Source organism: Shewanella olleyana (assembly GCF_023283825.1).
Lineage (GTDB): Bacteria > Pseudomonadota > Gammaproteobacteria > Enterobacterales > Shewanellaceae > Shewanella > Shewanella olleyana.
Window position 1 is genome coordinate 57,672 of the sequence record NZ_JAKILD010000015.1, and the last position, 57,671, is coordinate 115,342.

The following is a 57,671-nucleotide window of genomic DNA, read 5'->3' on the forward strand; positions in this document are numbered from 1 at the left end:
GTGCCATTATTGGCTCTTTTATTAGAAGGGTTTGATAAAATACTGGTAGCTTTCAGTGAACCAGTTTCGCCGCGATAGGTAGCAAGCGGTTGGTCATCCAGCAACACTATATAGAGGTTTTCGATATTACGTGGCTTGGTTGTTGTGGGCTTATTACTGCGCTGTCCACTGTCAGTATCTAATCCTCGAGTATCGACAACATTAGCATTCAATGCTGGAGAAAATGCGAGCGTTAACGCTGCTGCAATTAAGCTTTTTTTATATATCGATGTCACGGTATCTTCCTCGTTCTAATTATTATATATCTCGATTTTTAACCTGCTGTAATCAACAAACTGTGCTGCAACAGATTGCAACTTAATGCTGCATAAACGATGTCTATATCCTTGATACTCGAAAGTTTCATTCACTGGCAAATATACAATGACTATTCAGTTTCACTTAAGCTTCAATTTTATTTCAATTCCTTTAATTTCAATAGATTACGAAAACAACCTGTATCTAAATGTATCCTTCACGAACGATTCATCCATTTCACTCGATATAGCAAAGAATAATGACAAAATGATGATTCACCTTCAGAGGCCACTCAACAAATAAAGACTTTATCTTACTGTTTTTAAAGCAAATGAAATTTTATTGAAAGATAAAAGAAACAAAATCAACAGCCATTCCCTTGAGCTTTCATCCCATATCAATGAAAACCTTATGTACGAGTCCTTAAGTACAAGTGTTGAGCAGATTAATTTTGACACTGAGTAAACGAAGGAGTGAAAAGACTCAAGTAAACCAAAAACAATAAAACGATAAAACGATAAATTTAAGGGAACCCTATGTCATTTAAGAAATCAAAATTAGCGACATGTATTGCACTCGCATCAATCATGCCTGTCGCCGCTTATGCAGCAACTCAATCAGATGTACTTACTAGTTATTCAGCTTCTACACAACAAACCGAGAGTGCCACTTTATTTGTATACTTATCTGATAAAGGCTCGTTAACTAAAGCAACAATCAACAATAAAACTAAGTTTGCTGAAAGCTTAAAACAAGTTGAAGCTAGCCAGCAAAGCGTGATCAATAACATCATGGCACTCGATGGCAATATTAAAACCCTTCCAGGGTCAAAACTGGTAGGCAACTTTATCCGAGTACAAGCTAATAGCAGCTACATCGACAAAATTAAACAACTTCCAGGTGTTCAAGCCGTGGTAATGGAAGCTGCTCCAATCAAAGTCCCAACCAATGCCCTTCGTACAGCAACTTCATCAAATACTAAAAGTGTTGCTGCTGCGCCTGAATTATCTGACGATATGACCGCGGGCGAGGGAGTTAAAGTAGCGATTATCGGTAGTGGTGTCGATTATACCCACATAGGGTTAGGTGGTGATGGAAGCGCTGAAAGCTATGCAACTGCAATGGAAAATTCCGTCAACTCTTTTGATGGGTTCCCAACTGAAGTAGTTGTTGAAGGTATGGATTTATCAAGTGATGCAGGCTGGGGACTGGACCCAAACCCAATTGATCAAAATATCTACTTTACCCGCGAGTACGACGGCGCGACTCATAACACAGGCCATGGAACTCGTTTAGCCAGTGTGGTGCACGCACTTGCACCTGCAGCAAAAATAGCCGCATACAAAACCAGTAATGTGTCAGACCCATATGGTTACGGGTACAACCTTTCAAGCGAATCCTCAAGCAGCTTTATGATGGCTCTTGAGTACGCACTTGATCCAAACCAAGACGGTAGCTTTGATGACAGAGCTGATATTATTGTGGTTGATGCATTAGGCGGAAATGCCTTTTATGCAGAACACGATGATGGTGTATCCGCCCCAATAATTGAAGCTTATGCTATTGAAATGGCATCGGCACTTGGCAGTTTAGTTGTAGTGAATGCCGGTGATGGTGGCGATTGGTACGATAATAATTTTAATATGACATGGCGCGGCGCAGCCCCTAGCGCAATGACTGTCGGCGGAATAAAAGCAGATACTGACGGCAATATGATGGTGACAGAAAGCACCCCATATGGTCCTGTACGTGGCGCATCTGGTTACAGCAAACCGGATATGGTGAGTTATGCAGAAGAAGTTGACGTAGCTGTTGTAGGCGGCGGTGACGAAATGGCTACAGCATCTAACACTGTCTTGGCTGTGGCTCGTATGGCAGCAGCTGCTGCAATTATAAAATCTAAACGCCCAGAATTATCGATGGTCGAAGTTAAAGCACTATTGATGAATACTGCCAATAACGCCGTCATGGATCTTAACAATCAACAAGGCGAACTCACCTTAATCGGTAGCGGCGTTGAAAATGTCGACTCAGCGTTAGCTTCTGCTGCTGTCGCTTGGGAAAAAGACAGTTACCAGCCTAATCTTCACTTTGGTTTCACTGAAGGCACTGATACTCAGCGTTACATGAAAGAAGTGCAGCTGAAAAACTTATCAGATGAAGCCGTCACCTATCAAGTTGGCCTCAACAGCCTAGACAAAGAAGGCAATAAAGCATTAACTTGGGAGCATCCTGCAAGTATTAGCATTCCAGCTGGTCAAACTGTTGTATTCCCAGTCACTATGGTTGTAGATTTTTCAAAACTTGATAATTGGCCAATGAAAATGGGCAGTGACTTAACCATTGAAAATTGGCAGAAAATTGAGCTTTCAGGTCAGCTTCAATTGATGGCAGAGGAACAACCAACGCTTAATATCAATTGGTTAGCTAAGCCTCGTGCAACCACTGCTGTTACTCGCCACTTTGATACTTATGAAGAGTTATATGGCACTGAATTTACTGCTAAATTTAGTGAGTCAGCTGGGGCATATGCTCAACAATTTACTAATGACAGTGCCACTGAGACGACCTTTGCTGTATTCCCAGCAATGCACCATCAACAGCACATACCTGCAAGTAAAGTGAATACCCAAGGTAATATGCTAAACACTGTTGCAGGCGGAATTTACGATGATGCTATGTGTCCATCAGGTAAAAAAATGGTGGTAGCAGGTCATTTTTTTAAACCTAATGATGTAGGCATGGCTAATCATTTTGATAAAAGCGGCGCTAAACTTGTTTGGTGGAACACTTATCAAGAGCAATTTGTACTCGATAACGAATTAGATAAAGCCGTTAATGGCGATCCTTATCCATGGGATGAAGCAAGCCAAGTGGTCATGAGCGGTTACATTGAAGTAGACGAAAACGGCCAACCACATTCATACTTCACTGACTATAACAAAGAGTATGACTGGTCAGATCACTATGGCCGATATACTAAGTCAAGTTTACCAACATATGTTACAGGTCACGGACAAAACTTTGTCGCTCAATATTGTTTAGATGATTTATACCATGGCGATCAAATGGCAACCGTGGCAGACTTTGACCAAAACCAAGGTTGGATCTTTGGCACTGATAGAGATGCAGTAGCCAACCTTGGTGAACCCATTATCCTATTTAACCCAGTGCAATACGGTAAAACAACGACAACCACCCAATTCGACTGGATGACAGGAGAAATGGTAGAAGTTCAATCAAAAGGTGGTGGACTACCATTAATTTCTCGTCTTGTTGAAGAGGGCGAAACCAAAGATTACAGCCCAATGATCACTTTAGCTGCTGGCGAAACTGCAGAGCTTGCCATGGCAAGTGAGTGTAATTTCCTGTTTGGTTTTGGCGCAGGTTGCGACAATGACGGCATGCTGATTATGAGCCTTGAAGATAACTGGGCAATGACTTCACCAATGGGACAAGGCGATTATAGCTTTATCCCTCACCCTAAAGATGGCCAAAGTCATACAATCGATGAAGATGCCGAAATAGGTGAAGTCGTTGCTCAAGTCGAACTTGACTCAGAAACCTTCTTTGCTAACGGTATTTATGAAGCAGAGTGGTCTGAATACTCACTTGCTTTGGCTAAGGCCATTCCTGGCGATCCATTTAGTGTGTCAAACACTGGTGAAATCATCGTTAACAACCCAGAGGCATTAGATTACGATGCGGGTAATATAAGTTATGAGCTTGAAGTGATTGGTAATCAAGGGCAGGTATATACTGCTGTATCTACCGTGACGATCCATATCAATAACGTCAATGATATTGCACCAGTGATGTTAGAGGAAATGCCAGCGGTCACAATGGCAGATCAACAAGCTGCAGAAATTGATGCTTCTATATACTTTAGTGATGTTGAAGGTGATGTACTCACCTTTAGTGCAACAGGTTTGCCTGAAGGGATTAGTATCGACAGTAAAACTGGCATGATAACAGGGATAGCAGCTGCGGGCGTTTACGATATTGTTGTGACCGCAGATGACATGGTCCATAAAACCGAAGCAAACTTTACCATGACGATTAATGACCCTGTTGCTGAGACTGAGCCAGAAATCGAAGAACCTGTCACTGAACCAGAAATCGAAGAACCTGTCACTGAGCCAGAAGTTGAAGCACCTGCGCCAGAGCCAGAACTAGATAATGACGATGATGGCGGTAGCTTAGGTTTCTTAAGCTTAACCTTACTGACACTTCTTGGTATGCGTCGTAAAGTGAAAAAGTAACTTAAATTAGTTTGTGCCTGCATTAATTCTAACAGGCTATGACTGAAGCAATAAAATAAACGCGCTAAGTGCATCAATGGCTTAGCGCGTTTTTATTTGCACTGACTGGCGTTCAAAGCACTGCATTCTAACCCATCCAATAGGTAAAAAAATTATCCTCACCTCAATGCAACACACTTTCCCCTACCCCCACCAGATACAAATTGAAACATAAATTTAACAAATGCAATTTTAAACTAAGACATTAAAATTAAAAGATAAAAAATACAATCCTGACAAAAATCGATATTTCGCAAATTCACAATTTGTTCACACAACCAATAAATCAGTTATGTTATCTGACAACTAACCATCAATGCCCGTAATGCATCGCTCTGACATTTACCTAATTTGAAACAAGAAAACACTACATTCAACTGAAAAAATAATAATTACAATAAAAATCAGGAGTTTATTCTGCAGCAATGATTTCACTTCCGCATCAACGTTACCAACTCGGTCAATGTGTCATTAATTGCTATGACATGACGATTACAGCGCAAAATAACACCGTTGCTTTGCCAGCAAAAGTGTTTGAGTTTTTGAAATTGTTGATCTTACATCCTGCGCAAACAGTAACGAAAGAACAAGCTATTGAACAAGTTTGGCACGGTAATGTTGAGGTAGGGAAACGAGGTACCGGTAATGCCATCTGGCAACTGAGGAAATCATTTTCAGAATTAGGTGAGCAACCTGAAGACTATTTTAAAACCGTCACTAAAGTGGGTTATCAATTATTAATTCATCCAACGCCTATCAGTCAGACAGTTATAAAAAACCAAAACAAAAGCGACAACAAAAAGCCTGCTTTTATGGCGCTCACCGTACTGTTTATCACATGCTTAGGTTTTTTTATTAGTCAAAAAGCCACAGAGTTAACCACTCCCCCGGCCAAAGTCAGCTTTACTCCTGAAAGAATAACCAATTTTGAAGGCGTCGAAGAGCGAGCGGCGATCTCACCGGATGGGCGTTTAATGGCTTTTCAATGGCGCCGCGAAGGCTCAAAAGGCCACTTATATATTAAAGACTTACAAGATAAATCTGCTCCGTTAAGACAAATATCCATGAGCAATGACACCGAAGCCGTACCTAGTTGGTCACCAGACGGGCAATCAATTGCCTACCTTCGTACCACCACAGACGATCAATGCTTTGTTCATGTTAGGGATCTCATTAGCAATCAAGATAAACAGCTCGATGATGGCTGTATCAGTAAAGGTTATTTACACAGTCTTGAATGGTCACCAGATGGGCAAAAATTAGCTTACTCAAAGGCTGATAACGATCGCTCTGTGATCCATCTATATCACTTTAATAATGCTGAAGTACAAGCGTTGACATCACCAAAGGCTGGTGAGCATGACTTAATGATGACATGGTCAGCTGACTCATCGCAGTTGGCAGTGATGCGCTCTCAAGAGAATATGATTGCCAAGATTATTTTACACTCGTTAATAGATAACAGTGCTGCAACCATTGTTAGTGATGAAACCTTAGTTATTGGTCTTGACTGGGAGCACAGTAATAACCAACTTTATTTTACCGCGCTCAGAGATGCTAATTTTGTCATTCAACAATATGATATTGAAAATAAAACGTTAACCAGTTTTCATCAAGATGAGACCATCAGCAGTATCACTGTCAATGAAGCCACTAACAGCCTTTATTATGCACGCCATATATCCCAAGAACATATCACCGATCGCTCGCTAAAGGACGGCAGTATTATTAGGCAGTTAATCTCATCTTCTCGCGATTTATATGGCCAATTTTTAGCGGCTACCAACGAACTCATTTTCTTATCAAACCGTTCGGGTAGTTGGGAGCTTTGGCTTAAACAGCAAAGTGGCAATGTCATGCTCACAGACAATATCGGCATGGTCACGATACCTGCACCTTCGCCTGTTGATTCACGCTATGTTGCCCCTATAAAAACAAATGGGCTTGAATATAATGAGCTATATTTGGGTGACACCCAAAACAATACATTACATAAAATAGACGCTGTAAAAGGTAACGTCCGCTACGCCGCTTTTTCTAATGATGGCAGCGGTGTTTACTATTCCTCATTTGTCGATGGCGATTGGGGGTTATACCGTTATGATTTAGAAAAGAATCACGCCGATTTACTACTGCAAAAAAATATCAAATACGCCATTGAAGATGACCGCAAGGGCATTTATTACACCCTTGATAACGTTTCAGGAATTTTTTACTGGAACACTCAAACCAACCAACATAGTAAGGTTAATCAAACCCTTAGAGCAAAAGATTGGGGTAGTTTTTTCTATCAAAGTAGCGCCTTATATTATTTAGAGCGAGGAGAAAAAAACGATCTAATCCAAAAACTCGACTCACAAGGTAACACCTCTACCGCCTTTAAATTACCCGCGATGAGTATCCGCAATGAGCGCAGCCTAGCATCAAGTAGAGAAGGCAGCTTGATTGTCAGTATGCAAGGGATTAATGACGCCGATATATACCGTATTCCACTTCAATAACTAAAGTTTGCCTCTCAAATAGCAAAAATAACAAACAGAATGTGTCAGTCATTACTGACACATTCTTTTGCAAATCCCCATTATCAATTCAGTAAAATCAGGTGCATGTCAGGATAAGATTTGACACACTGTAGGGCTAAAAATTGGGTTTATATTCAAGCACAGAATTAATAACAACAAGGATGCCCCATGAAAGCACTCTCTCTGGTTTGTGCCAGTATCGCTTTGGCGTTTTCGGGATTTAGCCATAGCGCTGAAATCGATAAAAGTCACATCAAACAATTTGGCCCCGTTGCCATTGCAACATCTCAATCGTTATCTGCTGGTAGCCACAGTGATGCACTAAGAGCCAATCTAGCAAACGCATTATCAACACATTCTGACATCGATATTTTCGGCAAGAGTTATCAGTGGGGCGAAGCTAAAACGACCTCTGAAGCAGGTTGGATTGGCTATAAAATTCAGCTCAGCGCTGAGCGGTTCACTCAAGGTACGTTAAAAGTTGCGGGCCTTAACAAGCCTCAGATTTACCTCAATGGTGTGCTATTAAAAGCAGCAGATGAAGCAGAGCTTGCATTGCAAAGCGGTGACTATCAGTTAATGATATTGGCCGATGGTAGCGATGCTGAAACTGAATTCAGTCTCGATTGGCAAGGTAAGTCAGATATTGATACCCCAAGCTTCACAGCCACTAAAACCCATCGAGTTTCAGCTGAACAGTTATTTGATTCAGAAGTGATCACCAGCCTTAACTTATCGCCTAATGGTAAATACTTACTGCAAACCAAAAGCCATTATCCTGCCAATAATGACGACAAACCAGTGAGTGTCACTGAGTTAGTCAACACCTCAAATAAAGAGGTCATGTATCGCTGGCAAGATAGTGCTCCAGCAAGCGCCGCATGGTCAAATAACAGTAAACAACTGGCATTCGTTGCAGACAAACAAATTCAATTACTCAACGTATCTGACATCAGTATTGATATCGCAGCGACTCAAATGGACAAGGTATCAGGTTTGCATTGGTACGGTGACAATTTGCTCTTCAGTTGGGAAAAGCCATTCAAAGCTGATGAGAAAGCCACTAACAAACGCTTTCAAGCACTAGAAGACAGATGGAGTTACTGGCGCAACAACAGCCAAATCTATTTATTGGATACCCCGTCAGGATTTATTCGCCAGTTAACTAATGGCAAGCTCAGCAGTTATTTACTTGATAGCAACGCAGACGACGGTAAGTTACTACTAACTCGCTCGCCAGTGGATTACAAAGAACCTGCCCATGGTTTAACTCAACTGGTTGAGTTAACAGTTAATGATTTAACTGAAACCATGATTGGCGAATACCGCACGTTTAGCTCAGCCACTTACACCGACGATGGCATGTACATCATGGCCGGTCCTGACTTCATGAAAGGATTAGGGGTTCAAGACCCGCAAGTTGTCGTCAATAACTATGACGGACAACTATATTGGCGCAGCGACAAAGGCGAAGTAATTGCACTGAGTAAAGACTTCGATCCTGCTATCGGCGGCGCAGCAAAGCTTAGTAATGATGACTTGATTTTGCGCGTCGGAGAAGCTGATCGCGGTCAATTATATTTATTTGATTTAAGCCGTAAAAGCTTTAAAAAGTTGAATGCTGGAATGGACATGGTTAATCGCTTTAGCGTAGCCAGTGACTTATCTAAGCCAGTTATTGCTTATGCTGGTACGTCAGCTACCGTGCCGCAAAAAGCCTACTTTATGAAGTCTGGTAAAAAGTCACTACTGTTTGATAGCCAAGCTGCCAGTTATGCCGACACTCGCATTGGTGATATTCAAGATTTTGATTTCACCAACAAGCATGGTCACAACATCGATGGCCGCGTGTATTTACCGGTAGATTTTGATGCTAACAAACAATACCCAGCCTTAGTTTATTACTATGGCGGCACGTCGCCAGTAACACGTAACTTCACCGGTCGTTGGCCATTTAACCTTTGGGCAGCTAAAGGCTATGTGGTGTATGTACTTCAACCAAACGGTGCAACAGGTTACGGCCAAGCATTCAGTGGCCGCCATGTAAACGCATGGGGTGACTATAGCGCTGATGACATTATTGAAGGCACTCAAGCATTCTTGAAGGCGCATAACTTTGTCGACCCTAAACGTGTGGGTAATATGGGCGCTTCTTACGGCGGCTTCATGACCATGTATTTAGCCACTAAAACCGATATTTTTGCTGCTTCTATGGCGCATGCAGGGATCAGTAATTTATCAGCCTATTGGGGCCACGGTTGGTGGGGGTACGGCTATTCAGGTGTAGCAAGTAAAGGCAGCTTCCCTTGGAATAATCGTGATTTATATGTCGAGCACAGCCCGCTGTACAACGCAGATAAAATCAATACCCCAATGTTATTGCTACACGGTAATGCTGATACCAATGTACCTGTAGGCGAAAGCCACTACATGTACACCGCCCTTAAGATGCTTGATAAGCCTGTAGAACTCATTGAGTTTAATGGCCAAGACCATCATATTAACGGCCGTCAAGCACGCTTTGACTGGTGGGATGCAACATTGGCATGGTTCGACTTACATTTAAAAGATGAGCCACAGTGGTGGAATAATCTCTACCCTGAAACAAAAAGTGCTGAGACTAAAAGTGCTGAAACAAAAAGTGCTGAGACTAAATCGACAGAAGGTTAATCTTCATCTTAGTCATCTTGAAAACGATAAATTAAATCGTTTATGAACAATAGCCCTGCTTAACCAAGCGGGGCTTTTTATGGACTGACAGATAGGATTAACTATCCGCCCTTTAAAGCCTTCCATATATCAACATCGTATTGCGGACTATTAACACCATAATAATTGGTGATTATGTCTCTTTTTCACGGTAACAAAACACGGCATTATGATTTAATCAAACAGACATTGGAGCCTCATTATGAAAGCCATCGGATATCAACATAGCCTACCAGTAACGGACGTTAACTCTCTGCAAGACATTGAATTAACAAAACCAGTAGCAACTGGACGCGATATTTTAGTTGAAGTAAAAGCCGTGTCTGTTAATCCTGTCGACTATAAAATTCGCCAAGACATGCCTGCAGAGCAAGACCAATGGAAAGTACTCGGTTGGGATGCTGCAGGTGTTGTCACCGCAGTGGGTGATGAAGTTAGCTTGTTTAAGATAGGTGACAAAGTTTGGTATGCAGGTGATATCACTCGCACAGGTAGTAACGCCGAATTTCAATTAGTTGATGAACGTATTGTAGGTAATATGCCTAATGCGCTTTCTTATGCTGAAGCGGCAGCCTTACCATTAACGGCCATTACCGCGTGGGAATTATTATTTGATCGCTTACAAGTGGAGCGTTCAAATAATCAAACCGCAAATGAAACAAACAAACGCATATTGGTGATTGGCGCAGCTGGCGGCGTGGGCTCAGTCATGGTGCAGTTAATCAAGCAGCTGACTAACCTTGAGCTTATTGCCACAGCATCGCGTCCAGAAACCGTATCTTGGCTTGAAGATTTAGGCGCCGATCATATTATCAATCATCGCAACTTACTCAGTGATGAATTTGCTGCTCAGTCTTTAGCAGAAGTGGATTATGTTGTGAGCTTAAACAACACCGAACAGCATTTAGTGGAAATCGAAAAAGTTATTAAGCCACAAGGTAAATTTGCCCTAATTGACGACCCGAAAACCTTGGACATCATGCCTTTCAAAATGAAGTCGATTTCGGTGCATTGGGAAATGATGTTCACTCGCTCATTCTTCCAAACTACTGACATGCAGGCGCAGCATGATTTACTTAATTCGGTTGCAACATTAATTGATGACAGCATTATAAAAACCACTGTGGGTAACCATTTTGGCAAGATTAACGCAGAAAATTTACGTAAAGCGCACCAGTTACTTGAGAGCCAAACCGCCAAAGGCAAAATCGTTCTAGAAGGTTTTTAATGCCTTCATTTTCAGACAATTAGCGCCACTTTCATTAGATAGGCTAATAGATAAGAATCATTAGGTTAGCGGCATTGCTGTGCCGCTAACCCTTTTATCATCAAAACTCCACTATTCATCACATTCATCTCCCCAATTTTTGTGACTGTAACACCTAATATATGAGCAGTAAAAAGGAACACACCATGTTAAATCAAATTGTAAAATTCACTGTAAAACCTGAATATCAAGCTGAGTTTAAAGCAGCACTGCTAGCCAATAAGCAAGGCACTGCAAGTGAAGCAGGCAATATTGAAATGAAATTGTTTGTTGATAACCAAAATCCTAATGTGTTTTTTGCTTTTGAGCGCTGGGAAAATCAAGCTGCTATCGAACATCATATGGCTATGCCTTACACCTCAGCCATGATTGCCTTATTTGAAAATTCACTCGAAAAACCACTGGAATTGTTCAATCTTGGTGAAACAACACCATTACCAGTGGCCCTAAAGCCCGCCAATCCAGAAGATGACGTGTTTGTTATCTTGTTTATTTTCAAAATAAACCCAGACATGCGCCAGCAATTGCTGACACAGTTTGAAGAGCACATTACTCAAACCCGTAAAGAGCCTGGTAACTTGCTATTTGATTTATATACCGTGGAAGACGACGACTCTACTATTGCAGTGTACGAGCATTGGCGCAAAGAATCTGACGTATGGGATATTCATTTCAATCAGCCCTATTCAAAAGTCACTGGTGCGTTAATGGAACAAGCAGTGATAGGCGATATGAATCAATACATGAATTTTGTGACTGAAATATCTCACTAAAATAAAATATTGCTACTTATAGAGTTTTTTAAAGTCTGGAATATGCTCAACCCAAAATGGCGGTGTACCGATATACTCTTGCACCGCCTTAATAAACTCACTCACCAATAGCGTTTGTTTACGATGCGGGTAAACAGCGTAAATCCCAGTATCCATAGTAGAAAGACCATAATTGGTCAGTAATGGCACTAGTTTTGATTGAGAAATGGGCTCTTCAAGGTTAAACAAATCTATCGAGCTGTAACCCAACCCGGCTTTCACAGCGTCAATCAATGCACGTACATCACTGACCTTATAATTACCGCGCATTTTATACATTTTGTACTGCTCACCATGGGGCGTCTCTGTCAAACACATTTGATCTAAACTGACATTACCATTGCTATAAATCACCGCCGGCAGTTGTACTAACTCCTCAGGGCTGGTCGGCATACCATGTTGCTGAATAAAACCTTCTGAGGCCACAATCGCAAAATGAGTTTTAGCAATTTTCTTAGCGATTAAATTCGACTCAGCCAATTTACCGACCCTAAAAGCCACGTCAAAATGGTCTGAAATAATATCCGTGCGCTTATCATCCAAAGACATGGTCACTTTTACATTCGGGTACAACTTCATAAACTTGGCAATCACAGGCTGTAAATACTGCTGACCAAAGTAAATAGAAGATGAAATACGAATAATACCTTTCGGCTCAGATTGATAAGAGTCAGCAATATTTTGAATCTGAGTGAGGGTTTCCATTAAATTCTGGGTTTGCTCTAAAATCTCTTCCCCAGCTGAGGTCAGCGAAAATGACCGTGTTGAGCGATTCAGCAATTGCACACCTAACTCAGCTTCCAGCTTCTTAACCTGTTTAGAGAGTAACGAGTTATCCATGTCATGCAACGCCGCCGCTTTCGTAAAGGAGCCTTGCTGAACCACATCCATAAAGAGGGCGAGTTGTTTTGTTAAAGACATGAAATACCGTTATAGAAGTCAGATTTATCACTAATAATGACCTATTTAAGTGGGATTAGGTAATAGATTTTACTCAGTGAATGGCAAAAAGTAGCCACCATAAAAATAACGCTTTAAATCAATACTATAAATATAAACCCAAAAACAATTGAACGAATGTTCAAAATACCAATTGAACGATCGTTCAACTTATTCTATATTATGACCATACCAAGCGGACAGCACCGCTAATTAACGCAGTAGCTGTTGATTTAAACAAGCAGTGATTGAAACAATCAGCGATGTAAACAGTCGATACTTATTGCCAATTTATTTATTACTTTAATGACTCGCCGGAGAGATAGATGAGCAAATTTACTATTCACAACTTAGAAACCGTTCCTGCAGAAAGTAAAGCAATGTTAGAGCAGTCTAATAAGGCTTTTGGTATGGTACCGAACTTACATGGTGTTCTTGCAGAATCTCCAAATACATTTGAAGCTTACCAAGTACTGCACAAACTATTTTCTGAATCATCATTTAATGCTGAAGAGTTAACGGTTGTATGGCAGACAATTAATGTTGAACACGGCTGTACTTATTGTGTTCCAGCACATACTGCTATTGCAGACATGATGAAAGTTGATAGCGCATTATCAGACGCACTAAGAAACCGTGAAGCAATGCCAACAGCAAAACTGCAAGCTTTACATGACACAACATTATTAATGGTTCGTAAGCGTGGCATGTTATCTGATGCTGAAATGGAAGCATTCTTTGCAGCGGGTTACGGCCAACAGCAACTACTTGAAATCATTTTAGGTTTGTCGCAAAAAGTGATCAGCAACTACGTTAACCACATTGCACATACACCGACCGATGCACCATTCCAAAAATTCGCTTGGGAAGACAACAAGTAAGACATTCTTAAAATTTGGATATCGTTTCAAACAGAAAGAGCCAAAACATTTTGGCTCTTCTTTTCTCGTTATTACTCATAAAAAGCAAGGTGTAACATGTCTAAAAAGATCAAACTCGACATCGTTTCTGACGTTGTTTGCCCGTGGTGCATTGTTGGTTATAAAGCGCTAGAACAAGCCATTGCTGAACTCGGTATTGAAGATAAAATCGAACTTGAATGGCAACCTTTCGAGTTGAACCCAGATATGCCAGCAGAAGGCGAAGAGCTGCGAGCCCATGTTGCCCGAAAATATGGTTCGAGCAGAGAAGACAGTGATCGTGCTAGAGCCAATATTACTGCTCGTGGGGCAGAATTAGGTTTTGAGTTCAATTTTGGCGAACAGATGCATATCGTCAATACTTTCGATGCTCATATTTTGTTGGACTACGCTAAGCAATTCCATAAACAAACTGAGCTAAAACTGAGATTATTTTCTGCTTACTTTACTGAACATAAAGATATTTCAGACCGAGCAGTGCTAGCGAATGAACTCACTAGCATAGGTTTAAATGCCGATGAAGCAATGGCTTTATTGGATAACCCTGAGGTGCAAAGCCGCATCAATATGGAAAAAAACCAGTGGACTTCGGCGGGTATTTCTTCAGTACCTACAGTGGTATTTAATCGCACTAGTGCGCTAAATGGAGCTCACCCTGTAGCGTCTTATAAGCAGGTTCTTGTTGAGTTATTAGCAGAAATTGAAGCCTGAATAATACTAAGCAGGTACTGTTAAAATAACTTATCGGTACCTGTCAATTTTTGCCAATCAATCCATTCTCTAAAAATATGCCAACTCGGCATAATTAACACGCACTAAAACGTTTCCAGTTTTTGTAGAGAGACTTCTAATTAGCATGACTCTTTATTCGGAGCTTCTATATTCCCTTCAATGCGATAACCGATTTTTTTCAGTCTCGAACTTGCCTTAATCTCATCATCAAAAACCTCTAAACAGGTTTTCAAAGACTCTTCATCTTTAGCATCTTCAAACGATAACAATAGCCATTGAATACCAACACTTTTTAGCTCACTTTGAGTGGGTTTCGAACTTATATAATCAAATAGCCAATTATTAAAACTCCGTTCGCTACCAGACAATTTGTAGACGAATATACAATAACCAATCACAAGTATATATTTTAGAATAAACATATAGTTCCTATATGATCTTTAGCCAGAGAGTAGATTACTTATGAGGCTTAAGTATCTGCTGGCTTTAATGACTAAGCTTTATCAATTTGACCATCAAGCGTAGATAAAGACGTTGCAATGCTTGTTGGTTCAATTTCCCAAGGATCAAAGATGGATTTAGGCGAACGTTGGATCCACGCCGCTTTCCATCCCGCAGATATCGCACCTGTCACATCAAATGGGTTACTGGAAATCAGCCAAGTATGACTTGCAGAGGAATGAGATTGCGTTAAAAAGTAGCCGTATATTTCAGGATTAGGTTTAAAGGTTTTAATTTCATCAGCACTCACCACACCTTCAAAAAATCCATCAATGTCTGCGGTTTTCAGTAAGGTTTCAACTGCATCTTTGGTGCCATTAGAGAACGCAAACAAGCGATAGCCTTGTTCTTTAAGCGCCGATAAAGCAGGCTTTACATCATCAAAGGCTGGCAATGTTTTGTAGCATGCCATTAAGTGACGTTTTTGTTCAGCAGACAAATTGATCTGATAGTACTGGCAGGTATATTCCAAAGCTTGGCGAGTACATTCAGTAAAGGAAACATAATTTTGCATTAAACCGCGGCGAAACGAATACTCTAATTGTTTTTCGCGCCAGCGGTTTGAAAAGTCCATGGCCTTATCACCCACCATGGACTGTAATTGAGTTAACACGCCATGGGTGGTAATTAACGTGCCATATACATCAAATGCTAACGTGGGTTTGATAGCTTGCTGTGTCATCCCTGCTCCTTGGCTTAACTTATCCCTCAACCATACTTAAGTTTCAAACCCACTTCGCTCGCTAACATCTGTGACAGATTAAGCGCGTCCGGCCAAGGGTGGATTGCTGAATATGGCTTCAATAAAGTCTTGAATGGTATTGTCGTCACTATTGGCATGGGCATAGGTGCGAATACCGATAATTTGCACTTGTAGGAAACGAGCCAAGGCTTGTGGCGTTTGGCTTGAATCTAGCTCGCCATTGTCTTGTGCTTGGGCTAATAATTTAGCAAATGCAGTTTCGACCATAATAAGCGATTGCTTAGCTTCTGCAAGTAACTCGGCATGCTCTTCGGTTAATTCAGCCACTGTTTTAACCAGCATACACATACCGCTTGGGGCATTCTGTTTACGAGATGAAATAGCACCTTCAACGAATAGTTTTAGTGCGGCAAGTGGTGAATCAGATTGCTCAACACATAAGTTTAACTGAGCAACACCCGATTGCGCATAGTGCTGTAGCGCCTCTTTGAATAACCCCTCTTTACTGCCAAAGCTTGCATAAATGCTACCAGGGCGCATATCTATGACTTCTTGCAAATTGCGCATAGATGTTGCGTGAAAGCCCTTTTCCCAATAAAGATTAGCGGCTTTTTGAATGGTTTCTTCACGGTTAAATTTGGCAGGTTTACTCATGGCAATCTCGTTTTTTCAATTTACATTTAACTGATATCCCGCTCATTTTGAGCACCCGTTCAATTATAGTTTGAGCAAGTGTTCAAATCTAGTTTTTAATGATAAAAAAAGCCTAACTTGAAGTTCAAGTTAGGCTTTATATTCAGAGGCCATAATAACGTAATAAGCTGCTATACATGACTTTAGCCGTCATTTTTAGCACGAGCTATTAGGCTTTAACCGTGGCTCCCTGATAAGGAATACGGAACGCCATGGTATACATCACTGGCAATACAATTAATGTCATCATCGAGGCAACGCCAAGACCAAAGATAATGGTAATCGCCATTGACCCAAAGAACGCATCACTTAATAGCGGAACCATACCTAACATAGTGGTAATTGCCGCCATCAATACCGGTCGTACACGGCTCACTGATGAATCAACAACGGCTTGATAAGGGGCTTTACCTTGAGCTAACTCCACGTTGATTTGGTCCACCAGCACGATACCATTTTTAATGATCATCCCGGTTAAGCTCAATAAGCCAAGTAATGCCATAAAGCTAAACGGTGCATCAAATAACAATAGACCCGATACCACACCGATTAACGCCAGTGGCACCGTAAACCAGATAACTAATGGCTGCCTGACTGAGTTAAACAGTAATACCGTAATCAAAAACATGAACAAGTAACCCATAGGTAATGAGCTAAATACTGACACTTGAGCTTCAGTTGATAGTTCATACTCTCCGCCCCATTCAAGCTCATAGCCTGCTGGTAGTTCGATGGATTCTATCGCTGGACGTAATTTACGGAATACGGAATCAGCCGTTTCATCGGTACCATTAATCGGATCGGCAAGCACTGACAACACACGCTTACGATCACGACGCATAATGATTGGGTTTTCCCACTCAGTATCAAAGCTTGAAACCACTTGTGTTGCAGGAACAAAGGTATTGCTTTCGCTACTCCATACTTGCAGTTCCCAAATACTTTCAGCATCTAAACGTTCTGACGCGGGTGCACGAGCAACAATCGGTAGCAGGTGACTATTTTCGCGATACACACCCACTGACTTACCACTGAAGTTGGTCAGTAATGCATTATCTAAGTCCGTTTTGCTAATACCGGTTTCTCTAGCTTGAGCAAAAGCAAGTTGCGGGCGGATCATTTGTACTTGATTGCGCCAATTATGTCTTACGCCAACAGCTGTTGGTTCAGCATTAAAAATCGCTTCGGCTTTAACCGCGATTTCACGCAGTACCTTTGGATCTTCGCCATAAAAACGCGCTTCAATTTTAGCGGCTGGGCTTGGGCCATTTTCCATGTATTTAAAGCGATATTCAGCCTCAGGGAAACGCAGGCTTAGCTCTTGTTCAAGCACACGCATATAGCTATTTACTGTTGTTAAATCGGTCATTTCAATTAACAACTGACCATAAGCACTGTAGCCTTTTTCAGGTACATAAGGCAGTACGTAACGCTGTGCGCCTTGGCCTAGCACTGTGGTCAAGTTAACCATGCCGACATCTTTTTCAGCTTGCTCAGCTAATAGATTCTCTTCAATTTTATGTAAGAAAGACTCAGTCGCTTTGATATCAGTGCCTTCAGGCATCCACACATCAACATAAAATATTGGCGTATTTGACGCAGGGAAGAACACGTTTTTCACGTGACCAAAACCAGCAAGTGAGGTGATTAATGCTGCAATAATTAACAGAACGGTTAGTACTCTAAAGCGAATCGCTAGGTTTAATGTGGTGCGATAAACCTGAAATAACCAACCTTTGTATGGGTCATCCTCAGCATCTCCAGTAGGCGTTTCACCATCTTTAAACATCATATTGCAAAAGAAAGGCGTTAGCGTCATCGCAGTAATCCAGCTAATAAATAACGAGATTAACAACACTTGGAATAACGATACACAAAACTCACCGGTGGCAGTATCAGATAAACCAATAGGCGCAAAAGCGATAATGGCAATAATGGTTGCACCAAGTAGCGGCCACTGTGTTTGTGTGACGACTTCTTTGGCGGTTTCAAGGCGAGTTTTGCCCCGTTTAATACCAATTAATATTCCCTCAGTCACTACAATGGCATTATCCACCAGCATACCAAGCGCGATAATCAAGGCACCGAGCGAGATTAACTGCAGCTCGATATTAAGCACTTTCATCACGATAAAGGTGCCAAGAATGGTCAGCAGCAGCACCAAACCAATCAGGATGCCCGAGCGTACACCCATAAACACTAACAGCACACCAATCACAATAGCGATAGATTGAGCAAGGCTGACTAAAAAGCCTTTTACCGTTTGATCGACCATCTTACTTTGGTCGTAAACCGTTTCTAGCTGCATGCCAATAGGCAGTTCGCCGTTAAGCTCTCCCATTCTTGCATTGACACTTTCGCCAACCGTTACCACGTTCACGCCACTTGAGAACGAAATACCAATCGATAATGCGTTTTTACCATTAGCATGATAGATATTGCTTGGGGTTTCTTCTGTGTCTTTATAGATTTTAGCGATATCCCCTAGGTAGACTAATTTAGTGCTACCTGGCGCACTCACCAATAGGCGCTCCATTTCCGATACGCTATCAAACTCCCCTGTTGGGTGAATACGAATACGGTTATCACCAACACGGATACTGCCAGCATTGGACACCACGTTCTGACTATTAATTAAGCTGTAAATGTAATCTTGATCTAGGCCTAACGCATTGAGCTTTTGCTGAGACATTTCAACAATAACTTGCTCGTTAATTTTACCTGCAATGGTGACCTTTTTGATGCCATCAACGAGCACGAGTTCACGACGTAAAAAGTCAGCATAATTTTGCAGTTCACGGTTGCTATAACCGTCACCACTGACATTGAGTAAGATCCCGTAAACATCGCCAAAGTCATCAATCACAGATGGGGTATTTACCCCGGGTGGTAACTGGGGGATCGTGTCATTGACCTTACGGCGAACTTCATCCCACATTTGTGGTAGTGCGTCTTTGTCGTACTGCTCTACAATTTCAATTTCGATTTGCGATAAACCCGCACTGTTAATTGAAACAATGTGCTTTATACCATCAAGTTGTTGCAGCGCATCTTCAAGCGGTAAGGTGACTTCCTCTTCCACTTGTTCAGGTGATGCGCCAGGGTAACTGGTCACCACTAGTGCATTTTTAAGGGTGAACTCAGGAAATTCCAACTGACCTAAGCTAAAAAATGAAATACTACCGCCAACGAGTAACAATAGCGCGAACATCCAGCTGATCACTTTACGAGTGATCGATAACTCTGCAAAATTCATCGCTTATACACCTCGTTGCCAGCGCAACGGCTTCACTGCTTGGTCTTCAGATAAGTACTGCACACCAGCAACCACAATTTGATCGCCAATATTAATACCATCAATAATTTCAATACCATGGGTCGTTACATTACCGATAGTCACTATGTGCTGTTTCACTGTGCCTGACTCATCACTGTATGCCCAAATGACACTCTTACCGTCAACATCACGTTTTAGTACCGCGCTAGCAGGAACAATCGCTGTGATGCTATTGGTATCAACACCTGAAATATCTAGGCTCACTTCAGCACTCATACCCGGTAAGACCGTCATGTTTTGTGGGCGCGGTAAGGTAAATACCACCTCATAACTTTGAGTACCTTGAGTCACCTGAGTGGCATACTCTTTTAGACGCACTGGATAGGCATTAGCTGGGTTATTAGCAAAGCGTACTTCAGGCATAAATTCCGCATGAGGATTAAACCTTGTCACGCTGCTTGCTAAAGACTCTGGCACTTGGATGACCACGTCAATATTGCTGTCTTTTTGCAACACTAGAATGGTTTGGTTTGCCTGCACCATTTGATAATTATCCATATCAATTTTAGCGATGGTGCCATCATAAGGGGCTTTTAACTCTGTGTAGCTTAATTGGTCACGGGCGCTAGCTAAATTCGCTTCAGCAGACTTAAGCTGTGCTTTGGATAAGTCGTAATCGGCAGCCGAGATTAACTCACGACGTAATAGCTCACCTTTACGTTTAAAATCCGCTGCTGCAAGTTCATGGTCAGCTTCACGGTTCAATAAGGTGTTGGTTGCATCGCGATTATCAAGGCGAACTAATGTCATGCCTTTTTTCACTTGCTGCCCTTCAAACAGATTAAGATCCACTAAATGGCCTGAAACCCTAAACGCTAAAGTAGCTTGCTTTGTTGCTGCCACTTTAGCTGGGAAAGCGCGTACTGAACCCGCGTTTACATCAGTCACGGTCAGCAGTTTTACTGGCCGAATGGTCGGGGGGGCCACTTCAACTGAATCGGCTGTACAGCCAGATGTCATCAAAATGAATAATAATAGTGAAAATGGCATTACGAGGTATTTCATTATCGAATTTCCCATGGTGTATCGAATATTTTGTAGCGTTGATGTAAACAAAGCGCAACAATAACAGTGAACACAGTTTAATAAAATGGAATGATTTGGGACCAAAGGTTCCATTTATTGAAACTATAATGGCTTGCTATATACAAGTGGGTGTGGGCATAGTGATAATAGATAAATAGAATGGAATTGTGTGATGCTTAATTTCTGTACATACCCTTTGAGTTGTAAACATGAAAACCGAAGATATATCTTTATTCCACAGAATTGTAGAAACCGGCAGTCTCGTTGAAGCTGCGGACATTCTTAACTTGCCTAAATCGACACTTAGTCGCCGTTTAAATGGCTTAGAAGAAGAGCTGAATGTCAAACTATTCCATCGCCAAAGTCGCTCGATGACCTTAACGGCATCGGGGACGCATTTTTATGATAAGACCACATCGATGATGTCGTCACTTGAACAAACTATCTCCGAGCTCACCGATGCTAAATCTGAAGTCAGTGGTCATTTACGTATTTTAATTTTCCCTATCCCTGAACTGTTACAAATTACCCAAGGTATTTTACAGTTTATGGATTTACACCCTTCCATCACAGTTGAGATTATCGTCAGCGCTGAGCCTCAAGATATGATCCGCAACAACATTGATTTAGCCTTCATGCTAGAAGACTCATTTAATGAAAATGAAATGGTGGCTCGGCATATCATGACTGAAACGGTGCACTTTTTTGCCAGTCCTACTTATCTAAAAAAAGCGGGAATACCCAAAACACCTGAAGATGTAACGCATCACAATTCAATTTTATTTCGCTATCCTAACGGGCGTATTTTTAACGAGGTGCCATTTGGACAAGACATGACGTTAACAGTAAAAGGCAACCTCTGTGTTAATAGCCTTTCTGTGTGCTTAGAGGCGACATTAGCAGGTAATGGCATCTCTATGATGCCACTTCCTTTTTGCCAAGAGCATGTGGAATCGGGTGACCTTGTGATGCTATTTAAAGAAATAGCCCCCTACGAAGGAAAATGTTACTTAGTTTATCCATCAAGACGCTATATAAGCCTGGCGAGCCAACGCTTTATCGACCATATGATGGTAGAGCTAGAAAATTGCTCCATTACGGGGAGGTGTAATCAAGAGATCAAGGTTCGTGGGCCAATTAAGCCATTGATTTAGAATTAACTTGAGTGTGCAATACTCGCTTAAAATTAACCTAATCAGTTCATACGTCGATTTCGAGACAATAAAAAGCCCTGCATATTGCTACGCAGGGCTTTATTAAAAACTTACGTTAAATGCATAAAATATCTATTTACTTAACGAAATTTAGTCAGCTAAAAGTTACTTAGCAGAACAGTTGAATTCACCACTGTAATCAAAGTTAAAGTTGTAAATAGTGAACCCTTCAGTCCCTTCTTTAGTCCCATCTTCTTGCTCGGTTGAAAGACCAGTGATCTTATCTGCACAACGGAAACCTTCTTCTAGTCTTGCAGAAGCAAATGACACACTAGTAGTGGTAGTTGGCGCTTCAAGCTCAAACACTTTAGCGTTAGGGAATGACAACTTTGTCCCTTCTTGCTCTTCTAAAAGATCAGCCAAGTAGGTTTGTACTAAGTCACGGTTAACAATGGAACCATCTTCTTTAACGATAGTGGCATTATCAACACCAGGCATATCTGAGTTAGATGCACGATAGTTATTGGTAATGACGTAGATTTCAGCATCATCTGCAATTTCAACACCGTTATAAGTTAGGCTAGTTAGCTGCTCACTATCCGTTGTGTCATACTTAAAACCATCAATATTGGTGTACTTAGACTCTTTTTCAACGTTAACTTTGTACTTAAGTAAACCATTACCTTCGGCATCAAAACCACCGAAGAATGCATCAAAGTTATAACCAGGGAATTCTTCAACAAGGAAGGTTTCACCGTCAGCTAGTGGTAAGCTTCTGTATGCATTTGAGTTAATCCACTCAATCCAGTTTCTCATATCTTTACCAGTCATTTTTAAAACGGCTGGGGTGTTGTTATCAAACACATAGATATCAGCAATTGATGCGTTAGTTAGCTCACCTTCTTGAATATTGGTGTAGTCAGCTCCGCCATTACGACCTGATTTAAAAGGTGCAGATACAGATAAGAGCAAGGCATCGTCAGATGCATCAGCAAAATCACCTGCTTCTTTCCATTTTTTTAACTGATGAAGCTGCGCTTCATTCACAACTTGCATAGATAAATCAGGCACCACTTGTGGGAAGAAGCTGTTCATGTTGACATCGATTTCGGCAATCGTTTCAGCCATATACTCAACCGTGCCTTCATGTTCAGTTTCCACTAAATCTTCGATTTCGCCATCCGAACCTTCAACTAATGAACGAAGTGCAGCAGTTGACTTAGAATGATCAACAGACCACGTTTCGCCGCCATCTTTTGAGTTAAGTTTAAGATCAATAACACCTAATTTCGCGCCCCAGTAGCCTGGCATCACAGCTGGAATACCGTTAATTAAGCCTTTTTCTTCATCAACATCTGGAATGTCTCCGTACTCACCAGTGTCATTTGGGAAATCACGATGATCATGACCAAACATGATGGCGTCAACATCGTCGACATAAGCTAAATGTAATGTGGCGTTTTCAGCAAATTCATCATCATTATTGTTCAAGCCAGAATGAGGAATTGCAACGATAACGTCTGCACCTTCAGCTTTCATAATTGGTACGTAGTGCTCAGCCGTTTTCTTAATATCAGAAACAACAACATTACAGACTAAGTTAGATGCATCCCAACCCATAATATCCGGTGGAGTGAAACCAATCACACCGACTTTAACAGTATGTGCTTTACCATCATCAGCGATAAATTCGCGATCTAAAATCACATATGGGTTATACATATGCTCAGCTGCGTCATAGAACTCTTCAGTAATGCGAACTTCACATTCTTCAGTTGCATCGCTCACTTTTTCTAGCGAGTCATCAGCTTTCCAAACGTTGGCACTTACATAAGGGAACTCAGAACCTTCAAGCGCTTCGCCTAGATATTCAAGGCCATAGTTGAACTCATGGTTACCTAAGTTAGCAGCGTCATACTCTAAGTGGTTCATCGCCTTGTAAACTGGGTGAGTTTCATCTTTAAGGTGTTCTGCGCCAAGAGCTGCCATGTAATCGCCCATTGGACTACCTTGGATTAAATCACCGTTGTCAAACAACATGCTATTAGCCACTTCTTTGCGCGTTTCTGCAATCACTAAAGAAGTACGTGCTAAGCCCCACTCAGGTAGGTTCTCTTCGTTATCAGCTTGGCTAACAAAGTAATTGTAAGGCATTACGTTTGTATGGATATCTGTGGTTTCCATTAAACGAAGATCGAGACTAATCGAATCTTTTTTATCGTCTGATGAGTTACAACCCGCTAGTGCTGCTGCAACGCTTGAAACAAGAAGAAGCTTCTTAGCATTAAATTTCATGTTCACTCCAAAGGAATTTTGATTTATTTCACTCAAATCATTACCGCCGATTAAAAAACTCATTAACTCCCTAATAAAGCAGTAACTATTAACTAATATGTTTGGCGTCTCTAAAGACGGCGATAAATTAATTAAATTTAATAAACAAGTAAAGGAAACAATAGCCCCACAAAGAGAACAATTAACAACAAAACACTTATTAAACCGAGTAATAATTTCAGTAAAATAATAAATTTAAAATATAAAACTACATAAAAAGCACAAATTACAGTCAAATTAATTCCACATAAAGGTTACAGAATTATTAAAATAACTAATAAATATTTATTTTAATATTGATAAAGATGTTTTTATGGTTACAAATATCTTAGTTAGCGATTAAATTTGCGGACTTTATAAATGGATAAAAATTGACCTAGTACGAAAGAAATATGCTGCAGTATGAACACTCGTTAAATAGTAAAACTTAAAACCTTACAAAACAGCATGATAAACAAAAACGGGTTGAGGTGTGATTTACAAAAATGGAGCTTTAAGTAATTTTATTTTTTTCATAATAAGAAAAAAACACAAATTGTGGCTATTTAAGGCAACCCGCATTAGCTTTAAATGGATTTATGATCATTAACTTTCAGTTCTGACAATATCATTAACCTTGATAAAGATTTAAATAGGTTTAAATCAGTAGCAAGTACAATAAAATTTAGTCTAATTATTTTTTTACTGCACACAACAACAAACGCAAACACAAAGAGCTAATTACAAACAAAGAGGTTTCAAGCAACTTAACCGCAACAGTTGATCATTACTTTTAAAAAGTTAAGTTTCATTTTTATTACGCATTGAATAACTAACAATAAACATAAAAATTTAATTACCCCCCTTCGTATCTATTTTTAAATACAAACTAACCAACTCGATTTAAAAACTAACAATCCATAATAGAGAACAATAAGACAATGTAATTAGAATAGATATAACTAAAGTAGCTATTAATAACATTGATAAGTCATAGATTAGATCAAAGAAGAATAGCGCTGCATTAAACTTAACCTACGACTTTTAAAAATGTGATAACTCAATTATTCCGGTTAATTCTGACTATGGAAATAAATTTTATTCATTTGTAAGCCACCACTAATACAACGAGAATCACCTTCAGCACATCCGTCATCAAAACCTGGCGCTTTCTCCATATTATCACCAGCACGGCCAATACCTATCATATACATATTATCCCCTCCCTCTTGCCCCTCAGGGACAACAATGGTTGGGGTATCGGGTATCCCCTCTCCAGTCTCATAATATAAGCTGGAATATGAACGTATGCCTCGGTGTAAATCAAAGCCGTATAAATGTCCTACTCCTGTGGTTAAACAAAGGTTTTCATCTTCTACGTCACCAGGGACATAAGAAGTAAAGAAGACTCGCCCCTTGGCAATAAGTGCTGCAGATAAACTCTTTTCACCTACATTTGAAAAGCTGTAATACCAGCCTTTTTTAGTACTGAATAACTTATTTGCAGAATCCGACAAAGGTGGCGCCTCGGTAACATCAAACAAATCATCGATCTCTAGCGCTTCTGGAATGGGATTTATACTGCCATTAAATGACCGAGTCACCACATTACGATCCTGAATAACAAAGAATTTATCTGAACGTGTTTTATCTAATGGGTGTGGCCGATGCCCAGTCCCTACTGCTATCGCATCATAGGGAATGGTTTGATACGTACTATAAGTGCTGCCATTGTCATTCACTTCATGCATATTCGTGAGCATCGTTTGTGCGATAATCGGTTCTGCAAAAAAACGGCGATCATTAAACTGACTTTGACCACCTAGGCTTGCAAGTTTGTAGCCTGTCCACGGCGCATCTGCACCATTTGGCTCACCACTGGGCAAGTCCATCCGCCATATGTTGGCGCCTGTATCTGTTGCGTAAATTCTGTCAGTTAACCCATCGTTGTCGCTGTCGAGTATCGCCACTTTATTGGGGATACTGTCATTAATGCCAGCAAGTTGTGTTTTGCCCGTACCAAAACTGGTGCCGAAATGATGAACCAGTTCACCTGTATCAGCATCTAAAATGTAAACACCTCTACCAATAGTGTCATTTATACCGACTGATTCACTGTCTTTCGTCGCTGGTGAATACCCGCCTCCAATAATGACCACAGGTTTCGCATTTTCAAGTGAGGTGTTCCCTGCAGGATATCCTGGAATATAGGTTACGACGGGTTCAGACCATGATTGACCCAGTTCACTCATGCCCATTGAGTTTGGATTGATCTGCCATTTAAATTTAGGAGAATCAGGATGAGTAATATCAAAGGCGTAATAAGCGTTACCTCCTCGGCGCATCCCCACAAATAGCCATGCTTTATCAATGTTATCGCCGCTTTTTTTAATATAAGCAACAGGAGAACTGTCCATACCGTAAACCGAGTGCACCCCAGTCTCGGGATTATCTCTTAACTCTCGCACGTTAGTGAGTAACTCTTTAGGCATAAATGCCCAAGACTCATTTACCTCTTCACCACTATCGTTAAACATGTGCAATAAGCCGTGATTAGTGCCAATAAATAGCTTGATGTTTGGCGAGTTTTTAGTGCCATAATTAATTGCCAACGGCTTTGAATGCAGTGAATCTCCCATAATATCTTGGCGTAATTCGTTGGTAATATTGTTGTCGTTATCATCATCGACATCGTAGCCTTGGATCCATTTGAATAAGTTATCTAATTCATCTTCTTGCACTCCCATGAAGCTGGCTAACTCTTCTTCACCACCTAACGCATTTTGTGCATTGTTCTTATTCAATGGCTCAAAATTACTGAAACCCAAGTTGCTGTATATGGCTCGTTCAGTATTACCCTGTAAATGTTGCGCTGCGCCGCCTAATTGAACCGCGCTGCCATCACCATTTCCTGCCATGCTGGTACAATCAACGGTCCAGTAAGTACAAGCTGACCCTTTTATTAAACCACCACTATCCAGTGCATCATTACCGTTAGCATCCTCCACAGTGCCATCACTTCCAACAGACAGTTTTTTCAAATTGCCTGACCATCGTGGCCCTTTAGAGGGTAAAAACATTGAATAATAAGCGGAGCTGTTGGTGTCGACTCGCCCTGAAGAAATTGCCGGAGAATTAAAAGATGCAGGCTTGTTTTGGACTTCAGCAAACACATTTTGCAGTGCTTTTTGCAGCGCATCAGCACTTTTGGCTGAGTAATACTCTCCGCCGCCATTTTTTGCAGTCAGCTTAAGTAATGTTTCTGCGTTATCGGCTCCATCACTGAAACCAATGGTATGTGTTGTCACATTCTGGAAGTTATCTTCATTAGTATTAACGTCATTCTCATACATCCACTTTGATAATGCCGCAAGCCCGTTTCCTCCTGTAATAGTTTTGCCAACTAACGTAGAAATAAGCCCATTGGAATAACCATCTCTAGTGGGTTCTCCATCCGTTATATAAACAATAGAAGCATTAGACTGGCAGCGTTTCCCCACAAATGGCGAAATATATCTGCCATTAGATTCCGCGTTCATATCACGAGTGATATTGATGTCACCGGTATCCGCCTCATAGCCATTGGGTCTTGGCTGTGAATAAGGCTCCACAGGGTTATTACCAAAGTGAACATCTCCGCCACTGAAGTAGCGATAGGCTTCAAATAAAGTGTCACAAAGCGGCGTATAGTTTCGATATACCCCTTCAAGCCCTTGCACTTTGGTTAATAGAGACTTTTTATTTTGATCGGTAAAAGGTTGAATAGCATGAATTATCCTTCCACCCGAATTTTTATCTTTATCGTCCTTATTAAAAATAGCTAAACCAAAATCCACACCTGGCGTGTTAATAATGGTGTCTTCAATCACTCGTTTGGCGACATCCATACGGGTATAATTCATCGTGGATTTGTTGGAGTGATACCATTGCACGTATTTTTTTGTATAAAGCGTTATGGCAGTTCCAAGGCCAAATTGAGTGCTTTTTGATTTTGAAATCGCATCATCAATTGAATCTTGGTCAGATCCAGGGGTTAGATAGGGTTTGTCATAACCATCAACAGGGAAACCATTCGGGTAAAAGGCATTGCTTTGCTGCTGACCTTGGCCATTACCTTGGTCTTGCTCAAGAATATCTTCAAGACAATCTAAGGTATCAATTTTATTACCTTTATCCATTGGTAATTCTGCCCAAGTACGGGTACCAGCCTCGTAATGGCGTATATAACCAGTATACATGCCATACCGCTCAAGATAGTCGTGTGACTGAGCGCAACCATTATACTTAGAGAGAATATTGGCACTGCTTGAAGTGCTCGGAATTGATTCTACATCATTGCTATAATAGAGAGTTGTCTGCCCATTTAAATTTTCATTTTCTTGGTCATACTGTTCATCAGCTTTAAAAATAACTTTACCAAAATTATTGTTACCTATGGTGCCGACATACTCCATACTCCCAGAAGTGTCGAAGATAATGAGCACTTGCGGGCGCTCATTGGTACGAATACTAGACTCAGTCACATACAGTTCTGTATCGTCGGCTAAATTCTGTCCGCTATAGCCTGCAATAAAAAATAGCCCGGCACACACCAGTGTTTGTTTCAACATGATTTAACTTCCTGTAAATACTTCCTGTTCCACACCCGTCACGACAGTCAATGAGCCCAAATTACCGCGGCCAAAAGTGGCAGTACTGCTTATTTCTGAACGGCGACAACTGACAGTATCTGCAGCATAAGCTTTGGAGGTACGTTGACAATTCACATCTTGAATCGTTAATGGCGAAATAACCGAATTCACATTAAAATTCACATGAGCAATATTGAGCGGCTCAGCAATATTGGCCATTACAACACCTTTGTTATTTTCTAAGGCTAATGACTGCGCACCAATAGCAGCTAACCTAGCCGCAACACTGTCAGAGCCAGCCCCAGCCATACGTAATGATTGGCTAGAATTTACGGCTAAACCCACTCCGATTATCGTCATAACAACGAGCACAATGAGTGAGAAAAACAACACTATGCCTTGTTGCTTTTTAAATGAGCTTTTCATCCTTTAAGCCTTTTAAATAGATTACTTTTGTTAAGTGATATCTCAACTTCAATAAGTAATCGAAATGATGTGAATTTAAGTTGTAACTTGTATAAATTTGGCATCTTACACCAGTTACAAAAAACAGAAAGTTCACAAAGAACAATAAAGGCGAAATCACTGCAACAATTTGTATCCAAACAACAAATTAACAAATGTGACAGTGTTAACAATGGATAATCAAGCAAAAAAATTACTGATGCTATGTGTTAATGGGCGATAAGTTATAAAGCAGAAGAGCGACTGTGCTGAATCAACAAGACAGAGAAGTGACATAAAATAAAACCACTATCAGATAAATTAATAATGGTTTTATATTGATCATTAACGATAGGTTTAACGCGTTAAAGTGACTAATTTAGCCTTACTTTTGGGTTCTACGGTATTCGTCAAAGTTAGCAATATAATCATCCATATTGCCTTCTAGCATCTTGGTATATTCGTCAACATAGTACTTCATCATTTCAGCTTTCTTTGACTGCATTTGTTCTGCGGTTTTAAAACCTGTAGAACCAAACCAAGCGTTATAACGTGTTAATGCATACATGAATGAAGCACTGATCTCGCCGGTTTTAATTTCAGGGTCTTGATTATGATCATTGGCCACTTGAATAATCGCGTTAGCGCGATCGAAAAAAGCTTTGCTTGGCATTGTGTTTGATTCTGACATGCTGAGGTTCCTAATAATGTGATAGTCATTAGCTAATGACTTAGCTAAGTCATTAGCCAATTTTTGCCGACTTAAGCGGCTAGCCTTATCTATAGTGAGCTTAACGTACGTGCTTTTAAGCCAATAAACCGTAATGTTGTTCACAAACTGCGGCAGTGAGTTTTGATAACTGTGACCCGCTTCATTTTGCTAATAATCAAAACCATATCTGTTGCCACTTTTTACCCAATATACTTCCTATAGCTACCCCAATCCCAAAATAGTTTCCTAGCTGAAACATCGCATCACAATCGAACTGAGCTTTATCTGCAAGCAGAGCAAGGTATAAAAAAAGATAAAAATCGTTTACAAAGCACATGTAAAATCAACCACAACCCAACCAAGATAATTAACAAGTGTAATGTTAATGACTCAAGTCATGAGCAATAACATTGCTAATAGACATTTCATCTGACTGAAATCGATTCGAAACAAAACTGATTTACGCTAGATTAACGATAAGAAAATACCACCTAATTTCATGAACTTACAAACCAGCACGATTCACCCTTTAGTTATTAACTATCTAAAAATTAGCGACTTACTCCATTGACAATAATTTTGTCGATTACCAATGCTTTTTTATTTTAATAGTGAGATCTAGAACACTAGAACTGAGCGCACACTTGTACTCATAATGCCTCATTAGCAATATTGATCTTTGGAGTTTGTAATGCCTCAAGTAGCCTGTTCACAATGCAATCAGAATATAGATTCTAATCATGTCACCTGCCCACAATGTCAGGCGATTCAAGGATTAGAAGCACTTTCAGGCATTGACCCAAATATTCGAATCAAAAACCAGAAATTCGCAATCTGGTTTGGTTTTCTATTCGGTGGCTTAGGTTTACATAAATTCTATTTAGGTCAGCACTTAAAAGGCAGCCTTTACTTAGTATTCAGCTGGACTTTAGTGCCAATGGTGATGGGCTGGGTAGATTCAGTTCGTACCATGAAAATGAGCTCGTTTAACTTTGAGCAGCGCTATAGCAAACGAGCAATGTAGCTCCTTGCTTGCATAAATGCCATAAGACGCCAGCATATCGATTGATGCTAGCGTTTTTGTTACCTAGATCGCTAAACCTCTCAAACTTATACCTTTACTCAATATCATAGTGCTATAGTGATTTTAGTTTTAAAGAAAACTTTTCAAAATAAAGAATTTCAATTCACCATTTCAGGGGAATACCTATGTTAAATGAGAATCATGCACTTATTTTTGACTTTCCAGAGTTTAAGAAAGACATTGTTTATTTGAATCATAAAGATAAAGAGTTTGAAACCTTATCCAAGCAGTATCACTTGTTAGATTATGAAATACGCGAGTTAGAAGTTGAAGGTAGCCCAACTGATGACGAGCATATGCATCAGCTCAAAGTACAGCGAGCAAATTTAAAAGATGTGTTGTTCCTTAAGTTAAAGCAACATCACGACATAGAAACGTCTTAATTCCACTTAACAATCATGAATGACAGGAATTCCATAGCTTTTAATGAAAAAAGCTATGGAAATGGCAATACATTAGTATCCTTGTTTTTTCATTGTAATAAGCTTAATTGCCCTTAAATATAAAATATTGTTACCATGATGTTAGAAAATCTATAAAAATAAAAATGGTCGTTTTACGCTCTTAAATAGAGAACCCTTAGCATGCATGAAAAGTATTCAACCAATCTGACACTACCTGAAGTACCATTCAACTCGCCAACACTTCCTTATGAAAAACCTGAAGAGAACGTCAACTATTGGATTGCTGATAATTTTTTTACTGACAAGCAAGCTACTGATATTGCTAATCGATGTTACACCAAAACTAAATGGAAACTAGGCAAGCCATATACTGACGAACTGTGGCCAGGAATGCGTTCCAAAAATGCGCTAAAGAAAAAGGAATTAGAACTATTAGAACAATGGATTAAACAAAAGATAGGCAAAGATAATATTTGGGTAGCAGAATCAAAAGATGTTGTGGTTGACACAAATACGGCGATTTTAGTTGGCGCCAAAGAAGGCGCAGCAAGACCTCATGTTGATAATAGAAAACTGTGCAGGTTCGGCGCTGTTCTATATTTAAATAAACAACCTGCTCCCCATTCTGGCACTTCTTTTTACCGTTTAAAGTATGCTAATGGTGCCGCCGGAGGTAATACAGTCAATAAACCATACTTAAATCTTGTAGATGCTTTAAATACTCAAAGTCTACCACCAAGTGCTTGGTATGAAGATGTCAGTATTGAAAACCGATTTAATCGACTTATTCTTTTTAAAGGGAATATTGCCCATAGTGCCAGTGGCTATTTTGGCGAAGATAAAAGAGAAAAACGCTTGGCGATAACTTTCTTTTATATGGCCGATGACTAAACCTCAGCTCAGCCTACTTTTAATCTTGGAAACCGTTTACATCTCTTCCAAGCAAAGTGAGTGAGTTAAAACTGTTGAGACATTATTATTTACAATGTCAGCCTTAGCAGAAATAATAACGCCAAATTGATGTCATCTAGAGTTGAACTATGTCTACTAGTAATAAAGTCGCTATCTTTACTAAAGCGGAGCAAATATGCCGCAATAATGGCGTTAAGTTCACTGCAAAAAGAAAGAACGTATTAGGCGTGCTATTAGATGCTGATAAGCCATTATCAGCTTATGATATTGTCGAAAAATATCGTAATACCCATGATGAATCATTGCCGCCTATGTCTGTTTACCGCATGCTAGATGCACTCAGCACAATGTCGCTTGTACATAAGCTTTCATCTGAAAATAAATACCTCGCTTGCTCACATATCACTTGTGATCATGTGCATGAAGTACCTCAATTTTTAATCTGTAAAAACTGTGGCAAAGTTGCTGAAAAAGGTATTCAAACCAGTGTAATTGATGCTTTGAAAAACAGCATTGAGCAAGCTGATTTTCAATTGATTAACTCCCAAATTGAACTGCAATGCTTGTGTAAAGATTGCGCTAAGCGCAGTTAATTTTCCCGTAATCTTCAAGCCTTAAAAGGCACAAAACATGCGTCTATAACACTCTTGTGCTTATTCCTCGCCTTTAAACCTCGCTTAAGAATAGCTATATTTTAATTTAACCTGCTAACCCACACGATAAAAACCATTTAAAGTTGTCATTGAGATAGCTTCAATATATTGAAGTTATATTAAGAAAATCAAAAAACTTTATAATCCTATTATCTGTCGATCTTTTCACTTTAGACTTTGTTGGCAAGAAATTTATTTAATAGGGCATTATTTATCTGACCAAAGTTCGCTGCAAAAGCACTTTTTAAAGCTCAACAGGCCCTTGTCAGTTTTACTCCATAAATGGGATCTATATCACTCTGCACACCAGGTTACACCATGCAGCCAAACACAAACATCCTATTAGCAAAACCCCAAAAATGGTAACATAAGCACCATATCAATTAACTCCCCCCTCCATAGGAAATATGATGACTCGTTATACACTTGCCGCTTCTTGTATTGCTTTAGCGTTATCAGCTAGTGCCAATGCCAACTCTATTGAAGAAGAGCTACAAGCCCTTAAAGATCGTATTGAACAATTAGAAACACAGCAAAAAGCAGCACAACAGCCGCAAGTAATTGAAGAAATCCAAGTTGAAGTCGTAAACGAAGTCGTCAATGAAGAAGTTAAGATTGTTGAAGAAACAAAAGCTAAAATTAACTTTGGTGGCGCAGTGCGTGTCAATTATTCCTATGAAGACTTCAATGATGCCAATGCCGATCGCGGTGGCGATTTTGACTTTGACCTATTCCGTCTTGATGTTTCAGGCAGTTATGGAGACTTAATTTATTCAGCTCAATATCGCTGGTTTGAGTACATGAACGTTGTCCAACATGCTTGGATTGGCTATAACTTTGATGAAAACCAGCAAGGTAAAATCGGTGTCACTCAAGTGCCATTCGGTATGCTGACTTATGCATCAAACAACTACTTCTTCAGTTCTAACTTTTATCTGGGTCTTGAAGATGACCACGATATGGGCCTGAATTACACCTATAAAAGCGATGTAAACCAATTTGATTTAGCCTTCTATAAAAATGATGAGCAAGGCGGTATTGATGGCTTTGTGTCAGATAGAACAGACCGTTACGCCTATGATGTTGTCGGTATCCGCCTAGACGGTGAAGATGCTTATGATGCGCCAACTGCAGGCTATGAAGCGGGTGAAGTGAATACCTTTAATTTACGTTACGCCCACAATTTTACCTTCGATAAACTCGGTCTTGAACTCGGCGGTTCTGTGCAAGCAGGCCAACTCGAAATAGCCAACGGCACAGATGGTGACAACTTTGCGGCAGCTGTCCACGGCATTATTGATTACGATCGCTGGAATGTGAAATTACAAGTCACCGATTATGCCTACGATGTTGACGGCATGGACGTTGACCGTATTGTAGTTGCCGCCTACCACTTCTATGACTCAATCCCAGCAGAAGCGACCACTTACATCGCTAACGTTGCATACAGCTTACCTGTTGATTTTGGACCAGTATCGAACTTAACCTTTTATAATGATTACTCACTCGTCACAGGCAAGTCAGCATCACTTGAAGACACCTTCATGAATGTCACAGGTATGGCGGTTTCTGCTGGCGGTTTATACACCTACTTCGATTTTGTTGTTGCTGAAAACCAACCCTTTATTGGCGGCACCATGGTCGGTGATGGCGATACCAATAAGCGATTCAATATTAACTTCGGTTACTATTTTTAAATAGGTAGTCAGTTAAAGTTTATTAGTTGCTGATTGCATTTTTATCTAAATAAAAAGCCCGTTTATCTCTAGATAAACGGGCTTTTTGATTTATTAGGTGAGCTGGCCGATAAAAATAGGTGACCATGTTTTTGATTTTATTTTTTAAAATATGATTTTATTTTTACCAGCATCTTTTGCTTTATATAGTAAATTATCAGCTTGGCTTAAAAGTCCAGATTGAGTTGACCCCGGAATATGTTTTACTAACCCGCCGCTAAAACTTAGGCGTACCTGCTCACTATTGACTTGAAAATCTAAGTCCGCGATTTGTTCTCTTAGTTGATTCGCATAAGCTTGAGCATGATTGGTATCTTTTGCAGCAAACCAAATACAGAATTCCTCTCCACCAAGACGAAAGATATTTTTAGCGCCGACTTCTGTACTTAAGGAATGAGCGATCAATTTAAGGACTCTATCACCACTATCATGTCCATATTTATCATTAATGCACTTAAAGTTATCTAAGTCGACCATTAACAAGTATTGACTCTGATATTTAGTGAAGGTTTTTGTGAATGCTAAACGATTATTAATACCCGTTAACACGTCGGTCATGGCGAGCTTTTCTAATGAGTCATTTGCCATTGAACGGCTTAACTCAAAATAATGCGAAATACACCAAATAGATAAATAGCATGAAATGACGTTTACCATAACATTTACAATGTCAATGGTATGATTGCCTATTAGCTTTATATAAAGAACGGTTAATAATAACAACAATGTTAAAAACGTTAAGCAAGCACCTAAACGCTTGCCACCAAGAAGGTAAGCAACTGTAGGGAAAAAGAAAATCCATACAAACAAAACATTCTGAACGGGTACTAGGTAAATACCTAATAATATCAACCCTGCAATATATAGCAGGTAGCAGAACACAAGCTTACCAGAACACGCGTGCCTTTTAGATTTTACATGCACAAATAGCGAGAACAAAACAAAAATGCACTCAATAGTTGCGTAAAAATAATGATGATAATACGTCACATTAAAAATAGCTAAAGCAGTAACGATAAAAAGAAAACTAAAACTCAGCTTGCTAAGTAAGTTTTGTCTAACCTGAAAAGTAAATTCTAAAGCATTTGTATTCAAAAAAATTCACCACTGTAATAAACATGTTTAATTCATAGCAGAAATGTTTCGATTAAAGCGTTATTGTTATGATAGAGAAATTACCACTTGTGCCATATACAGTCAATTCATGAACGGCTAATTATGCTATTTTATTGTGACAGCTTGTTACTGCAATCTATTGATTCACTTGTTTAATTTATGTTTAATCCGGTTGTAACTGTGAGACATAAAGCACTTAGCGTTAACATAACCCTATTTATAAAAAACATAAGAAAGCATGTGTTAAATAAGGAGTAATTATTAATGAAAAATATTCAATAAGATTACGGACTACCTATAATAGGAATCTGATTATGTTTAACGTCACATTACGCAATGATCAATACACACAGAAAGCGGCGAGATAAATGGTCTAAATGCACATAATAAAGCACATACACCACAGGCGTTCTATTTAGAGTCAGGTTCTACTAATAATAATCCAAATCCATCGTACACATAGAGTGAAGTGGCATAGTGAATTTGGCCACCAGATTAGATAATTATCAAATGCATATTTAAAGTGTAATTAAATATAGCAATGTCACTCCTTTAAAAAGCACCATTTATAGTTATCTTCTCGCTTAAAATATCATGTGAAATTTATTTATAGAGTTAAAATTTACAGGTTAGCTAAACTTTAATGAATATATTACGCACAACAAAAAGCCCGCTTATCTTTCGATAAACGGGCTTTTTGATTTATTAGGTGAGCTGGCCGATAAGCCGGGTCCTGTCGTGGACAGTTATTCATCTAGGCCTGCAATTGCTCACAGGCTCAAGCGACCTACCCGGTCCCAACGCGAGCAGCGCATTAACTTACCTAAGTAAGCAGTGGGACCCTATTTGGTCTTGCTTCGGATAGAGTTTACCTTGCAACCAACTGTTACCAGTGGCCCGGTGCGCTCTTACCGCACCCTTTCACCCTTACCAACCGAAGTTGGCGGTCTTCTCTCTGCTGCACTTGTCGTCGGTTTACACCGCCCAGGCGTTACCTGGTATCCTGCTCTTTGAAGCCCGGACTTTCCTCCCCGTTCTTGCGAACGCAGCAACTGTCTGGCCAACTCGGCGCGGATTATAGCCTAACCACCAGCAACACACCAACATAAAGATGGTTAATTGAGCGTAAATGCTGGCAAACGCCCGAATTAAAGTCCTATCTCTAATCCATGCTTATATAGCGCGTTCTTTTTCAAACCATAAATTTGTCCAGCAACCGCGGCGGCTTTCTTTAATGGCAACTCTTCACAAAGAATTTTTAAGGTATTAATGACTGTCGTTGAGAATTCTGATTCAACTTCAATGCGATGTCCATGACACATTAAGACAATCTCACCGCGCTGCTGATTACTATCATCTTTAACTTGTTGCAGAACTTGCCCGGCAGGGCCAGATAAAAATGTCTCAAACGTTTTTGTCACTTCACGCGCCATAACAATTTCACGGTCTTCACCTAATGCCGTCACTATTGATTCAAGACTGTGAACAATTCGATGCGGTGATTCATAAAAAATTAATGTGCGCGGGTCTTCTTTTAAGGCTGCTAATTTATCTAAGCGGCCCTTTTCTTTAGACGGTAAAAAACCTTCAAAAGAGAATCTATCAGATGGTAAGCCTGACGCACTTAACGCAGTTATAGCAGCGCATGGCCCTGGCAAAGGAATAACGTTAAACCCTGCTTCACGCACCTGTTTAACTAGGTGATATCCTGGATCTGAAATTAACGGTGTACCTGCATCAGAAATCAGCGCAACGGCTTCGCCATTACCTAACTTTTGAATAATCCACTGGGCTCTATCACGCTCATTATGATCGTGTAGTGCTGTTTTACGGGTTTCGATACCGAAGTGGCTAAGCAGTTTTCCGCTATGGCGAGTGTCTTCACAGGCTATCAATGAGACATTATTTAATACCTCAATCGCGCGGCTACTGATATCCCCTAAATTGCCAATGGGAGTGGGAACGATATAAAGTGCGACCGATAGGTCCATAACTACCTCTGTATTGAATACCATCTGGACTTTCGCCAAGTGAAAGAGCAGGTTAAACTAGAGACAGCATCTTACCAGAGTGAAGCCCTGTGTTAAAAAGACTGATTACAACAAAATTTGTTTTCGCAGCCATTTTGTCTACCGTACTATTTGGTTGTGCAACCCAAATCACTGATAACAAACAAGCTATTGATAGTTCGTTAGCCAGCGTTACCCAAACGGCTAATGTCTATTTATCGGCAGCAAGTAACAGTGAACAGCCACAAGAGCGTGATAGATATTTACTATTAGCGGCTCATGCCTACGTGAACGAAGGTAATCTTAGCGCTGCTGATTCTTTATTGACCTCAATGAAGCCTAAGTTACAGCCAAATCCTAGCTTACAAGCGGAGTGGTTATACCTTTCAGCAAGAGTTGCTGAGCAAACTCGCTCAGAGGCTGACGCACTCGCTATTTTGAATTATCCACAACAGTGGAAGCTCCCCGATTGGCAGCGAGTGACATATCATCAATATAAAGCGCGCTTATTTAACCAAACAAAACAGCCTATTGATGAATTACGCCAGTTAAGCTCATTAAGTTTATATCTTCCAAAAGAGCAAGCTTTTGAGGTCAACGATAATATTTGGCGTGCACTTCAGCCTCTACATGAAGAAACCATTAAGAGCTTTATGGGCGATAGCAGCAATCCGACTTTTTCTGGTTGGTTACAGCTAGCTTATATTGCTAAACATTATGCTGTAGATCCTTCTCAATTAGTGCGTTATTTAGGTGAATGGCAACAAGCGAATCCTAATCACCCTGGTGCGATGAAGCTACCTTCTGATTTAGAAAAAGCTTTGAATGCAAAACCTTATAAGCCACAAAACATTGCCGTGCTTTTACCTCTTACAGGTCGACGAGCTGCTGTTGCAGAGCCTATTCGTCAAGGTATTATCGCAAGTTATATGGCCGCTTATGATGACCAAATAGAGCTTAACTTTTTTGATACTAATCTAGGCGTTGAACAAGCTTATCAAGACGCAATTGCCGCTGGCGCTGAATTTGTTATTGGACCTTTGTTACCTAACGCCGTGGAAGAAATGCAGGCGTTGAACGAGCAAGGCTTAATGACCGTTCCACAGCTGTATTTGAACCAAACGGAAACCTTCACAGCCAATAACGACCAGTTCTATTTTGCGTTATCACCAGCTCAAGAAGCCAGTGATGCTGCGCAAAAGCTGTATAACGATGGCATTACTTTACCTCTGCTACTAGTCAGCAATGACTCAACGGGTAAACGTATGGCTGAGAGTTTTAATAAAAAGTGGTTTGAGTTAACAGAAGAAAACGCCGAAATCCATTACTACGATGGTGGCGATCAGATGAAACTCACAGTGCAAGAAGCACTTGGGGTTAAAGATAGCCAAGCACGTATTTCCCGTATGAAAGAACTCATTGGCAGCAATATTGAAGCTGATTTTCGTTCACGCCGAGATATTGATGCTATTTACATGATTTCTGCCGCTAAAGATTTGGTTCTGCTTAAGCCATTCCTCGACGTTAACTTTAGTGTGTTTGCCGATCCTGTTGCACTTTATACCACCAGCCGCAGTCGATTAAGTGGTAATTCAACTCAATCAGCACAAGAGCTGAATAACCTAATGATCAGCGATATCCCTTGGTTAATGGGCACCAATACTGAAACGACCATGGTGAGTAAACTATGGAGTAATTGGAATAACGGCCAAAAGCGCTTATATATCATGGGTTATGACTCACTAGAACTGGTAAGTCGTTTGGCCCAGATGCGCGCTTTCCCTGGCTACCAATTTAACGGACGCAGTGGGGCTTTATCAGTTGATAAAGACGGTGTGATTGAACGAACGCTTAGCTGGGGTAAATATCAGCGAGGCCAGCTTCGTCCTTTATAACAGTCATTTATAAAGCACCCAATATGAAGCACTTTTTATGAACCTTCTTTTATGAACGAACGCAATCAAGGCCAACACGCTGAATCATTGGCTCGAACTTACCTTGAACAACAAGGTCTACAGTTTGTGACTCAAAATCAGCGTTACCGTTTTGGTGAAATCGATTTAATCATGCGAGATAAACAATACTGGGTCTTTGTTGAGGTGAAATATCGTTCATCACCCCAGTTTGGCGGTGCGTTAAGTGCCGTCTCGGCAGCACAGATATCTCGCATTAGAAAAGCTGCAGAACAATACTTACAAACACACAAAATCAATGCCCCATGCCGCTTTGATGTGATTGCTATCAATGGCAAAGACATACAATGGTTGCAGGGGTGTTTTTAAATAGACAAATTTAGCTATAATGCTGCCAATATATAAAGTTAAGCATGATAGCAACACTTTTAGCGAGTAAGGATTTAACCATGTTAGAACGTATTAAAGACAGCTTCACAGAATCAATTCAAACTAAAATTGATGCAGCAGAAGCATTGCCTGAGTCGATCGAAAAAGCGGCTGAGATGATGGTGCAATGCCTGTTAAGCGGTAATAAGATTCTTGCATGCGGTAATGGTGGTAGTGCTGGCGATGCACAGCATTTTTCTGCAGAATTACTAAACCGTTACGAAATTGAACGTCCGCCATTACCTGCTATCGCACTCAGTTGTGATACTTCAACCATCACAGCTATCGCAAATGATTACAGCTACGATGAGATTTACTCAAAGCAAATCATGGCACTGGGTCAACCTGGTGATATTTTATTAGCTATCTCGACCAGTGGTAACTCTGGCAACGTGATTAAAGCGATGGAAGCTGCATTAGGACGTGATATGACGATTGTTGCGTTAACCGGTAAAGACGGTGGTGCTATGGCTGGTTTCATGAGCGAAGGCGACGTTGAAGTACGTGTTCCTTCAAATGTGACAGCTCGTATTCAGGAAGTTCACTTATTAGTCATTCACTGCTTATGCGACAACATTGACCGCACTCTGTTCCCTCAGGAAGATCAAGCATGATAAAAGCAGTTTTTACCATAGCAATACTGTTCCTACTTCAGGGCTGTGCTGGTGTTGTTATGGTGGGTGCTGTTGGTGGTGCTAAAATGGTCAACGATGAGCGAAGCATGTCTACCCAAATTAGCGATACTAATGCCGATTTTGAAATCACCAGTGCATTGTCAAAACATGAAGACATCCATAACCAGACCAATATTACCGGTGTGGTGTTGAATAGTAATGTATTAATGATTGGTCAATCACCTAACTCTATGCTGCGCGATAAGGCAGTTAAAGTCGTTCAGGAGTTAGAGATCGGCGGTAAGTTGCATAACCAAATTCGCATTGGTAATCCTACATCGTTTACTACACGCAGTAACGATACGTGGATCACTACCAAGGTTAAAACCCGTATGCTGAACGAATCCAAGCTAGATGTCACACGGGTAAAAGTAGTGACTGAGAATGGCGAAGTCTTTTTACTTGGATTAATCGCTCGTGATCAAGCTGATCTCGCTGTAGAAGTGACTCGTAATACTTCTGGCGTGAGAAAGGTGATAAAGGTTTTTGAATATATTGAACCAGAATAGCTCACTCAAAAGTACCCCACTCACTTCTGAAACTAAAAATTCATCGCACTCTTGGTCCGATGAATTTTTTTAGCTATTGTAAGCTTAAAGAAACGTTAGTTTAACGAAGACTTAGCTTAACGAAGCGTTAGCTTGCTAAAGCCTTAGTTGAACGAACTGCAAAGTATCTAATTGCAAATGGTATCACTAAGCTGGGTAGCACAATTAAGCTAGCACCAACCCAACTTAATGCATCTAACCATTCACCAAACCACAGCCAACCGAAGAAGATACAAAACAGTAGGCCAGAGTACTCTGCTACCGCGATATCACTGGCTTTGGCATTTCGGTATGCAAAAATACAGCACAGGTGATAAGCCAAAATAAAGATGTTGCTGACAATGGATAAACCGCTCAGTGACCAAGATATGTGACCGAAACCTATGCTGGCCCCGATGATAACTAACACAGGAATACTCAACAGGTTATAAAGCATCAATGTCACAATAGGTGAGTCCGTTTTGGGTAATTTTCGTAAAGTAATCTGATTAACAGAAAATGTCACTGCGGCAATTAATACCACCAGCCCCGCCCAATTCATTTCTGACGGCCGAAGTAAGATAATAATTCCCACAAACCCCAGTAAAGTGATCAGCCACTGACTCATTCTCACTTGTTCTTTAAGCCGAAAATGGCCTAATACTATGATGATAATAGGCGCAGAGAAAAATAAAGAACTCACTGTAGCCAAAGGTAGTGACAATAACCCGACCACTAAAGTTATCGATGTCACTACACCTATGTTTGAGCGTAGTAATTGTAATTTAATATCTGCGGTATTTGGTCTGCGAGCTATAAGCCACAAAGGCAACAGCATTAACACGCAACCTAGCTGGCGTATAAGTAAAAATGTCACCACATCAGCATCTTGTGGTAACCATTTAATTGATACATCGTATAAGGCGCTGAAAATATTTCCCAATACTAATATCAATGATGCAATGACGACATGTGGCTTCATGGCTTTATACGCTCAAATTAACAGACAACCTAAAAAACCTGAGCTCGGGATAACAACTTGCTTTCTAGAGGTTATTTTTACTGATAACGGCGTTAAATTTTTTTGCAATAGGCCAGCTATTGACGCACAAATTTGCCTTGTTCTAAGCAAAAATATCTCTCTAGAATAAGATTGAAAGCAAACATGTAATAATTCAACAGTTTAACTAACTTCTTATCCCGATTTCAGGTTAAATAAAAAAGCATGATATCTTGCAAGTTTCTGCAACTGAAATGATGTTTATTACCCATTCATGAGCTAAATTCATAAATATGATTATTACCCATTATTTATTCACATCTACTTTTGCTGAGTGGTACGACAATGAGAAAGCTTCCTCCATTGCGGTCTTTACAAGTTTTTGAATCCGCAGCTCGCTTGCAGCACTTTTCGAAAGCTGCTGATGAGCTTTGTATTACCCAAAGTGCGGTATCACACCAAATTAAACAGCTTGAAGAGTATTATGGTGAAGTGCTGTTTATTCGTAATACTAGACAGTTAGAATTAACTGATAAAGGCGCGCTACTGTTTGAGCAAGCTGAGATTTCATTCAATCAATTAGATGACATCAGCCGGAAAATAGTTGGCGATGAAAACCAACAGTTACGTTTAGCTGTCTACAGTTCATTTGCAGTTAAATGGCTGATACCTAGATTAAGTGAGTTCCGTCAACTTCAACCACAAATTGATTTACGTTTGGAAATGATTGCCAATGATCCACAATTAAGCGATAGCGTCGCCGACATGTTTATTTCAGGTCAATCAAACCATAAAGGTTACCGTCATTTCACATTGCATAAAGAGCGCTTAATTCCAGTAGCAAGCCCTGAGTACATAGCTAAATGGTTAATTAAGCCAGCTCAATCCACCCAAGAGTTAAAAAGTTGCTTAGCGAGTGCTGTATTGCTCACTGTTGATGAAGGACCATTAGGCATTGATTGGCAGCGTTGGTTTGAGGTAAACCACTTAACCCAATCAGTGGAGCAGCAACAGCATATATTCAGCCATGTCTTATTTGCTATAGAGGCAGCAATTGTTCACCAAGGTATTGCACTCGCGTCTGACTTTATGGTTAAAGATGACATACGCTCAGGACGATTAATTGCCCTTGATTTACCCGATTTATTAACGGGCTTTAACTTCAACTTTAGCTGTAAACAACGTAGGCAACGCGAACCTGCCATAGCTTGTTTTATTGATTGGTTAAAAACGCAGACTCAGTCGGGTTTATAAAACAAAAAAGCCAGCATGATGCTGGCTTTTACGACTACCAATTTTAATAGGCTCTACACAATCATGCCGATTTTTTCGTACACTTTTTTGATTGTGGCTTCTGCGCGAACCTTGGCTTTTTCTGCACCTGCTTTAAATACAGAATCAAGATATTCTTCATCGGCTCTGAACTTGTGGAAGCGCTCTTGTAATGGCTCAAGCATCTCGACAACAGCTTCACCCGTTGCCACTTTTAAGTGACCATACATTTTGCCTTCAAAGTCTTTTTCAATCGACCCGATTGATTGGCCATTACAGCCAGACATTAAGCTTAATAAGTTAGATACACCTGGCTTTTCTTCTACGTCAAAACGCACTACTGGTGGCTCTTCACTGTCTGTCATCGCTTTTTTAACTTTCTTCATAATCGCTTTAGGATCATCAAGTAAGCCAATAACATTATTCCGATTATCGTCTGACTTAGACATTTTCTTGGTTGGATCTTGTAATGACATGACCCGTGCACCCGTTTCTGGAATAAACGGCTCAGGTACAACAAAGGTGTCACCGTAAGCATTATTAAAACGAGTCGCGATATCGCGAGAAAGTTCTAAATGTTGCTTTTGGTCCTGACCTACAGGCACTTCATTAGCTTGATAAAGTAAGATATCTGCAGCCATTAATACCGGATAATCAAATAAGCCCACGTTGATGTTATTAGCGTGTTTTTGCGACTTATCTTTAAACTGCGTCATGCGGTTAAGCTCACCCATTTGGGTGTAACAGTTCAGTGCCCAGCCTAATTGAGTATGTTGCGGTACTTGAGACTGTAAAAACACAGTGCTTTTGTCTGGGTCGATACCACAAGCTAAATAAATTGCTAGCGTGTCATAACAAGCTGCACGCAGCTTTACAGGATCTTGTCGCACTGTAATGGCATGTAAATCAACAACACAATAAATACAATCGTGGCTGTCTTGCATATTAACCCACTGACGAAGCGCGCCCATGTAGTTTCCGATACTTAGCTCACCTGAAGGTTGAGCACCACTAAACACGATAGGTTTTGCAGTCATTTGTTTTATTGCTCCATTGATTTAGCTTTTAGTTTTAGCCGTTAGTGTTAACTGAAGGTAGTAAGGCTAAAATCTCATTAAATTGTTCACATACCGCAGTCGGACCGCTTAGGCCAATATCTTCACCGTAGTTGTACCCATAGGTCAAGCCTATCGAGCTAACTCCAGCAGCTTTAGCTGCAAATATGTCATTTTTTGAATCACCAACCATTAATAGTTGCTCGGGTTCAAGTTGCCATTCAGCTAAAATATGCTGAAGCGGCATAGGATCAGGTTTCATTTTAGCGAGAGAATCGCCGCCCAATACCAAATTAAACAGCTCATCGATTTCAAATGCAGACAATAGCGGCACGGTGAAATGGTGAGGTTTATTCGTCACGATTGCTAAGGTGTACCCTAATGCTTTTAAGGCAGTTAAAGTATCTAACACCCCAGTATATAACCGACTATGTTTTTGAAGGTGTTGTTGGTAATGCTCCATAAAGACTGGCATTGCGGCATTGAGCGTCGCGCCTGACACTTCATGACTTAAGTTATTGTCAGTGCTGTATGCATGCTGTAAAGCCCTTTGCATTAACACCTTAGCGCCATTACCGACCCAATTTCTGACTTGAGCTTCAGAACATGTTGTCAATCCAAGTTCTAACAAAGTCGCTTGAGTGGCCGCTGCTAAGTCTGGCACGCTGTCAATAAGCGTTCCGTCTAAGTCAAAAGCGATTGCTTTAACCTTAGTAAAATCAGCCATGATTAAGCGTCAACTTTAGCAAGTTCTAAACGCATTTCATCAACCACGGTTTTATAATCTGGCTGATTAAAAATGGCTGAACCAGCAACAAACATATCAGCACCAGCTGCAGCGATTTCAGCAATATTATCGACTTTAACACCACCATCAACTTCAAGACGGATATCAAAACCACTCGCATCAATTTTAGCGCGCACTTGTTTCAATTTATCTAAAGTAGACGGAATAAATGATTGCCCGCCAAACCCTGGGTTAACCGACATCAATAAAATCACATCCAGTTTGTCCATAACATGATCAAGGTAATGCAGTGGTGTACCTGGATTAAAGACTAAACCGGCCTTGCAGCCTGATTCTTTAATTAACTGTAGGCTTCTGTCTAAGTGCTCAGAAGCTTCAGGGTGGAAAGTAATAATAGAAGCACCTGCTTTAGCAAAATCTGGAATGATGCGATCAACAGGCTTCACCATTAGATGCACATCGATGTCAGCAGTAATACCAAAGTCACGTAAAGCCTGACACACCATCGGGCCTATGGTTAAATTAGGTACATAATGGTTATCCATCACATCAAAATGAACAACGTCAGCGCCTGCATCTAGTACGGCTTGAACATCATCACCTAAACGGGCGAAATCGGCAGATAAAATAGATGGAGCAATCAGAAATGGACGCATAGTCTTCTCGAAGCTGTTTAAAGTGGCATTATTTTACCCTTTGCAGAGAAAACGCTCTAGTCACAAACAGTAATAAAACTTTGTTAGCGTCAATAAATGTAAATATTAATAATCTGTAAGTATTAAATTGATCTGGATCACATATCATGGATGTTCATTAACTAGACAAATTTGCTATAATGCGACTTACGTCACTGTGTCATTTTTATATTTATAGTTACTGATCCTTACATCTTGTTGGATCGTATAGAGTTATCTAGGACACGTTTTTTTATTCATTCTGAAAGTATGAGACAAGGATAGCCCTTATGATGTGCAGTCAGCGAAAAATGAACACTTACCAGACAGGTAAAGTGACGTTAAAGCCTGTATTAAGTATTTTCTCAGCAAGCGCGTTAATGTTTGTCGCTTATTTCGCCTCATCCGATAACCGCGAGCAGCTATTTGCAGAAAACTGTGCTTGTACTGATACAGCCACCTATAATTCTAGCTTACCTAGCAGCCATCCAAATAACCGTTGTGCAACTCAATCTGATAATGTCAGTTGGGGTAGCTGGGTTACAGGTAATAGCCGCTCAAGTCAGTTTCATTTCTTAGATTTGCTAGAATTACTGCACGGTAGTGAAAAAAGTAAACCTATCAGTGATATGCCAGCAAATAACCCGAACGCTATTTAATGTCGATTTGGCGTGTTTTTACCAGCACTGTCGCTGCTTTTTTTGGGGTGCAGACTGAAGATAATCGCCAGCGAGACTTTAACCAAAACAGTTCCCCTCTCCCATTTATATTTATGGGAATAGCATTAGCTGCATTAATGATTTTGTCTTTGATCTTTATCGTGAATCAAGTCTTAAGCTGACAGGCCCTAAAAAAAATTTTCTAAGTAATTTCATAAACTCATCTACGCATATCGAAAATTAATCGATCACTTCTTGATAATGATGATCATACAGCGCCATTATTTCGTCTACTTTCTTGCGCGAACTACCTTTCTGACTAATATTACGCTGCACTGCAATTGAAGCTAATTTTGCCCCACGATAAAGTTCACGCGTCAGTGGAATATCATGATTACTGATCAATACTGGAATGTCACGTTCAAGGGCAGTATGGCGTGACTGTCTCGCTAATAAAGCTTGATCATCTAAGCTAAAACCTGGACCAACATAGGTTGTAAAGCTTGCAGTTGTTGATAGCGGAGCATAAGGAGGGTCGCAATAAATTACGTCACCAGAATTCGACATCTCAAATGCTTGTTCATAGCTCACACAATGAAATGTCGCTTTTTTCGCTTTACTAGAAAAATAGCGTAACTCATCTTCTGGAAAGTAAGGCTTTTTATATGATCCGAAAGGCACGTTAAAGCCGCCTTTTCGATTATAACGACATAAGCCATTAAACCCATGACGGTTCATATAAAGGAAATATACCGAGCGTTTGAAAGGATCTTTTGTTTGATTGAATTCGGCACGAATTCGGTAATATTGTTCTTTATCATTCATTTCTGGAACAAACATCGCCTTAGCGGCAGCGATATAAGCATCAGGTTCATTTTTAACAATATTATAGAGATTGATTAAATCATGATTAATATCGCATAGCAGGTACTCGTCATAGTCAGTATTTAAAAATACTGAACCAGCACCAACAAATGGTTCTATTAGTCTTTTACCTTGAGGTAAATGTTTTGCTAGCTCGTCAACGAGTTTAAATTTTCCACCCGCCCACTTAAGAAAGGCTCTATGCTTTTTAGTCATGAATACCGGTTACTAGCAAAATTAAAGCAGATGATTGTACTCTTTTTAATAAGAATAATCATTGTTTGAATCACCAAATCGAATGGCTTTTTAAGCGATTAATTCGATTTGATTTCGTATCCTTTCAGATCGCTCCATTTCCTTATCCAAGGTGCACTTAATCCAAGCTGTTGTTGTAATGTTTCTGATTCTTGTAAAGCTTGTTCTGTGCTTTCAAATTGCCCGAATAAAACAATATGGCGATTCTTATATTTTGCCTGCACTAATTCTGCTGCACTAGATTGATGGATCTCTAGTTTTGTGAGAATGTTCTTCAGCGACTTTTCTTCACGAACACTGGCTATCTGTAATGTATATCCAGCCCTGTCAGTTAATTTATCAGTGTGGGCAACTTTGTCGTCATCGTCCTTGATAATTTCAAGCTTATCTCTTTCAACAATCGTTTGTTCTTCAGCAACATCTGACAGTTGTACATTCTGGTTATCAACTAGATTAACGTCTTCTGCCTTATCCATTTCGGCAATCTCATCAACTAAATTGACAGTATCTTCTGCAGTTAATTGCTGAGTGATATCGTCAGCTGAAACAGGAGAAATTATGAGTAATGTATCAACAGAAGTATCATTATCTAAGCTTATTTGATGCGTTATTACTTGAGATGAAGTATCAGTAAAAACTCGGGCTATTAATGACTTGCCGTAGTCAAAGATAAACCATTGAGGTGCGTTTACTGGCGCTGTAAAAGGTAAGAAATCGACCATCTCACTATTTTTATCCCGTTCAATTTCAGCTTGTTGCTCACTCTGATAAAAATAGAACCCAACAACGAATAAACCGATAAGCAATATTAAGCCCAAGGGTACAATCGATGTTAGATTGTTGGTCCATTTCTTTGCGACTACAGGTTCATCTTCCAATGCTTTTTTTAAAAGCTCGATAACTTCTGCAGGAGTGCCGGATTGTTTTTCAATCTGCGCTTGGATAATTTCACGAGGGATAAATGGAGTTCTGTTACTTCTTATTAATAGGGTTCTATATAAGCCTTCACGTTCAGCTAATGACAAAGGCTCAACTTCAACGTGCAGTAGAAGTGATTGCATCGTTTCTGTTAATTCATAACTCAAATCAGCAAATGAATCTGGCTCAACAGTAAAAGTAATTGAAATAGGTTTACCAGCACACTTCAATTGCGTCAGCACTAAACACTCAGCCCATAACTCACGTGACATATATTGCGCATCATCAATAATGATATGCAATGGCTTAGTCAGGCTAGATTGGATCCTTAACAAGGTATCAGCTAAGGGTAAGGCATCATCAAAAATGGGAGAAGAAATTAATTGAACAAGGATTTTGCGTCGAATTTCGGCGCTTTCAGCATGCATGGGGCAGATAACTAATGCGGAGTTATAGTTATCTAATTCACTTGCTAGGGCAGTAACTAACGTGGTTTTACCTGAGCCTTTAGAACCCGACACTAATACCAGTTGTTCACTATAACTAGCAATATGCTCTAGTCGCTGAACTAAAGATTCCTGAGAAGGTAATAATAGCGTTTGTTGGATATCCAAAAGCCCACCATTAGACTTACACTACAAGTTAAACTTCGCTAATCACTTCTGCAAGTAATGACTCTTTTACATCAGAGAATACATCAGCAGTGCCTATTGAAGTGGGTAGTACCAAACGAATTTGGCCCGCTAATACTTTTTTATCACGTTGCATGTGCTTGATATAACTTTCAAACATCATGGTTTCAGGAGAGGTTACGGGTAAATCAAACGCTTCCATTATGCGAACAACTCTATCGAAATCAGCTTGCTGAATTAAGCCTAGTTTTAACGATGTTAATGCTGCCATTATGGTACCGGTAGCAACTGCTTCGCCATGAAGCCAAACACCATAACCCATTTCAGCTTCTATAGCATGACCAAAGGTATGGCCAAGGTTCAATAACGCTCTAACACCGCGCTCGGTTTCATCTTCAGCAACGACATCAGCCTTAATTTGACAACATTTTGCAATCGCATAAGTAAGGGCGTCGTTATCAAGCGACTTTAGCTGCTCAACATTTTGCTCTAACCAACTAAAGAAGTCAGCATCCCAAATAATACCGTACTTAATCACTTCAGCCATGCCTGCAGCAAATTCTTTTGCAGGTAATGTAGCTAAACAATTAGTATCGATAATGACAGATTGAGGCTGATAAAATGCCCCGATCATGTTTTTACCTAAAGGATGATTAACTGCGGTTTTACCGCCAACTGAGGAGTCAACTTGGGACAGCAAGGTTGTAGGAACCTGAATAAATTCCACGCCTCGCTGATAGCAAGATGCAGCAAAGCCAGCCATGTCGCCTACGACACCGCCACCTAATGCAACTATCACACAATCACGTGCAAAATTATTTTCTAACAAAGCAGAAAATATTAAATCCAAATGAGTGAGATCTTTAAACCTCTCTCCATCAGGCAGCACAACAACACCCACTTCACCACAACTCGCCATAGCTTGTTGAACTTGTTCTAAGTACAACGGAGCTATAGTGTCATTGGTGACAATGAGTGCTTTTTTACCAGAAAGGTAATCGGAGAAATAAGCGTTTTGCTGCAATAAATTCTGGCCAATAAAAATGGGATAACTTCGTATACCTAATTCAACCTGAACTTGCTGCATAAACCTACCTAAAAACCGAGTTGCTCAATGATTTGATTTGCGACTATTTTCGCGCTTTGCTCATCTGTCTTAACGATAACATCAGCAATCTCTTCGTATAAAGGATTACGGACATCAGCAAGATTCTCAAGCACTTCACGTGGATCATCAACCTGTAATAAAGGTCGACGCTTATCGCGTTGAGTACGAGCCACTTGCTTATCGATTGTTGTCTCTAGGTATACAACGATACCGCGAGCCGACAAATGATTACGAATGTCTTTACTTTGTACAGATCCGCCGCCAGTAGCTAGGACAATGCCTTGCTTTTCCGAAAGGTCAGCGATGACTTGAGCTTCACGTACACGAAAACCTTCTTCGCCTTCAACGTCAAACACCCAGGCAATATCTGCACCTGTGCGTTTCTCAATCTCGTGATCTGAATCGTGGAAATCTAAATGCAGCATTTGGGCCAAATGGCGACCAATTGTGCTTTTGCCTGCGCCCATTGGGCCTACCAGAAAAATATTGCGTTTTTCAGCCATTATATATACGTCTGAATCTTATATGAAATGTATGCCTTATCGACTTAAACTCAAGCCGACCTATAATTTAACCTTGCTCTAATGAGACTTGACGAAGGATTATCTCAGTTATATGACCGATGTTGCAAGTAATGTTGATGAATTAACCCAAGATTCTTAAAATAAATCTTTATTAGCGTTTCATTAGAGGCAAACAACTTATGAGATATTTTTTATTCTTGATAATAGAATCAATCCACTAGGTAAAAAATAGACAAAAAAATACCAGCAATAAGCTGGTATTTTTATTTGTATCTATTTATAGCTGTTCAGTGACAATTTTTGGTGTCACGAAAATCAACAGCTCTTGACGTTCATTACTATCAGAAGTGTTTCTAAATAAGAAACCAACTAATGGAATATCACCTAAAACAGGAACTTTACTGACGCGGCTAATGAGGTTCTGCTGATAAATACCACCCAGAACAATCGTTTCACCGTTATCAACAAGCACTTGCGTTCCAATACGTTGTGTATCAATTGATACTGCTTCACCAGTACCAGTTTGCACAGTCTCACCACGAGTATCTTGAGTGATTTCTAAATCAAGTATCACGCGGTCATCTGGAGTAATTTGAGGGGTAACCTTTAATGAAAGTACTGCTTTCTTAAATGAAACTGTTGTTGCACCACTTGATGCTGATTCAACATATGGAATTTCCACACCTTGCTCAATATAAGCTGATTTTTGATTAGAGGTAGTAATACGCGGACTTGCAATAATCTCACCTTTGTTTTCTTGCTCTAAAGCACTTAACTCTAAATCAAGCACTGTACCATCGGCCATTTTAGCCACACTAAAGGCAATACTTGCAGCATTTGATGCAGACGAAGGTAAATTAACATTTAAGCGGTCACTTAACGCTGGAATGACACCTGCTACGATATCATTCGCGCCTTCTAGTGACCCAGATGTTCCCTTGTCACCTTGCTGGTCAGTAATACCCCAACGAATACCAAGATCTTCAGAGACGTTATCTTTGACTGTCACCATACGTGCTTCAATCAATACTTGCTTAATTGGGATATCAAGCACTTCAACTAAACGGTGAATAGTTTCTAGCGAATCAGCAGTGTCTTTGACTAACAAAGTATTAGTACGTTCATCGACAGCCACGCTACCGCGATTAGACAATAAACTTGAATCAGCACTCTTCATTAACTCTGCCATATCAACAGCTTTAGCATAGTTAACTTGGATATATTCAGAATAAAGTGGTGCTAATTCTTTTACTTCTTGCTGGTTAGCAAGGTCTTGACGCTCACGTGTGGCAAGCTCTTCACTTGGGGCAACCATTAAGATATTACCCTCAATACGCTTATCTAATCCCTTAGTTTGTAGAATTAAATCTAACGCTTGATCCCATGGCACGTCATCTAAACGCAAAGTGATGTTGCCTTCGACGGTATCACTGGTCACTAAGTTAAAATCGTTATAATCAGCAATAATCTGAAGCACTGTTCGTACTGAAATATTTTGGAAGTTTAATGATAAAGAACGACCATTATATTTCTTATCTTCTTTAGCAACAGCAGCACGTTCGACTTTATTAATACTGACTTTAAAGACATTGCCTTCTTGCTTGTAGTTGTAGTCATAGTTACCATCGACATCAACCATAATGCGTGAAGTTAAGTCATCTTTAAACGTTTCAAAACTGGTCACTGGTGTATTAAAGTCTTGTACATCCATGACGTACAAATGTTCACCTTTTATATCAGTGTTATATAATTTTATTTCGAGTTTTGAACCTACCTGGGCGACATTAGCGGCCACCGAGCGATTATTCAAATGTACTAATAAATCTCCACCACCGGTTTTATTGCGGCGAAAATCAATCGTTTCGATGCCATTAACAAAAGGATTATCAGCATTATCTGGGCCTGAAGCGGTGTCATTTACAGTCAAACGATACGTATTCCCTACCACTTTTCCTTGATAAGGTTTTACTTCAGTTAGATCAACAACAACATTGAGCGAGCCATCTACTTGTGTCGTTTTAAGCCCTTCAACGCCAACCCTATCAATAGTAATGTCATCTTTTTCAAGATTTGAAATACTGTCTTCAAAACTTAATATGATTTGAGCAGGTGAGCCCGATAGATCAACTTCAGGAGTAGATAAATCAGATTCGAAAACAAGCTCTAATTCTAATTGGTGATCGACAACAGAATGGTATTTGACATCCATTAACTTATTGGCGGCTAGTGCACTTGGTAGTGCCCCTATCATTAAAACAACACCAAGTACTGTTTTAAGTAGTGAGATTCTTTTTGTCGATGTTTGCATCGCGGCAGAAGATTTCATTATTCCCTCATCCTTCGCACATTATTTGCCAGTTAGTTCTAAGTTGCTTGCTCTTTCAGCCCAGCAACCTGAACCATCAGGAATTAATTCTATAATTTCAATATATTGCGGTGTAACCTTACCTATTTTCCCATGGTAAAGTCCGAGATACTCACCGACCCCTAAGCGATAAACATTTGCATCAGATGACTCAACTAAAGCCCAAGTCGTTCCATCTTCACTCAACGTACCGCGCATTCTTAAATTGTCTATTGCATATGTTTCAAGACGACCTTTACGACGTTTTAAGTCAGGTTGAAGACAATTTCTACTGGTATCCACCACTTCCTCTGTTAATTCACGAGAAGGTGGTACAAAAGGACTGCGCATTAACTCTGCTTGATAGGCAAAGTGTTCAAACTTAGGTGTTTCTTTTAACGGAGGAATACGAGCAATATGCTGTGCTTTAGTCGTCGTAACAAACAACTCTAAATCACTGCGATCACCTATACAGCCAGTTAACATTAATACGAGAAATAATAAGGATAAGAATTTCATTATTTCTTCCCCTTATTTTGCTCAGCAGGCAACTGTGCGCCTTCTTTAAATCGATAGGTTTTCGCGAGAATATCCATCGATAAACTGCCGCTGTCATCACGTTTTATCACAAAATCATGCAAACTCACGATACGAGGTAACTTCGCAACGCCGCTGACCATGTTACCTAACTGATGATAGTCGCCTACAACTGCTATTTTAATCGGGAACTCTAAGTAGAAATCACGCTCGATTTCAGTGTCCCAATCCAAACTATTGATGCGGAGACCTGCATCTGTCGCAACGAAAGTTGTATCATCCAACAGACCTGGCATTTCATTTTCTGAAGGCAACATTTTAAGTAACTCAGCAAATTGCGCTTCCATTACTACAAGTTGTTCACGATACAATTTCAAGTTAGCCGCTAAGCGATATTTATTTTGAAAATCTTCTCTAAGGGTTATCTCCTGTCTTTCTTCTTGATCTAATACATCTAGTGCATCGGAAACAAACAAGTAATAACTTGCTCCCAATACCATCAATGAAAGAAAAATAGCAAAAACCACTTTAACTAATGTCGGCCAACCACCAATATTCTCAAAATCAATATCATTAAACTGCTCTAAGTCGAGATTCATTTTCGACCTCCTTCAGTTGTCTCTATTGGCTGAGTGTCATCAAAGATTGTCACTCGCAATCTAAATTTTTGTAATTGTCTTAAGTTTTCGTTTTGACTAATAATCGATTGCATACTTGGATCATTTAAATATTGCGATGTTTTTACTTTTCTCATCATGTTCGCAACATTGTTATTTGATTCACTTCTACCTTCAATCCAAAGTAAACTGCCTTTCTTTTCGATACTCGACAGATATATTCCAGGAGGCACAATTCTCACTAACTCGTCTAAAACATGTGTCGGCAAATTTCGAGATTGCTGAAGGTTTAATATAATCTTAGTTCGTCTTTCAATATCTTTCTTACGAGCCGTAATTTTTCTTATTTCTGCAATTTGGGCATCTAATAGAGATATTTCAGATTGTAAATATGCATTTCGTTGACGTTGATCATCAGTGACCACTTCAATAAAGCTTAATGCTAAAAATACAACTAAACAGGTAACTAAAAAAACTAACGCTAATATACCAATGTAATCTCTTTTTTGTTTTTCTCTGGCCTCTTCACGCCAAGGAAGTAGATTTATGTTCGCCATTGAGCGTAACTCCTAAGCGCTAAACCACATGCAACCATATATTTACTAATACTAGGTTCTAGCTGGTTTTTAATATCATCATCGGCATGTAAACAACCTTGGAATGGGTCAGCAACAATAGAATGCACCCCCAATTCATTAGTTAATAATGCTGTCATGCCTTCAAGTTTTGCAGTTCCACCACAGAGCACAATATAATCAACTTTATCTTTACCACTGGCGGTACAATAAATTTGAAGTGTACGTTTTATCTGTTGTAATAATTGTGTTTGAAAAGGCGATAGCACCTCAAACATATAATTACGCGGTAGTTCACCCGTTATTTTGGCATTTTCAGCTTCGTCATATTGCATGCCATAAAACGACAGAATCGACTGGGTAAATAATTCACCACCGAAAGCTTGCTCACGAATAAATGTTGTTTCACCGTTTTCAACCACAGCAAAAGTGGTCATATTGGCTCCAATGTCAACCAATACAACAGATTTCTCATTGGCGCCTTCAGGGAGTTGAGCAAGGATTAACTCAGACGAGCGCCCCAAAGCATAAGCTTCAACATCCACTACCTTAGTATCAAGTTCAATCGCATCTAATGAATCCATTCTGGAATCAATATTATCTGTACGACAAGCACTTAATAACACATCAACTTTCGTCGGGTCAGTTGTGTTGGCATTGAGTGTTTCAAAATCGATACTCACTTCGTCGAGTGAATATGGGATAAGGTTATCTGCTTCAATTTCAATTTGTGCTTCCATTTCTTCTTCATTTAATGAAGCATCCATGTAAATCACTTTGGTCATTACAGCAGAACCAGAGACAGCAACCGCAGCAGACTTAATTCCTTTTGGCAGCCCACGCCTAATATGCCTTAATGATTCAATAACAGCTTCTGAATCACGTATCTCATGATCGACAACTGCACCTTTTCTCAAAGGAGCAGATATATAGTTTTGAATTTTATATCCATCAGCGGTCTTACTCAGCAAAATGGCTTTAACTTCATGGGAACCAATATCGATTCCGACCATTTGCGGAGCTTGACGCTTCCAAAATTTAGAAAGCATATTCCGTCATCGCATTTATTTTTTTATATTTTAAAATAGATTAGCACAAAATCAACTCGTTATAAGTATTTGTATTAAATGTTTCTAAATTTTACAACTTGTTTTTTTCTGTTTTCATGTTTTTACTTCACCAAAAACCCTCCCGCTTATATACTAGCGGGCATATTTATGATTTTTGGAATATTTCGGTGAAGTGGTTAAAACGAATACTTATAGCTATATTTAGCTTAACTTTATTAGGCGTCGGCACGATTGTCGGGGCTTATTATTATCTTTTACCTGAATTACCGGATGTAAATACCCTTAAAACGGTAAAATTACAGACGCCATTAAGAATATACAGTAGTGATGGATTACTTATTTCTCAGTTTGGTGAGAAAAGAAGAATCCCAGTTGAATACCAGGATGTACCTGAACAATTAATTAATGCCGTATTAGATACCGAAGATGCTCGTTTTTTTGAACATAAAGGTATTGACCCAATCGGTATTGTTCGCGCTGCTGTCATTTTGGTAACGACAGGCAAAAAAAGCCAAGGCGCGAGTACGATTACTCAACAAGTCGCCCGTGGTTTTTTCTTGTCTCGTGAAAAGACCTATATTCGTAAAACAAAAGAAATATTCTTAGCATTAAAAATTGAAAAAGCACTTTCTAAAGAAGAAATCCTGACACTTTACTTAAACCGTTCTTTCCTCGGTAACAGAGCATACGGTGTTGGCGCAGCTGCCCAAGTTTATTATGGTAAAGATTTAACTCAACTATCGCTTCCCGAAATGGCGATGATTGCCGGCTTACCTCAGGCACCTTCTGCAGCAAATCCAATTCGAAACCCTGAGCGTGCTAAAACACGCCGAAACTGGGTACTGAGCAGGATGCTAGAAAAGCGCAACATTACAGAGGCGCAATACCAAGAAGCGATTAATTCTCCTATCACAGCTAAATATCATGGCGCTGAAATCGACTTATACGCGCCTTATATTTCAGAAATGGCACGTGAGTATATGGTGAAACAATATGGCGAAGAAGAAGCCTACACCAATGGCTATAACGTCTACACGACTATTTCGTCTGACTTACAATTAAAAGCACAAAGTGCATTGCGAGATAATGTTTTTGCTTACGATCAACGTCATGGTTATCGAGGTCCGATCGCTGAATTATGGTCGGCAGACCCGACATCAGATACCAATACAGAACCTATGACCACCAGCGATATTATCAGCAATTTAAAAAGTACTTCAGCCATGCAAGGCATTATGCCTGCTGCTGTTATTGCCGTTGAAGAACAGCAAGCAACAGTCTTAAACGCTAAAGGCGAAGAGATACTGCTAGAGTGGAATGGTTTAAAGTGGGCACGTAAATTTATTACT

The 57,671-nt window shown here is 40.0% G+C and carries 47 protein-coding genes and 1 other RNA gene (2 of these 48 cut by a window edge); 21 read left to right on the top strand and 27 right to left on the bottom strand.

Annotation, left to right across the window (positions count from 1 at the left end):
• A protein-coding gene (locus tag L2735_RS12055; protein ID WP_248984946.1) for a S8 family serine peptidase crosses the window boundary here: on the bottom strand, positions 1 to 275 show its beginning. Its footprint begins 3,643 nt before the window's first position; the window shows 275 of its 3,918 coding nt (coding positions 1-275); its start codon is at positions 273 to 275; its stop codon lies off the left edge, out of view.
• A gap of 558 nt (positions 276 to 833) precedes the next feature.
• On the opposite strand from L2735_RS12055, the gene L2735_RS12060 reads away from it, so the two are divergent.
• The 5 genes from L2735_RS12060 (at position 834) to L2735_RS12080 (ending at position 11,869) form a co-directional block, all read left to right on the top strand.
• Positions 834 to 4,559, top strand: a complete 3,726-nt coding sequence (locus tag L2735_RS12060) for a S8 family serine peptidase (protein WP_248984947.1) — start codon at positions 834 to 836, stop codon at positions 4,557 to 4,559.
• Positions 4,560 to 5,023: 464 nt separating this feature from the next.
• The gene (locus L2735_RS12065; protein ID WP_248984948.1) at positions 5,024 to 7,099 is read left to right on the top strand and encodes a winged helix-turn-helix domain-containing protein; all 2,076 of its coding nucleotides are present in this window, start codon (positions 5,024 to 5,026) and stop codon (positions 7,097 to 7,099) included.
• Positions 7,100 to 7,288: 189 nt separating this feature from the next.
• Positions 7,289 to 9,790: an alpha/beta hydrolase family protein gene (locus L2735_RS12070; RefSeq protein ID WP_248984949.1), complete on the top strand. Its 2,502-nt coding sequence runs from the start codon at positions 7,289 to 7,291 to the stop codon at positions 9,788 to 9,790.
• Between the two features lie 241 nt (positions 9,791 to 10,031).
• Positions 10,032 to 11,057 carry a zinc-binding alcohol dehydrogenase family protein gene (locus tag L2735_RS12075; RefSeq protein ID WP_248984950.1) on the top strand — a complete coding sequence of 342 codons (1,026 nt, stop codon included), beginning with the start codon at positions 10,032 to 10,034 and terminating at the stop codon, positions 11,055 to 11,057.
• A gap of 185 nt (positions 11,058 to 11,242) precedes the next feature.
• On the top strand, positions 11,243 to 11,869 hold the full coding sequence (locus L2735_RS12080) for a putative quinol monooxygenase (protein WP_248984951.1): 627 nt from the start codon (positions 11,243 to 11,245) through the stop codon (positions 11,867 to 11,869).
• A gap of 12 nt (positions 11,870 to 11,881) precedes the next feature.
• Here the strand turns inward: L2735_RS12080 and L2735_RS12085 are convergent, their stop codons facing one another.
• Positions 11,882 to 12,829 carry a LysR family transcriptional regulator gene (locus L2735_RS12085; RefSeq protein WP_248984952.1) on the bottom strand — a complete coding sequence of 316 codons (948 nt, stop codon included), beginning with the start codon at positions 12,827 to 12,829 and terminating at the stop codon, positions 11,882 to 11,884.
• A gap of 344 nt (positions 12,830 to 13,173) precedes the next feature.
• Here L2735_RS12085 and L2735_RS12090 point away from each other — a divergent pair, with 344 nt between their 5' ends.
• A complete protein-coding gene (locus L2735_RS12090; RefSeq protein ID WP_248984953.1) occupies positions 13,174 to 13,728 on the top strand; it encodes a carboxymuconolactone decarboxylase family protein in 555 nt (184 codons plus the stop codon).
• 96 nt (positions 13,729 to 13,824) lie between these two features.
• The gene (locus L2735_RS12095) at positions 13,825 to 14,478 is read left to right on the top strand and encodes a DsbA family oxidoreductase (protein ID WP_248984954.1); all 654 of its coding nucleotides are present in this window, start codon (positions 13,825 to 13,827) and stop codon (positions 14,476 to 14,478) included.
• A gap of 140 nt (positions 14,479 to 14,618) precedes the next feature.
• Here L2735_RS12095 and L2735_RS12100 read toward each other — a convergent pair whose 3' ends face one another.
• From L2735_RS12100 to L2735_RS12120, 5 genes are all read right to left on the bottom strand, one after another.
• A complete protein-coding gene (locus tag L2735_RS12100; protein WP_248984955.1) occupies positions 14,619 to 14,921 on the bottom strand; it encodes a hypothetical protein in 303 nt (100 codons plus the stop codon).
• Positions 14,922 to 14,992: 71 nt separating this feature from the next.
• Positions 14,993 to 15,667, bottom strand: coding sequence for a haloacid dehalogenase type II (locus L2735_RS12105; protein ID WP_248985002.1), 675 nt, complete (start codon positions 15,665 to 15,667; stop codon positions 14,993 to 14,995).
• A gap of 93 nt (positions 15,668 to 15,760) precedes the next feature.
• Positions 15,761 to 16,357, bottom strand: coding sequence for a TetR/AcrR family transcriptional regulator (locus L2735_RS12110; RefSeq protein ID WP_248984956.1), 597 nt, complete (start codon positions 16,355 to 16,357; stop codon positions 15,761 to 15,763).
• Positions 16,358 to 16,565: 208 nt separating this feature from the next.
• Entirely contained in the window at positions 16,566 to 19,652 is a 3,087-nt protein-coding gene (locus tag L2735_RS12115; protein WP_248984957.1) for an efflux RND transporter permease subunit, read from the bottom strand.
• Between the two features lie 3 nt (positions 19,653 to 19,655).
• Positions 19,656 to 20,738, bottom strand: coding sequence for an efflux RND transporter periplasmic adaptor subunit (locus L2735_RS12120; protein ID WP_248984958.1), 1,083 nt, complete (start codon positions 20,736 to 20,738; stop codon positions 19,656 to 19,658).
• Positions 20,739 to 20,968: 230 nt separating this feature from the next.
• On the opposite strand from L2735_RS12120, the gene L2735_RS12125 reads away from it, so the two are divergent.
• Positions 20,969 to 21,913: a LysR family transcriptional regulator gene (locus tag L2735_RS12125; protein ID WP_248984959.1), complete on the top strand. Its 945-nt coding sequence runs from the start codon at positions 20,969 to 20,971 to the stop codon at positions 21,911 to 21,913.
• A gap of 165 nt (positions 21,914 to 22,078) precedes the next feature.
• Here L2735_RS12125 and L2735_RS12130 read toward each other — a convergent pair whose 3' ends face one another.
• The 4 genes from L2735_RS12130 to L2735_RS12145 all read right to left on the bottom strand — a co-directional run bounded on the left by L2735_RS12130 (position 22,079) and on the right by L2735_RS12145 (position 29,992).
• On the bottom strand, positions 22,079 to 24,208 hold the full coding sequence (locus tag L2735_RS12130) for a bifunctional 2',3'-cyclic-nucleotide 2'-phosphodiesterase/3'-nucleotidase (protein ID WP_248984960.1): 2,130 nt from the start codon (positions 24,206 to 24,208) through the stop codon (positions 22,079 to 22,081).
• A 1,091-nt stretch (positions 24,209 to 25,299) separates the two neighbouring features.
• A complete protein-coding gene (locus L2735_RS12135) occupies positions 25,300 to 28,836 on the bottom strand; it encodes a pilus assembly protein (protein WP_248984961.1) in 3,537 nt (1,178 codons plus the stop codon).
• A 3-nt stretch (positions 28,837 to 28,839) separates the two neighbouring features.
• Positions 28,840 to 29,283, bottom strand: a complete 444-nt coding sequence (locus tag L2735_RS12140; protein WP_248984962.1) for a pilus assembly PilX family protein — start codon at positions 29,281 to 29,283, stop codon at positions 28,840 to 28,842.
• Between the two features lie 403 nt (positions 29,284 to 29,686).
• Positions 29,687 to 29,992 (bottom strand): DUF3144 domain-containing protein, encoded by a 306-nt coding sequence (locus L2735_RS12145; RefSeq protein WP_248984963.1) that lies wholly within the window; start codon positions 29,990 to 29,992, stop codon positions 29,687 to 29,689.
• Positions 29,993 to 30,704: 712 nt separating this feature from the next.
• Between L2735_RS12145 and L2735_RS12150 the strand changes: the two genes are divergently transcribed.
• From L2735_RS12150 to L2735_RS12170, 5 genes are all read left to right on the top strand, one after another.
• Positions 30,705 to 31,037, top strand: a complete 333-nt coding sequence (locus L2735_RS12150; RefSeq protein ID WP_248984964.1) for a TM2 domain-containing protein — start codon at positions 30,705 to 30,707, stop codon at positions 31,035 to 31,037.
• Between the two features lie 185 nt (positions 31,038 to 31,222).
• On the top strand, positions 31,223 to 31,480 hold the full coding sequence (locus tag L2735_RS12155; RefSeq protein WP_248984965.1) for an HP1242/YdcH family protein: 258 nt from the start codon (positions 31,223 to 31,225) through the stop codon (positions 31,478 to 31,480).
• Between the two features lie 201 nt (positions 31,481 to 31,681).
• On the top strand, positions 31,682 to 32,392 hold the full coding sequence (locus tag L2735_RS12160) for a DUF6445 family protein (protein ID WP_248984966.1): 711 nt from the start codon (positions 31,682 to 31,684) through the stop codon (positions 32,390 to 32,392).
• Between the two features lie 149 nt (positions 32,393 to 32,541).
• Positions 32,542 to 33,006 carry a Fur family transcriptional regulator gene (locus tag L2735_RS12165; RefSeq protein ID WP_248984967.1) on the top strand — a complete coding sequence of 155 codons (465 nt, stop codon included), beginning with the start codon at positions 32,542 to 32,544 and terminating at the stop codon, positions 33,004 to 33,006.
• Between the two features lie 470 nt (positions 33,007 to 33,476).
• On the top strand, positions 33,477 to 34,763 hold the full coding sequence (locus tag L2735_RS12170) for a carbohydrate porin (protein ID WP_248984968.1): 1,287 nt from the start codon (positions 33,477 to 33,479) through the stop codon (positions 34,761 to 34,763).
• A 144-nt stretch (positions 34,764 to 34,907) separates the two neighbouring features.
• Here the strand turns inward: L2735_RS12170 and L2735_RS20110 are convergent, their stop codons facing one another.
• The 3 genes from L2735_RS20110 to rsmI all read right to left on the bottom strand — a co-directional run bounded on the left by L2735_RS20110 (position 34,908) and on the right by rsmI (position 37,909).
• A complete protein-coding gene (locus L2735_RS20110; protein WP_346348134.1) occupies positions 34,908 to 35,897 on the bottom strand; it encodes a GGDEF domain-containing protein in 990 nt (329 codons plus the stop codon).
• A 727-nt stretch (positions 35,898 to 36,624) separates the two neighbouring features.
• Positions 36,625 to 36,986, bottom strand: an RNA gene (gene rnpB / locus L2735_RS12180) — RNase P RNA component class A.
• Positions 36,987 to 37,066: 80 nt separating this feature from the next.
• Positions 37,067 to 37,909 carry a 16S rRNA (cytidine(1402)-2'-O)-methyltransferase gene (gene rsmI / locus L2735_RS12185; RefSeq protein ID WP_248984970.1) on the bottom strand — a complete coding sequence of 281 codons (843 nt, stop codon included), beginning with the start codon at positions 37,907 to 37,909 and terminating at the stop codon, positions 37,067 to 37,069.
• Between the two features lie 89 nt (positions 37,910 to 37,998).
• On the opposite strand from rsmI, the gene L2735_RS12190 reads away from it, so the two are divergent.
• From L2735_RS12190 to L2735_RS12205, 4 genes are all read left to right on the top strand, one after another.
• Positions 37,999 to 39,822 (top strand): penicillin-binding protein activator, encoded by a 1,824-nt coding sequence (locus L2735_RS12190; protein ID WP_248984971.1) that lies wholly within the window; start codon positions 37,999 to 38,001, stop codon positions 39,820 to 39,822.
• A 51-nt stretch (positions 39,823 to 39,873) separates the two neighbouring features.
• The gene (locus tag L2735_RS12195) at positions 39,874 to 40,209 is read left to right on the top strand and encodes a YraN family protein (RefSeq protein ID WP_248984972.1); all 336 of its coding nucleotides are present in this window, start codon (positions 39,874 to 39,876) and stop codon (positions 40,207 to 40,209) included.
• Positions 40,210 to 40,289: 80 nt separating this feature from the next.
• Positions 40,290 to 40,883 carry a phosphoheptose isomerase gene (locus L2735_RS12200; protein ID WP_248984973.1) on the top strand — a complete coding sequence of 198 codons (594 nt, stop codon included), beginning with the start codon at positions 40,290 to 40,292 and terminating at the stop codon, positions 40,881 to 40,883.
• Complete coding sequence (locus L2735_RS12205; RefSeq protein ID WP_248984974.1) at positions 40,880 to 41,452, top strand: BON domain-containing protein; 573 nt, start codon at positions 40,880 to 40,882, stop codon at positions 41,450 to 41,452. The genes L2735_RS12200 and L2735_RS12205 overlap by 4 nt, the downstream gene beginning before the upstream one ends.
• Positions 41,453 to 41,579: 127 nt before the next feature.
• On the opposite strand, the gene L2735_RS12210 is transcribed toward L2735_RS12205, so the two are convergent.
• Entirely contained in the window at positions 41,580 to 42,452 is an 873-nt protein-coding gene (locus tag L2735_RS12210; RefSeq protein WP_248984975.1) for a DMT family transporter, read from the bottom strand.
• 363 nt (positions 42,453 to 42,815) lie between these two features.
• Between L2735_RS12210 and L2735_RS12215 the strand changes: the two genes are divergently transcribed.
• Positions 42,816 to 43,724: a LysR substrate-binding domain-containing protein gene (locus L2735_RS12215; RefSeq protein ID WP_248984976.1), complete on the top strand. Its 909-nt coding sequence runs from the start codon at positions 42,816 to 42,818 to the stop codon at positions 43,722 to 43,724.
• 53 nt (positions 43,725 to 43,777) lie between these two features.
• On the opposite strand, the gene trpS is transcribed toward L2735_RS12215, so the two are convergent.
• From trpS to rpe, 3 genes are read right to left on the bottom strand one after another with little or no spacing between them, the layout of a single operon-like run.
• Complete coding sequence (gene trpS / locus L2735_RS12220; RefSeq protein WP_248984977.1) at positions 43,778 to 44,779, bottom strand: tryptophan--tRNA ligase; 1,002 nt, start codon at positions 44,777 to 44,779, stop codon at positions 43,778 to 43,780.
• A 34-nt stretch (positions 44,780 to 44,813) separates the two neighbouring features.
• Entirely contained in the window at positions 44,814 to 45,524 is a 711-nt protein-coding gene (locus tag L2735_RS12225) for a phosphoglycolate phosphatase (RefSeq protein WP_248984978.1), read from the bottom strand.
• 2 nt (positions 45,525 to 45,526) lie between these two features.
• The gene (gene rpe, locus L2735_RS12230; protein WP_248984979.1) at positions 45,527 to 46,201 is read right to left on the bottom strand and encodes a ribulose-phosphate 3-epimerase; all 675 of its coding nucleotides are present in this window, start codon (positions 46,199 to 46,201) and stop codon (positions 45,527 to 45,529) included.
• Positions 46,202 to 46,509: 308 nt separating this feature from the next.
• Here rpe and L2735_RS12235 point away from each other — a divergent pair, with 308 nt between their 5' ends.
• Positions 46,510 to 46,878, top strand: a complete 369-nt coding sequence (locus L2735_RS12235) for a hypothetical protein (protein ID WP_248984980.1) — start codon at positions 46,510 to 46,512, stop codon at positions 46,876 to 46,878.
• A complete protein-coding gene (locus tag L2735_RS12240; RefSeq protein WP_153914668.1) occupies positions 46,878 to 47,060 on the top strand; it encodes a DUF2970 domain-containing protein in 183 nt (60 codons plus the stop codon). Before L2735_RS12235 ends, L2735_RS12240 begins: the two co-directional genes overlap by 1 nt.
• A gap of 58 nt (positions 47,061 to 47,118) precedes the next feature.
• Here L2735_RS12240 and L2735_RS12245 read toward each other — a convergent pair whose 3' ends face one another.
• The 9 genes from L2735_RS12245 to L2735_RS12285 form a co-directional block, all read right to left on the bottom strand.
• Positions 47,119 to 47,958 carry a Dam family site-specific DNA-(adenine-N6)-methyltransferase gene (locus L2735_RS12245; protein WP_248984981.1) on the bottom strand — a complete coding sequence of 280 codons (840 nt, stop codon included), beginning with the start codon at positions 47,956 to 47,958 and terminating at the stop codon, positions 47,119 to 47,121.
• A 98-nt stretch (positions 47,959 to 48,056) separates the two neighbouring features.
• Complete coding sequence (locus tag L2735_RS12250) at positions 48,057 to 49,529, bottom strand: AAA family ATPase (protein WP_248984982.1); 1,473 nt, start codon at positions 49,527 to 49,529, stop codon at positions 48,057 to 48,059.
• Between the two features lie 28 nt (positions 49,530 to 49,557).
• Complete coding sequence (gene aroB / locus L2735_RS12255; RefSeq protein WP_248984983.1) at positions 49,558 to 50,634, bottom strand: 3-dehydroquinate synthase; 1,077 nt, start codon at positions 50,632 to 50,634, stop codon at positions 49,558 to 49,560.
• 8 nt (positions 50,635 to 50,642) lie between these two features.
• Positions 50,643 to 51,158: a shikimate kinase AroK gene (gene aroK, locus L2735_RS12260; protein WP_248984984.1), complete on the bottom strand. Its 516-nt coding sequence runs from the start codon at positions 51,156 to 51,158 to the stop codon at positions 50,643 to 50,645.
• A 298-nt stretch (positions 51,159 to 51,456) separates the two neighbouring features.
• Positions 51,457 to 53,505 (bottom strand): type IV pilus secretin PilQ, encoded by a 2,049-nt coding sequence (locus L2735_RS12265; RefSeq protein WP_248984985.1) that lies wholly within the window; start codon positions 53,503 to 53,505, stop codon positions 51,457 to 51,459.
• Positions 53,506 to 53,526: 21 nt separating this feature from the next.
• A complete protein-coding gene (locus L2735_RS12270; RefSeq protein WP_248984986.1) occupies positions 53,527 to 54,042 on the bottom strand; it encodes a pilus assembly protein PilP in 516 nt (171 codons plus the stop codon).
• Positions 54,042 to 54,659: a type IV pilus inner membrane component PilO gene (locus L2735_RS12275; RefSeq protein ID WP_248984987.1), complete on the bottom strand. Its 618-nt coding sequence runs from the start codon at positions 54,657 to 54,659 to the stop codon at positions 54,042 to 54,044. The genes L2735_RS12270 and L2735_RS12275 overlap by 1 nt, the downstream gene beginning before the upstream one ends.
• Entirely contained in the window at positions 54,656 to 55,234 is a 579-nt protein-coding gene (locus tag L2735_RS12280) for a PilN domain-containing protein (protein ID WP_248984988.1), read from the bottom strand. Before L2735_RS12280 ends, L2735_RS12275 begins: the two co-directional genes overlap by 4 nt.
• Positions 55,222 to 56,301 carry a pilus assembly protein PilM gene (locus L2735_RS12285; RefSeq protein ID WP_248984989.1) on the bottom strand — a complete coding sequence of 360 codons (1,080 nt, stop codon included), beginning with the start codon at positions 56,299 to 56,301 and terminating at the stop codon, positions 55,222 to 55,224. Before L2735_RS12285 ends, L2735_RS12280 begins: the two co-directional genes overlap by 13 nt.
• A 188-nt stretch (positions 56,302 to 56,489) precedes the next feature.
• Between L2735_RS12285 and L2735_RS12290 the strand changes: the two genes are divergently transcribed.
• Positions 56,490 to 57,671 carry the 5' end (the start) of a penicillin-binding protein 1A gene (locus L2735_RS12290; RefSeq protein ID WP_248984990.1) on the top strand. It continues 1,422 nt past the right edge of the window, so the window shows 1,182 of its 2,604 coding nt (coding positions 1-1,182); the start codon lies at positions 56,490 to 56,492; its stop codon lies beyond the right edge, outside the window.

Coding starts and splice junctions, on each gene's coding strand:
- L2735_RS12060 (WP_248984947.1), top strand. CDS start 834: ATGTCATTTAAGAAATCAAAATTAGCGACATGTATTGCACTCGCATCA.
- L2735_RS12065 (WP_248984948.1), top strand. CDS start 5,024: ATGATTTCACTTCCGCATCAACGTTACCAACTCGGTCAATGTGTCATT.
- L2735_RS12070 (WP_248984949.1), top strand. CDS start 7,289: ATGAAAGCACTCTCTCTGGTTTGTGCCAGTATCGCTTTGGCGTTTTCG.
- L2735_RS12075 (WP_248984950.1), top strand. CDS start 10,032: ATGAAAGCCATCGGATATCAACATAGCCTACCAGTAACGGACGTTAAC.
- L2735_RS12080 (WP_248984951.1), top strand. CDS start 11,243: ATGTTAAATCAAATTGTAAAATTCACTGTAAAACCTGAATATCAAGCT.
- L2735_RS12085 (WP_248984952.1), bottom strand. CDS start 12,829: ATGTCTTTAACAAAACAACTCGCCCTCTTTATGGATGTGGTTCAGCAA.
- L2735_RS12090 (WP_248984953.1), top strand. CDS start 13,174: ATGAGCAAATTTACTATTCACAACTTAGAAACCGTTCCTGCAGAAAGT.
- L2735_RS12095 (WP_248984954.1), top strand. CDS start 13,825: ATGTCTAAAAAGATCAAACTCGACATCGTTTCTGACGTTGTTTGCCCG.
- L2735_RS12100 (WP_248984955.1), bottom strand. CDS start 14,921: ATGTTTATTCTAAAATATATACTTGTGATTGGTTATTGTATATTCGTC.
- L2735_RS12110 (WP_248984956.1), bottom strand. CDS start 16,357: ATGAGTAAACCTGCCAAATTTAACCGTGAAGAAACCATTCAAAAAGCC.
- L2735_RS12115 (WP_248984957.1), bottom strand. CDS start 19,652: ATGAATTTTGCAGAGTTATCGATCACTCGTAAAGTGATCAGCTGGATG.
- L2735_RS12120 (WP_248984958.1), bottom strand. CDS start 20,738: ATGAAATACCTCGTAATGCCATTTTCACTATTATTATTCATTTTGATG.
- L2735_RS12125 (WP_248984959.1), top strand. CDS start 20,969: ATGAAAACCGAAGATATATCTTTATTCCACAGAATTGTAGAAACCGGC.
- L2735_RS12130 (WP_248984960.1), bottom strand. CDS start 24,208: ATGAAATTTAATGCTAAGAAGCTTCTTCTTGTTTCAAGCGTTGCAGCA.
- L2735_RS12135 (WP_248984961.1), bottom strand. CDS start 28,836: ATGTTGAAACAAACACTGGTGTGTGCCGGGCTATTTTTTATTGCAGGC.
- L2735_RS12140 (WP_248984962.1), bottom strand. CDS start 29,283: ATGAAAAGCTCATTTAAAAAGCAACAAGGCATAGTGTTGTTTTTCTCA.
- L2735_RS12145 (WP_248984963.1), bottom strand. CDS start 29,992: ATGTCAGAATCAAACACAATGCCAAGCAAAGCTTTTTTCGATCGCGCT.
- L2735_RS12150 (WP_248984964.1), top strand. CDS start 30,705: ATGCCTCAAGTAGCCTGTTCACAATGCAATCAGAATATAGATTCTAAT.
- L2735_RS12155 (WP_248984965.1), top strand. CDS start 31,223: ATGTTAAATGAGAATCATGCACTTATTTTTGACTTTCCAGAGTTTAAG.
- L2735_RS12160 (WP_248984966.1), top strand. CDS start 31,682: ATGCATGAAAAGTATTCAACCAATCTGACACTACCTGAAGTACCATTC.
- L2735_RS12165 (WP_248984967.1), top strand. CDS start 32,542: ATGTCTACTAGTAATAAAGTCGCTATCTTTACTAAAGCGGAGCAAATA.
- L2735_RS12170 (WP_248984968.1), top strand. CDS start 33,477: ATGACTCGTTATACACTTGCCGCTTCTTGTATTGCTTTAGCGTTATCA.
- rsmI (WP_248984970.1), bottom strand. CDS start 37,909: ATGGACCTATCGGTCGCACTTTATATCGTTCCCACTCCCATTGGCAAT.
- L2735_RS12195 (WP_248984972.1), top strand. CDS start 39,874: ATGAACGAACGCAATCAAGGCCAACACGCTGAATCATTGGCTCGAACT.
- L2735_RS12200 (WP_248984973.1), top strand. CDS start 40,290: ATGTTAGAACGTATTAAAGACAGCTTCACAGAATCAATTCAAACTAAA.
- L2735_RS12205 (WP_248984974.1), top strand. CDS start 40,880: ATGATAAAAGCAGTTTTTACCATAGCAATACTGTTCCTACTTCAGGGC.
- L2735_RS12210 (WP_248984975.1), bottom strand. CDS start 42,452: ATGAAGCCACATGTCGTCATTGCATCATTGATATTAGTATTGGGAAAT.
- L2735_RS12215 (WP_248984976.1), top strand. CDS start 42,816: ATGAGAAAGCTTCCTCCATTGCGGTCTTTACAAGTTTTTGAATCCGCA.
- trpS (WP_248984977.1), bottom strand. CDS start 44,779: ATGACTGCAAAACCTATCGTGTTTAGTGGTGCTCAACCTTCAGGTGAG.
- L2735_RS12225 (WP_248984978.1), bottom strand. CDS start 45,524: ATGGCTGATTTTACTAAGGTTAAAGCAATCGCTTTTGACTTAGACGGA.
- rpe (WP_248984979.1), bottom strand. CDS start 46,201: ATGCGTCCATTTCTGATTGCTCCATCTATTTTATCTGCCGATTTCGCC.
- L2735_RS12235 (WP_248984980.1), top strand. CDS start 46,510: ATGATGTGCAGTCAGCGAAAAATGAACACTTACCAGACAGGTAAAGTG.
- L2735_RS12240 (WP_153914668.1), top strand. CDS start 46,878: ATGTCGATTTGGCGTGTTTTTACCAGCACTGTCGCTGCTTTTTTTGGG.
- L2735_RS12245 (WP_248984981.1), bottom strand. CDS start 47,958: ATGACTAAAAAGCATAGAGCCTTTCTTAAGTGGGCGGGTGGAAAATTT.
- aroB (WP_248984983.1), bottom strand. CDS start 50,634: ATGCAGCAAGTTCAGGTTGAATTAGGTATACGAAGTTATCCCATTTTT.
- aroK (WP_248984984.1), bottom strand. CDS start 51,158: ATGGCTGAAAAACGCAATATTTTTCTGGTAGGCCCAATGGGCGCAGGC.
- L2735_RS12265 (WP_248984985.1), bottom strand. CDS start 53,505: ATGAAATCTTCTGCCGCGATGCAAACATCGACAAAAAGAATCTCACTA.
- L2735_RS12270 (WP_248984986.1), bottom strand. CDS start 54,042: ATGAAATTCTTATCCTTATTATTTCTCGTATTAATGTTAACTGGCTGT.
- L2735_RS12275 (WP_248984987.1), bottom strand. CDS start 54,659: ATGAATCTCGACTTAGAGCAGTTTAATGATATTGATTTTGAGAATATT.
- L2735_RS12280 (WP_248984988.1), bottom strand. CDS start 55,234: ATGGCGAACATAAATCTACTTCCTTGGCGTGAAGAGGCCAGAGAAAAA.
- L2735_RS12285 (WP_248984989.1), bottom strand. CDS start 56,301: ATGCTTTCTAAATTTTGGAAGCGTCAAGCTCCGCAAATGGTCGGAATC.